The 53904-nt window shown below is 60.5% G+C and carries 68 protein-coding genes and 1 pseudogene (2 of these 69 only partly in view); 37 read left to right on the forward strand and 32 right to left on the reverse strand.

The genetic code is table 11. From position 1 onward, the window contains the following. From HF682_RS03975 to HF682_RS04000, 6 genes are all read left to right on the forward strand, one after another. Positions 1-439 carry the 3' portion of a DJ-1/PfpI family protein gene (locus tag HF682_RS03975; protein WP_168875932.1) on the forward strand. 179 nt of this gene lie to the left of the window's left edge, so the window shows 439 of its 618 coding nt (coding positions 180-618); its start codon lies off the left edge, out of view; the stop codon is at positions 437-439. Then, a complete protein-coding gene (locus tag HF682_RS03980) occupies positions 436-999 on the forward strand; it encodes a nucleotidyltransferase family protein (protein ID WP_168875933.1) in 564 nt (187 codons plus the stop codon). The genes HF682_RS03975 and HF682_RS03980 overlap by 4 nt, the downstream gene beginning before the upstream one ends. Before the next feature lie 614 nt (positions 1000-1613). After that, positions 1614-2024 (forward strand): DUF6911 family protein, encoded by a 411-nt coding sequence (locus tag HF682_RS03985; protein ID WP_168875934.1) that lies wholly within the window; start codon positions 1614-1616, stop codon positions 2022-2024. Between the two features lie 38 nt (positions 2025-2062). Then, positions 2063-2419 (forward strand): hypothetical protein, encoded by a 357-nt coding sequence (locus HF682_RS03990; protein ID WP_168875935.1) that lies wholly within the window; start codon positions 2063-2065, stop codon positions 2417-2419. Positions 2420-2594: 175 nt separating this feature from the next. Then, positions 2595-3023 carry a hypothetical protein gene (locus HF682_RS03995; RefSeq protein ID WP_168875936.1) on the forward strand — a complete coding sequence of 143 codons (429 nt, stop codon included), beginning with the start codon at positions 2595-2597 and terminating at the stop codon, positions 3021-3023. A 28-nt stretch (positions 3024-3051) separates the two neighbouring features. Then, positions 3052-3231 (forward strand): hypothetical protein, encoded by a 180-nt coding sequence (locus HF682_RS04000; RefSeq protein WP_168875937.1) that lies wholly within the window; start codon positions 3052-3054, stop codon positions 3229-3231. A gap of 7 nt (positions 3232-3238) precedes the next feature. On the opposite strand, the gene HF682_RS04005 is transcribed toward HF682_RS04000, so the two are convergent. Then, a complete protein-coding gene (locus HF682_RS04005; RefSeq protein WP_168875938.1) occupies positions 3239-3994 on the reverse strand; it encodes a DUF4184 family protein in 756 nt (251 codons plus the stop codon). 650 nt (positions 3995-4644) lie between these two features. Between HF682_RS04005 and HF682_RS04010 the strand changes: the two genes are divergently transcribed. The 4 genes from HF682_RS04010 (at position 4645) to HF682_RS04025 (ending at position 6505) form a co-directional block, all read left to right on the forward strand. Beyond that, complete coding sequence (locus tag HF682_RS04010) at positions 4645-4908, forward strand: DUF2798 domain-containing protein (protein WP_168875939.1); 264 nt, start codon at positions 4645-4647, stop codon at positions 4906-4908. Between the two features lie 126 nt (positions 4909-5034). Continuing rightward, the gene (locus HF682_RS04015; protein ID WP_168875940.1) at positions 5035-5475 is read left to right on the forward strand and encodes a hypothetical protein; all 441 of its coding nucleotides are present in this window, start codon (positions 5035-5037) and stop codon (positions 5473-5475) included. 92 nt (positions 5476-5567) lie between these two features. After that, the gene (locus HF682_RS04020; protein WP_168875941.1) at positions 5568-6062 is read left to right on the forward strand and encodes a hypothetical protein; all 495 of its coding nucleotides are present in this window, start codon (positions 5568-5570) and stop codon (positions 6060-6062) included. A gap of 44 nt (positions 6063-6106) precedes the next feature. Continuing rightward, positions 6107-6505, forward strand: coding sequence for a hypothetical protein (locus tag HF682_RS04025; RefSeq protein ID WP_168875942.1), 399 nt, complete (start codon positions 6107-6109; stop codon positions 6503-6505). 8 nt (positions 6506-6513) lie between these two features. Here the strand turns inward: HF682_RS04025 and HF682_RS04030 are convergent, their stop codons facing one another. Beyond that, positions 6514-6879 (reverse strand): hypothetical protein, encoded by a 366-nt coding sequence (locus HF682_RS04030; RefSeq protein ID WP_168875943.1) that lies wholly within the window; start codon positions 6877-6879, stop codon positions 6514-6516. Positions 6880-6906: 27 nt separating this feature from the next. Next, a complete protein-coding gene (locus tag HF682_RS17685; protein WP_205881895.1) occupies positions 6907-7779 on the reverse strand; it encodes a hypothetical protein in 873 nt (290 codons plus the stop codon). A 156-nt stretch (positions 7780-7935) separates the two neighbouring features. On the opposite strand from HF682_RS17685, the gene HF682_RS04040 reads away from it, so the two are divergent. Next, the gene (locus HF682_RS04040; RefSeq protein ID WP_168875944.1) at positions 7936-8670 is read left to right on the forward strand and encodes a hypothetical protein; all 735 of its coding nucleotides are present in this window, start codon (positions 7936-7938) and stop codon (positions 8668-8670) included. Positions 8671-8681: 11 nt separating this feature from the next. Here the strand turns inward: HF682_RS04040 and HF682_RS04045 are convergent, their stop codons facing one another. The 5 genes from HF682_RS04045 to HF682_RS04065 all read right to left on the reverse strand — a co-directional run bounded on the left by HF682_RS04045 (position 8682) and on the right by HF682_RS04065 (position 12081). Next, the gene (locus HF682_RS04045; RefSeq protein WP_168875945.1) at positions 8682-9188 is read right to left on the reverse strand and encodes a hypothetical protein; all 507 of its coding nucleotides are present in this window, start codon (positions 9186-9188) and stop codon (positions 8682-8684) included. A 218-nt stretch (positions 9189-9406) separates the two neighbouring features. Next, positions 9407-9679: a hypothetical protein gene (locus HF682_RS17690; RefSeq protein ID WP_205881896.1), complete on the reverse strand. Its 273-nt coding sequence runs from the start codon at positions 9677-9679 to the stop codon at positions 9407-9409. 356 nt (positions 9680-10035) lie between these two features. After that, on the reverse strand, positions 10036-10404 hold the full coding sequence (locus HF682_RS04055; protein WP_168875947.1) for a hypothetical protein: 369 nt from the start codon (positions 10402-10404) through the stop codon (positions 10036-10038). Between the two features lie 44 nt (positions 10405-10448). Next, the gene (locus HF682_RS04060; RefSeq protein ID WP_168875948.1) at positions 10449-11270 is read right to left on the reverse strand and encodes an Imm49 family immunity protein; all 822 of its coding nucleotides are present in this window, start codon (positions 11268-11270) and stop codon (positions 10449-10451) included. A gap of 61 nt (positions 11271-11331) precedes the next feature. Next, positions 11332-12081, reverse strand: a complete 750-nt coding sequence (locus HF682_RS04065) for a leucine-rich repeat domain-containing protein (RefSeq protein ID WP_168875949.1) — start codon at positions 12079-12081, stop codon at positions 11332-11334. Positions 12082-12271: 190 nt separating this feature from the next. On the opposite strand from HF682_RS04065, the gene HF682_RS04070 reads away from it, so the two are divergent. From HF682_RS04070 to HF682_RS04090, 5 genes are all read left to right on the forward strand, one after another. Continuing rightward, on the forward strand, positions 12272-12679 hold the full coding sequence (locus HF682_RS04070) for a hypothetical protein (protein ID WP_168875950.1): 408 nt from the start codon (positions 12272-12274) through the stop codon (positions 12677-12679). 111 nt (positions 12680-12790) lie between these two features. Continuing rightward, entirely contained in the window at positions 12791-13153 is a 363-nt protein-coding gene (locus tag HF682_RS04075) for a hypothetical protein (protein ID WP_168875951.1), read from the forward strand. 80 nt (positions 13154-13233) lie between these two features. Then, a complete protein-coding gene (locus HF682_RS04080; RefSeq protein ID WP_168875952.1) occupies positions 13234-13449 on the forward strand; it encodes a hypothetical protein in 216 nt (71 codons plus the stop codon). 129 nt (positions 13450-13578) lie between these two features. Beyond that, positions 13579-14085: an ImmA/IrrE family metallo-endopeptidase gene (locus HF682_RS04085; protein ID WP_168875953.1), complete on the forward strand. Its 507-nt coding sequence runs from the start codon at positions 13579-13581 to the stop codon at positions 14083-14085. Further along, positions 14082-14615: a hypothetical protein gene (locus HF682_RS04090; RefSeq protein WP_168875954.1), complete on the forward strand. Its 534-nt coding sequence runs from the start codon at positions 14082-14084 to the stop codon at positions 14613-14615. The genes HF682_RS04085 and HF682_RS04090 overlap by 4 nt, the downstream gene beginning before the upstream one ends. 34 nt (positions 14616-14649) lie before the next feature. Here the strand turns inward: HF682_RS04090 and HF682_RS04095 are convergent, their stop codons facing one another. Both HF682_RS04095 and HF682_RS04100 read right to left on the reverse strand, forming a co-directional pair. After that, on the reverse strand, positions 14650-15690 hold the full coding sequence (locus HF682_RS04095; RefSeq protein WP_168875955.1) for a heparan-alpha-glucosaminide N-acetyltransferase domain-containing protein: 1041 nt from the start codon (positions 15688-15690) through the stop codon (positions 14650-14652). Beyond that, complete coding sequence (locus HF682_RS04100) at positions 15687-16295, reverse strand: TetR/AcrR family transcriptional regulator (protein ID WP_168875956.1); 609 nt, start codon at positions 16293-16295, stop codon at positions 15687-15689. Before HF682_RS04100 ends, HF682_RS04095 begins: the two co-directional genes overlap by 4 nt. A gap of 204 nt (positions 16296-16499) precedes the next feature. On the opposite strand from HF682_RS04100, the gene HF682_RS04105 reads away from it, so the two are divergent. Both HF682_RS04105 and HF682_RS04110 read left to right on the forward strand, forming a co-directional pair. Next, positions 16500-17249 (forward strand): substrate-binding periplasmic protein, encoded by a 750-nt coding sequence (locus HF682_RS04105; RefSeq protein WP_168875957.1) that lies wholly within the window; start codon positions 16500-16502, stop codon positions 17247-17249. A gap of 70 nt (positions 17250-17319) precedes the next feature. After that, positions 17320-18069 carry a substrate-binding periplasmic protein gene (locus HF682_RS04110; RefSeq protein WP_168875958.1) on the forward strand — a complete coding sequence of 250 codons (750 nt, stop codon included), beginning with the start codon at positions 17320-17322 and terminating at the stop codon, positions 18067-18069. A 3-nt stretch (positions 18070-18072) separates the two neighbouring features. Here HF682_RS04110 and HF682_RS04115 read toward each other — a convergent pair whose 3' ends face one another. After that, positions 18073-18651 carry an isochorismatase family protein gene (locus HF682_RS04115; RefSeq protein ID WP_168875959.1) on the reverse strand — a complete coding sequence of 193 codons (579 nt, stop codon included), beginning with the start codon at positions 18649-18651 and terminating at the stop codon, positions 18073-18075. A 90-nt stretch (positions 18652-18741) separates the two neighbouring features. Between HF682_RS04115 and HF682_RS04120 the strand changes: the two genes are divergently transcribed. Next, on the forward strand, positions 18742-19347 hold the full coding sequence (locus HF682_RS04120) for a TetR family transcriptional regulator (RefSeq protein WP_168875960.1): 606 nt from the start codon (positions 18742-18744) through the stop codon (positions 19345-19347). A 42-nt stretch (positions 19348-19389) separates the two neighbouring features. Here HF682_RS04120 and HF682_RS04125 read toward each other — a convergent pair whose 3' ends face one another. After that, positions 19390-19776 carry a nuclear transport factor 2 family protein gene (locus HF682_RS04125; protein ID WP_168875961.1) on the reverse strand — a complete coding sequence of 129 codons (387 nt, stop codon included), beginning with the start codon at positions 19774-19776 and terminating at the stop codon, positions 19390-19392. 364 nt (positions 19777-20140) lie between these two features. Here HF682_RS04125 and HF682_RS04130 point away from each other — a divergent pair, with 364 nt between their 5' ends. Next, entirely contained in the window at positions 20141-20869 is a 729-nt protein-coding gene (locus tag HF682_RS04130; protein WP_168875962.1) for an ADP-ribosyltransferase family protein, read from the forward strand. A gap of 23 nt (positions 20870-20892) precedes the next feature. Here HF682_RS04130 and HF682_RS04135 read toward each other — a convergent pair whose 3' ends face one another. Beyond that, positions 20893-21417, reverse strand: coding sequence for a hypothetical protein (locus HF682_RS04135; protein WP_168875963.1), 525 nt, complete (start codon positions 21415-21417; stop codon positions 20893-20895). 6 nt (positions 21418-21423) lie between these two features. After that, complete coding sequence (locus HF682_RS04140; RefSeq protein WP_168875964.1) at positions 21424-22008, reverse strand: TetR/AcrR family transcriptional regulator; 585 nt, start codon at positions 22006-22008, stop codon at positions 21424-21426. 81 nt (positions 22009-22089) lie between these two features. On the opposite strand from HF682_RS04140, the gene HF682_RS04145 reads away from it, so the two are divergent. Next, on the forward strand, positions 22090-22503 hold the full coding sequence (locus HF682_RS04145) for a DUF2000 domain-containing protein (RefSeq protein ID WP_168875965.1): 414 nt from the start codon (positions 22090-22092) through the stop codon (positions 22501-22503). Positions 22504-22526: 23 nt separating this feature from the next. Then, positions 22527-23126 carry a LysE family translocator gene (locus HF682_RS04150; RefSeq protein WP_168875966.1) on the forward strand — a complete coding sequence of 200 codons (600 nt, stop codon included), beginning with the start codon at positions 22527-22529 and terminating at the stop codon, positions 23124-23126. A 20-nt stretch (positions 23127-23146) separates the two neighbouring features. Here HF682_RS04150 and HF682_RS04155 read toward each other — a convergent pair whose 3' ends face one another. Continuing rightward, positions 23147-23752, reverse strand: coding sequence for a TetR/AcrR family transcriptional regulator (locus tag HF682_RS04155; RefSeq protein WP_168875967.1), 606 nt, complete (start codon positions 23750-23752; stop codon positions 23147-23149). A gap of 118 nt (positions 23753-23870) precedes the next feature. Between HF682_RS04155 and HF682_RS04160 the strand changes: the two genes are divergently transcribed. The 7 genes from HF682_RS04160 (at position 23871) to HF682_RS04190 (ending at position 30242) form a co-directional block, all read left to right on the forward strand. After that, entirely contained in the window at positions 23871-25169 is a 1299-nt protein-coding gene (locus tag HF682_RS04160) for an NAD(P)/FAD-dependent oxidoreductase (RefSeq protein ID WP_168875968.1), read from the forward strand. Next, positions 25162-25935 carry a DUF1365 domain-containing protein gene (locus HF682_RS04165; protein WP_205881897.1) on the forward strand — a complete coding sequence of 258 codons (774 nt, stop codon included), beginning with the start codon at positions 25162-25164 and terminating at the stop codon, positions 25933-25935. The genes HF682_RS04160 and HF682_RS04165 overlap by 8 nt, the downstream gene beginning before the upstream one ends. Further along, on the forward strand, positions 25935-27143 hold the full coding sequence (locus tag HF682_RS04170) for an SAM-dependent methyltransferase (RefSeq protein WP_168875969.1): 1209 nt from the start codon (positions 25935-25937) through the stop codon (positions 27141-27143). Before HF682_RS04165 ends, HF682_RS04170 begins: the two co-directional genes overlap by 1 nt. A gap of 53 nt (positions 27144-27196) precedes the next feature. After that, the gene (locus tag HF682_RS04175; protein WP_168875970.1) at positions 27197-27973 is read left to right on the forward strand and encodes an SDR family NAD(P)-dependent oxidoreductase; all 777 of its coding nucleotides are present in this window, start codon (positions 27197-27199) and stop codon (positions 27971-27973) included. Positions 27974-27993: 20 nt separating this feature from the next. Continuing rightward, the gene (locus tag HF682_RS04180) at positions 27994-28407 is read left to right on the forward strand and encodes a nuclear transport factor 2 family protein (RefSeq protein ID WP_308418692.1); all 414 of its coding nucleotides are present in this window, start codon (positions 27994-27996) and stop codon (positions 28405-28407) included. 92 nt (positions 28408-28499) lie between these two features. Next, positions 28500-28856, forward strand: a complete 357-nt coding sequence (locus HF682_RS04185) for a nucleotide pyrophosphohydrolase (protein ID WP_168875972.1) — start codon at positions 28500-28502, stop codon at positions 28854-28856. A 72-nt stretch (positions 28857-28928) separates the two neighbouring features. Next, the gene (locus HF682_RS04190) at positions 28929-30242 is read left to right on the forward strand and encodes a hypothetical protein (protein ID WP_168875973.1); all 1314 of its coding nucleotides are present in this window, start codon (positions 28929-28931) and stop codon (positions 30240-30242) included. An 87-nt stretch (positions 30243-30329) separates the two neighbouring features. Here the strand turns inward: HF682_RS04190 and HF682_RS04195 are convergent, their stop codons facing one another. Together HF682_RS04195 and HF682_RS04200 are read right to left on the reverse strand one after the other, a co-directional pair. Then, positions 30330-31982 (reverse strand): ATP-binding protein, encoded by a 1653-nt coding sequence (locus tag HF682_RS04195; protein WP_168875974.1) that lies wholly within the window; start codon positions 31980-31982, stop codon positions 30330-30332. Continuing rightward, positions 31979-32968: a substrate-binding domain-containing protein gene (locus tag HF682_RS04200; protein WP_168875975.1), complete on the reverse strand. Its 990-nt coding sequence runs from the start codon at positions 32966-32968 to the stop codon at positions 31979-31981. Before HF682_RS04200 ends, HF682_RS04195 begins: the two co-directional genes overlap by 4 nt. Positions 32969-33208: 240 nt before the next feature. On the opposite strand from HF682_RS04200, the gene HF682_RS04205 reads away from it, so the two are divergent. Next, entirely contained in the window at positions 33209-33787 is a 579-nt protein-coding gene (locus tag HF682_RS04205; RefSeq protein WP_205881898.1) for a 3'-5' exonuclease, read from the forward strand. A gap of 64 nt (positions 33788-33851) precedes the next feature. Here the strand turns inward: HF682_RS04205 and HF682_RS04210 are convergent, their stop codons facing one another. Then, positions 33852-34919 (reverse strand): HAD family hydrolase, encoded by a 1068-nt coding sequence (locus tag HF682_RS04210; protein ID WP_168875976.1) that lies wholly within the window; start codon positions 34917-34919, stop codon positions 33852-33854. Positions 34920-35171: 252 nt separating this feature from the next. On the opposite strand from HF682_RS04210, the gene HF682_RS04215 reads away from it, so the two are divergent. The 3 genes from HF682_RS04215 (at position 35172) to HF682_RS04225 (ending at position 37809) form a co-directional block, all read left to right on the forward strand. After that, positions 35172-35939, forward strand: coding sequence for a DeoR/GlpR family DNA-binding transcription regulator (locus HF682_RS04215; protein ID WP_168875977.1), 768 nt, complete (start codon positions 35172-35174; stop codon positions 35937-35939). Positions 35940-36367: 428 nt separating this feature from the next. Beyond that, the gene (locus tag HF682_RS04220; RefSeq protein ID WP_168875978.1) at positions 36368-36607 is read left to right on the forward strand and encodes a hypothetical protein; all 240 of its coding nucleotides are present in this window, start codon (positions 36368-36370) and stop codon (positions 36605-36607) included. A 50-nt stretch (positions 36608-36657) separates the two neighbouring features. After that, entirely contained in the window at positions 36658-37809 is a 1152-nt protein-coding gene (locus HF682_RS04225; RefSeq protein WP_168875979.1) for an ATP-grasp domain-containing protein, read from the forward strand. Positions 37810-37852: 43 nt separating this feature from the next. Here the strand turns inward: HF682_RS04225 and HF682_RS04230 are convergent, their stop codons facing one another. Continuing rightward, positions 37853-39082, reverse strand: coding sequence for a trans-sulfuration enzyme family protein (locus tag HF682_RS04230; RefSeq protein ID WP_205881899.1), 1230 nt, complete (start codon positions 39080-39082; stop codon positions 37853-37855). A 52-nt stretch (positions 39083-39134) separates the two neighbouring features. On the opposite strand from HF682_RS04230, the gene HF682_RS04235 reads away from it, so the two are divergent. After that, complete coding sequence (locus tag HF682_RS04235; protein WP_168875980.1) at positions 39135-39914, forward strand: AraC family transcriptional regulator; 780 nt, start codon at positions 39135-39137, stop codon at positions 39912-39914. An 83-nt stretch (positions 39915-39997) separates the two neighbouring features. Here HF682_RS04235 and HF682_RS04240 read toward each other — a convergent pair whose 3' ends face one another. From HF682_RS04240 to HF682_RS04255, 4 genes are all read right to left on the reverse strand, one after another. After that, positions 39998-40576, reverse strand: coding sequence for a hypothetical protein (locus tag HF682_RS04240; RefSeq protein ID WP_168875981.1), 579 nt, complete (start codon positions 40574-40576; stop codon positions 39998-40000). Between the two features lie 70 nt (positions 40577-40646). Further along, the gene (locus tag HF682_RS04245; protein WP_168875982.1) at positions 40647-41381 is read right to left on the reverse strand and encodes a sulfite exporter TauE/SafE family protein; all 735 of its coding nucleotides are present in this window, start codon (positions 41379-41381) and stop codon (positions 40647-40649) included. Between the two features lie 35 nt (positions 41382-41416). Next, entirely contained in the window at positions 41417-41845 is a 429-nt protein-coding gene (locus tag HF682_RS04250; protein ID WP_168875983.1) for a hypothetical protein, read from the reverse strand. A gap of 112 nt (positions 41846-41957) precedes the next feature. Next, positions 41958-43661: a serine hydrolase domain-containing protein gene (locus HF682_RS04255; protein WP_168875984.1), complete on the reverse strand. Its 1704-nt coding sequence runs from the start codon at positions 43659-43661 to the stop codon at positions 41958-41960. A 315-nt stretch (positions 43662-43976) separates the two neighbouring features. Here HF682_RS04255 and HF682_RS17770 point away from each other — a divergent pair. Then, a pseudogene (locus HF682_RS17770) lies at positions 43977-44117 on the forward strand (IS481 family transposase); the annotation flags it as partial. On the opposite strand, the gene HF682_RS04260 reads toward HF682_RS17770, so the two are convergent. The 9 genes from HF682_RS04260 to HF682_RS04300 all read right to left on the reverse strand — a co-directional run bounded on the left by HF682_RS04260 (position 44114) and on the right by HF682_RS04300 (position 52615). Beyond that, on the reverse strand, positions 44114-44491 hold the full coding sequence (locus HF682_RS04260) for a hypothetical protein (protein WP_168875985.1): 378 nt from the start codon (positions 44489-44491) through the stop codon (positions 44114-44116). The pseudogene HF682_RS17770 and the gene HF682_RS04260 overlap by 4 nt on opposite strands. A gap of 282 nt (positions 44492-44773) precedes the next feature. Continuing rightward, positions 44774-45229: a hypothetical protein gene (locus tag HF682_RS04265; protein WP_168875986.1), complete on the reverse strand. Its 456-nt coding sequence runs from the start codon at positions 45227-45229 to the stop codon at positions 44774-44776. Positions 45230-45347: 118 nt separating this feature from the next. Beyond that, on the reverse strand, positions 45348-45527 hold the full coding sequence (locus tag HF682_RS04270; RefSeq protein WP_168875987.1) for a hypothetical protein: 180 nt from the start codon (positions 45525-45527) through the stop codon (positions 45348-45350). Between the two features lie 115 nt (positions 45528-45642). Then, positions 45643-46002 (reverse strand): hypothetical protein, encoded by a 360-nt coding sequence (locus HF682_RS04275; RefSeq protein WP_168875988.1) that lies wholly within the window; start codon positions 46000-46002, stop codon positions 45643-45645. Positions 46003-46347: 345 nt separating this feature from the next. Next, positions 46348-47319 carry a dipeptidase gene (locus HF682_RS04280; RefSeq protein ID WP_168875989.1) on the reverse strand — a complete coding sequence of 324 codons (972 nt, stop codon included), beginning with the start codon at positions 47317-47319 and terminating at the stop codon, positions 46348-46350. 59 nt (positions 47320-47378) lie between these two features. Next, on the reverse strand, positions 47379-48014 hold the full coding sequence (locus tag HF682_RS04285; RefSeq protein ID WP_168875990.1) for a sarcosine oxidase subunit gamma: 636 nt from the start codon (positions 48012-48014) through the stop codon (positions 47379-47381). Next, the gene (locus tag HF682_RS04290) at positions 48007-51051 is read right to left on the reverse strand and encodes a sarcosine oxidase subunit alpha family protein (protein WP_168875991.1); all 3045 of its coding nucleotides are present in this window, start codon (positions 51049-51051) and stop codon (positions 48007-48009) included. The genes HF682_RS04285 and HF682_RS04290 overlap by 8 nt, the downstream gene beginning before the upstream one ends. Next, entirely contained in the window at positions 51048-51344 is a 297-nt protein-coding gene (locus HF682_RS04295; RefSeq protein ID WP_168875992.1) for a sarcosine oxidase subunit delta, read from the reverse strand. Before HF682_RS04295 ends, HF682_RS04290 begins: the two co-directional genes overlap by 4 nt. Positions 51345-51355: 11 nt before the next feature. Beyond that, the gene (locus tag HF682_RS04300) at positions 51356-52615 is read right to left on the reverse strand and encodes a sarcosine oxidase subunit beta family protein (RefSeq protein WP_444543165.1); all 1260 of its coding nucleotides are present in this window, start codon (positions 52613-52615) and stop codon (positions 51356-51358) included. Positions 52616-53066: 451 nt separating this feature from the next. Here HF682_RS04300 and HF682_RS04305 point away from each other — a divergent pair, with 451 nt between their 5' ends. Next, positions 53067-53579, forward strand: a complete 513-nt coding sequence (locus tag HF682_RS04305) for a hypothetical protein (RefSeq protein ID WP_168875993.1) — start codon at positions 53067-53069, stop codon at positions 53577-53579. 80 nt (positions 53580-53659) lie between these two features. Beyond that, a protein-coding gene (locus HF682_RS04310) for a substrate-binding periplasmic protein (RefSeq protein WP_168875994.1) crosses the window boundary here: on the forward strand, positions 53660-53904 show its 5' portion. 511 nt of this gene lie beyond the right edge of the window; 245 of the gene's 756 nt are visible here — the first part of the coding sequence; its start codon is at positions 53660-53662; the stop codon falls past the right edge of the window.

The raw sequence follows: 53904 nt of genomic DNA on the forward strand, positions 1-53904 counted from the left end.
CACAGCGGATGTAGTGCTGGTCGGCAGCGGCATGCAGACCCGCGAAGTGGTGGCGGATACCGCGCTGATGGCGCAATTGCAGCTGGACCCGGCACGGCAGCTGCTGGGCGCGCAGTGCTCCGGCACGCTGGTGCTGGCCAAGCTGGGCCTGCTGCACGGCATACCCGCCTGTACCGACCTCACCACCAAGCCGTGGGTGGAAGCCGCCGGGGTGGACGTGCTGAACCAGCCACTGTTTGTCTCCGGCAACCTCGCCACCGCAGGCGGCTGCCTGGCCTCGCAATACCTCGCCTGCTGGGTGATTGCCCGGCTGGAAGGGCTGGAAGCAGCCTGCAGCGCCATGCACTATGTGGCCCCGGTCGGCGAAAAGGAAGACTGCGTGGCCCGCATGCGGCGCCATATCGAGCCCACCCTGCACAGTGTACCCGCGCTGGCATGAGCCACGCCGACACCCTGCGTGCGCTGGTCCACCAGACGCCGTGGCTGATGGACTGGCTGCAGCAGGCTCGCGCGCTGGCGTTGCCGGACTGGTACATCGGCGCCGGAGCCATCCGCAACCGGGTATGGGACCATCTGCATGGCTACCCTGCCCAGCCCTCCTGCGACGACATTGATCTGGTCTACTATCAGCCGGAGGCCACGCTGGCGGACGAAGCCGCGCTGCAAACCCGGCTCAATGCTGGCCACACCGGCCCACACTGGGAAGCGGTGAATCAGGCGCTCGTCCACCAGTGGTACCCGGCCCGCTTCGGCCAACCCTGCCCGCCCCTCACCTCCGCGCAGGACGGCATCGTCGGCTGGCCGGAAACCGCTACCGCCATCGGCGTACGACTGGAAGCCGACGACCGCCTCACCCTCGCCGCCCCCTGCAGCCTCGACGACCTCTTCCGCCTCACCCTGCGCTGGAACCCCCTCCGCGTCCCGCGCACCACCTTCCTGCAACGGCTGGAGGGCAAACAGTTTCAGCAACGCTGGCCAGGGCTGCGGGTGGTGGAGTAAGGCTCAAATCTATGCATTCAACCACGGCCCGTGACCCGGAAAGCCAATGGATTTTAAATTCAAAAAAGAGGAGCAGTGATAACCTTGTTAATTATGAGCACAACCCAACTGAAGGTAAAATTTGATTAAAGCAATGTGCTTATATTCTTCTCTAGCCGAAATTCCCGGCAATGTAGATCTGTCGCCTTATAGGCAATCTGTAAGGCCTTTAGACTATGATTTCTGCCTTAATCGAGGGGCGGAATATCTAGTGTTATCCATAATAGAAATGGACAAAGCACCTTGGCTATATGTGGTACCGAATAGCGAAGGATCGGAGCTTGATCTCGCACCAGCTGCATTGTTTTCTTTTAGCAATAACATTATACCAGCCGGTACTATTATTGAAAATGATGGCTCGTTGTCTCCATGCTTGGATATATTGCCGGAAAGTTTGGCCCGCATTGAAAACTGGTTTGAGAAGTACGTTGCGGGTGATGAGTTAGTAATAAAAATAGTCGAATCCGAGGTGCACAGATTGCGGGGATTTTAACTCTACAGAGTGCATATGTGTAACGTAGAGAAATAGCAATACATATTCACGCCCCTGTTTCCAGTAGTAGCAGGAGTAAATTATGGACTCGCGCATCAAACAACAACATTTTATGTCATGGCATGGCTCACCTAAAAGCGGCTCTGCTTACATAAAAGAGTGGCATGAGGTAAATTACCGGTTACAGAAATTGAAATTCTTTGGTGGCTCTTTATCTCTTAGCATCTACCCTGAACCTGACTCAGGAACATTAGACGTTTCAGTAGAATCCTCAGGTGGCTATTATTTTATTTCTTCGACATACAACAACGGACTCACTGACAGTATCACAGAGGTAAGGACTTATAACGGCATGATCCATAATTACCCTAGTGTAGAGATGTACGGACATCTCTGGCCTGGCAGCCTCCTGTGTCGTGATTACACCATTGTAGAGCAGGTCTTCAAGGATTTTTTTGAAAGAGGCGTCGTACCTGAATCAATTCTCTCATAGCCAATTTTTTAAAGATCCTTGTAAAACAGCTATCACTTATGTCACGCATCCTCTACTGCTGGCGCTGCCAAATTGAATTACCCATGCTCACGGAGGAAGAGTGGGCTCTGGTCGAACCCCTCCTCTCGAGCAGGGTGTCCCAGATCATGCAATATCGGAAAAAGCATGGTTGCTCACTGGGCGAAGCGCAGCAGCAAGTGGATGGCAGCGAGGCCCTGGCTCTGTATGAAAAACTTACCGGGTTCAAGGCGTCCAACGTCAACGCCTTATCTCACCATCGTCTCAGTATGTACGGGCCGCCATGCCATGTGTGCGGCAAACCCTTGCGCACGCCGCAAGCAAGGTTCTGCGCGATGTGCAACACTGAGCGCAGGTCTGTGGAAAAGCAGCCATAAATACCCCCGCACACGCCTCGGAACAGACCTGCAAGTATCTGGAAGCCTCCAGCAAGGCCGATGCCGAACACTACGCCCACGGCGAAGCCGTAAGCCTGTATCGGGTGGATGATGCGACGGCGTATTGATGAAGTATTGCCTCCCCTGTAAATACCGCCAGCGTTGACGAGAGCACATGATGACACCAAGACTGGAACTCTATCTGGATGACAGCAGTGCGCTGTGCATGGCAAAGGTGGAAAAAGCCGATGGCGCCAGCCGGGTGTTCATGCAGCTGCCGCTTGCTGAGCTCGGCTTGCATGACCGTGATCAGGCGGCTCGTCAGTTGGGAGCGGCGATTCTGGGGCTCTTCGCCATTTGGCATCCAGCCCGGCTTGCTGAGCATGACACCGCCCAGAAAGAAGCGATTGGTGAAGCCACCGCGCTAGACCACTTCTGCAGTGCCATGCAACTCATTCAACAAGCGTTCGCCCAGAAAACCACTGCCTTTAGCCCGGCCATTGAATTTCTGCTGACGCAGGCGGCACCGCACAACGAGGACGCACGGACCTATCTGCGGGAAACCTGGCCGATACTGCGTGCGCATCTGGAATCACAGCCATGAACCCTGTGGGTCAAGCCGACTGACACGCATGCTGCAAAATATCCTGCTCATTCTGCTCTGGATCGCCATCTTCCTGCTCGGCGGCTGGGCGGGGGATCATTTTTGTTCGCTCGGTTTCTGGCCTGGCGTAGCCGTGACCGCCGTGAGTCTGTTCGTCAATGGCTGGCTGGCGGAGTGGGAGGATCAGCAGCAAGACCGGGATGAGTGAGACGTCCTCAGCGGCGCTCGCGCAGCCATAGTCCAACCGCCAGCGCGGCATACGTCAGCGCGAACAGGCTGGTGGCGTGAATGGTGGTGCGGACCAGCAGGGATTCGCTGCTGATGCCGGGCCAGGCGTCGCGCAGGCTGAGCAGGGCGCCACCGGCAAAGGCCAGCAGCACCAGCAACAGCAGCCCACCCCAGCCGTGCAGCGGGTGGGGGTCGGTCGCCGTTGCACGCTCCGGCATCACCCTGCGCAGCCAGCGGCGATAAGCCACCGTCAGCACGCCAACGCCGAACAGCGTACTGCCATGCTGCAGCACGCTGTACACGGCCACCGTTCGGCCGCCCAGCACCAGCAGCGGTTCCCGCAGTACCGGCCAGGTCTGCACGAATAAGCCGTGGTAGTGGGTGGCGGCGTCCCACACGATATGCGTGGCCGCCCCCAGTAGCAGCGCCAGCAGCATGCGCAGCAGGTCCATTCCTGGCCAGAAGCAGGGGCGCGGTGCGTGCCGCCACGCGCTGCGATGTGGCTCGGGTAGCGGCGCGCTCCACAGCGGCAACAGCAGCACCAGCAACCACGCCAGCGGCAGCACCACCGGCAGGCAATGGGTGACCAGCCCGCTCACCGTATGCGCCTGAGTCGCCCAGTCAAACCGTCCGATGTAGTAGCCCAGATCTGGCGCAATACTGCCCAGCGCCAGCCCGGTCAGGGGCAGCTTGAGCCGTTGCAAGGGCAAGACCGCGGCGAGGTGGGCAAAGGTCCAGGGCATGGGGATTGAGAACGGAACTTCGGCAGTGTCCGGAAGCTTGCGAACCAAAATGAAAGTGCGCGACAATCCAAAGATGACAGAGCCCCTTTGCAGAGGGGCACCGTCATAATCGTTGACACTGGCAAGCAGGCAACAATGATTGTGCTTTGGCTAGATGGGAAAATTTAGCAAAGTACTAAGCAGCATAATCTACGTTTCCTGCCAAAAAGAGTCAAGTAATTTATATACACATTTCGTTCAAAATCGAGCGAATTTTGTGTATCTTTTTTTGGAGATTCATAGTGGTAAAAGTACACATAAAAATTCGACTTCAGTGGGTAAAGCGCCCTTTTTTCAAGGTGTTAACCACCATCATCCTCGCCTCCAGCCTCAGCACGGATGTTCCGCCCTCTCAGCCAACATCCCCAGCGGCAAGTATGTCCACATGATTTAACAGAGCATCTTAAGCAAACATCATTTGCAGAACTCTGCATGTGATGTTTGCTGCGCCTTGACAGCCCGCCCTCCGCGCTGCCAGACTATCCCTGCCTTTCCTTTCAGGATTCGCCGTAAGCGTTTACGTCAATCAACGCACCCATGCTGCCGGTCTGTCCGGTGCAGCGGCCGTCTGGCCGGGTGCTTGATGTGGCTGGCTTGAGGAGAATCCTGCAATGCAATCCGTTGATGCTGTTACCCCCCGTTCGCGCAAGTTGCCGGCCCGTTATGCTGGTATTGTGATGCCGTTTCTGCTGTCCCTGCTGATGACCTGCGTGGTGTCGCTGATCAGTACCCTGCGCAATGTGGGCTGGGTGGATCATTTTGCCAGCCGCTGGCTGAGTGCCTGGGGCATTTCGTGGCTGATTGCCTTCCCTGTCCTGCTGCTGGTGCTGCCGGTGGTGCGCAAGCTGACAGCCATGCTGGTGGAAAAGGCTTAAGCCGTTGTGATGTTGCCCGCGCCCGGCTTGTGTTAGTCTGTGCCCGCTGCCGGGCTGGGCGCGGGAACCTTTGGCGGGCCTGCGGGGACCAAGCATGGTTGGCTTTTCCATCAAGGACAAATGACGATGCGTAAACTTTTGCCGGTCGCCCTGTTGTTGTGCGGCCTGTCTGCCCAAGCGGCGGAGTGGGCCCGTGTGGGTAACGATAACCGGATCGACCTGAGCGCGGTGAAGCTCAAGAGTGGCTCGGTGACGTATCAGGTGCGCTGGGACAACCCGAAAGATGCGAACGACTATATGTTCACGGAGATCGTGGCCAACTGTAAATCGGGTGATACCTATTTCTCGCGCATCTATGAGCATCACCCCGGCAAGAAAGCGGCTTTCCGCAAGCCGACCGGTGAGAGCGCCAAGCATGGCAACCCGCCCAAGGATTCGCCGATTGGTTTCCTGAACAACCTGTTCTGCAGCGGGCAAGCCAGCGTGAAAACCATTGAAGAGGCGCTGTATCAGGCACCGGCTGAAAGCACTGCGCCCAGCCCGGAAAAACCGGCCAGCGCGCCGTAAACCGGCTTTGCCATGGTGGCCGGTCAGCCGTACCGGCCCAACTTGGCGTGCTGCTCAAGGCAGCCCCCCCCATGACACACCTGCGGATACCCATGCCCAGACTGTTGCCGATCGCCCTGCTGCTGTGCGCCCTGTCGGCTCATGCCGAGTCATGGGCGCGGGTAGGTGAGCATAGCCGGGTCGATCTAGCAGCGCTGAAGTACCGCAATGCTTCAGTGATCTACCCCATCCGCTGGGATAACCCGGATGATGCAAACGACTACCTGTTCATTGAGGTGGCGACGGATTGCAAATCCACCCTCACCCGCTTCCCGCGTCTGTATCTGCATCGCCCGGATGGTCCAACGGGCTTCCACAAGCCGCACGATGCGCTGGTTCAGCCGATACGGCTGGGTTGGGGCAGAGGGGCGCCGCTCCCTCCTGTCACGCGGCCGGTGAAGTTGGCCCTGGGTTCGGAGCTTGGTTTTCTGAGCCGCAAGCTATGCGCAGGCGGGGCCGATGCCGCCAGCATCGAAAACGCGCTGTTCCCGCCGCCGCTGGTTGATATCATGCCCTATGAACCGCCAAAAGCCGCTAGCGTGCCTTAAGTCGTGTTACCCTGCTCTGCTGCTGCCCCCATCATGGAACCCGCATGCGTACTGCCCTGCCCCTTGCCCTGCTGCTGAGCGCACTGCCGCTGCATGCCGAGAACTGGGCCTGGCTGAATGGCACCATGCGACTGGATCTGGATGCGGTGCGTACGCAGCAGAGCCTGATCAGCTATCAGGTCCGGCTGGATCATCAGTTCGACCCAGAGGACTTCACCCTGTATGAAACGACGGTGGATTGCAGCACCGGCGATACCTGGCTGACGGCACGCGAGGAGCATCACCCCGGCCATCCGCCAGTCATCAGCAAGCTGGCCCCCGAGCAAATACGGCGGACCCCCGCCAGCAGCAAATCCATGGCGGGGGTGCTGAACACCCTGCTGTGCAACGGCAAGCCCGATGTGGCTACCATCGAGCGGGAAATGGAAAAGCTGGCCCCCTGAGCAACCAGTCAGTCGCTACTGCTGTCGCTACTGTCACTGCTATCGCAGCTGTCATGATCGTCGTCGCTGCTGCCCCCTGGATCGCTGCTGTCGTTCACGCAAGCCGCCTCGGATGGGGGATCAGCAGATGAGTCCCACGTGTTACTGCTGCTGTAGCTGAGGTCAGGCCCATCATCATCGTCACTCATGGATGCGCCAGCCCACCCTGCCCCACCCAGCATGGCCTGCGCCAACAGCAGCCCCAGCAGCGGTAGCGCCCAGATCATCAGCACCGGCCCCATTCGCCGCCCGCCCAGTTCAGCCGATTGCAGCACACGCCACGTCATCAGCAGGTTGGCTATCAACAAAGCGATGATCAGTATTTTCAGGGTCATGGCAGCGCCACCTTTCCGGTTAATCCATCAAACGGCTGATCCCGCACCACCGTCTTGCCCGCCGGGCTGGATTCGCAAGCGGCATGACCGGGACTGGGCATAGGCCAGCACCGCAATCATTCGCTCCAGCAGCACCCTTTCGCCTGATGGATGCACCTGCGCCAGCCAGGGCAGCAAGGCAGCCAGCGCCTGCGCCACGGCGGCGGGTGACAAGTCGTTCTCATCCTTAAGGGCGCACAGCGATGCTGCAGCCGGTTCGTCCAGCCGGTGCAGCAATCGCATCGCTGCGGGCCACTCCTCATGGCGAAGGCTGCCGATCAACTGCGGCACGCCATCAACCACGGCCTCATCCACCGCCCGCCAGCACACTGCAAGCGCCGCGTCGGTACTGTCCCCATCCGCACATTGTGCGTTCACCCAGGCACGGAAGGTCGGGAAAGCCGCCTCAGCCTCCGCCACAATCCGGGAAACGGGCCGCTTGCGGCTGGGAGCATGTTGTTTGGCAAACCGCTTGAAGGCTTTGACCCGCTTGCGGGTATCGTCCGGGTAGCTGACGGCCTCGGCAGCAGCGTGGCCCTGCGCCAGCAGCCACAGATAATCGTCGAAATCACGCGCCGCCACGCCTCGCTCACCCTCGGAGCCCAGGAACACCACCGGCTGCATCAGCAACGGCAGATCAGGCAACACCTGCCAGAAGGCCGTCATCCCGCCCGCGCCATCTTCTGCAAACACCTTCAGGCTACTGCCATCAGCCTCCGGATTGCCAGTCCAGGCCCGGAACCAGCGCTTGGTTTCTTTCTTGGGTAGAAAGGCCGACAGCGGCTCAAAATAAAGGCCATCGTCCTCATCGGTGTCATAGTCCAGCGCGTGCAGCTCAGCCAGCAAAGGGGGAAATTTCATGGTCCATCCACTTTAATACCAGGGGCAATTCGCCTACAGCATAGCAGTGTCGTGCCGCTCGGAGTGCCCCATCACCGAACAACAAGGTAACAGGAACCAAGATCATACTTTCCGGTCTGTGAGGGGAAACCTGCTGACCTGCTCCGGAGCCCACCCATGCGCCGCATAGCCCTTACACTGACCTGCGCCCTCAGCCTGCTTGCCACCACTTCGCACGCAGCCGCCCTGCGCGCCTGGGGACCGGAGCAGGTGGTGGGTGCTCCCAATACACCGGGACAGGGTGATTTCGTCACCGCCTGGGCTTCGCTCAGCGAGGATGGGCAGATGGAATGGTTGCTGCTGGACTACGCCCGCAGCGTGGTCCCCAGCCAGCTGCGGGTGTTTGAGACCTTCAACCCCGGCGCGGTGATCAAAGTCACCGCACTGGATGCGCAAGGCAAGGAAACCCCGCTATGGGAAGGTCAGGACCCGCTCTTGGGGAACACGGGGCACGTGGCGGAGCTACCCTTGAACGGCAAGCGCCCCACACGCCAGATCAAGCTCTATCTGGATTCCGTCAAGGTGGCAGGCTGGAATGAGATCGACGCAGTGGAGCTGATTGGCCGTGATGGCAGCCGCCAGTGGGTACAGCAAGCCCGCGCCAGCTCCAGCTATGCCGAAGCGGACAATACCGGCGACACATCGACCAGCTACACCCCGGCAGCGGATGGCCTCAACGCATACCTCGGCAAAACGCTGCGCATCGAGCTGGACAACCGGCAAGTAGTACGCGGCATCCTGCAAGCCAGCAGCCCGACCTTCCTGACGGTAGAGGACAAGCCAAACAAACGCCGCCTGCTCATCCCCACCGCCCGTGTCCTGCTGATCGAGGTACCCTATTCGTCACGCTGAAGCGTGCAGGCTCAGCCAGGCGTGTTTTCAGCCTCCACCCGGACATCTACTGACCAGGATTGAATCCCCGAGGTGTTGCAGCCCCCCAGCCCCGTGTCACCGTAGGCGCCGATGGTCAGCACATGCGGCCCGGCAGCGGCGCGGATCAGGCGCGAGGCCGATGCACCGGGATGCAGCGCACCAAAGAAGTACGGGGTGGTGCCGCCATCCAGCACATCCAGAAACACCACATACATGATGGGGGCGCAATGGCTGCTGGGCGCACGCAGGCTGACCAGATAGAAGCCTTGGTCACCCTGATTGGCGGTAAAGCGGTGGGTGGCAAAGCGGCTGCACGAGGTCTGCCCTCCCGCGTTGGTATCCGCAGGCAGGCACGTAACCGCACCGGAATTCTGCCAGACCGGAAACTGGCGCGCTGCGGGTGGCAACGTGGTGGGCAAGGAAAATGGCCCGGCCCATATCACACCCCAAGTCAGCCATGTGGCCAAACCCAAAAGCAAACGTACCCCTGATGTCATGAACATTCTCCTGCGCGCTGAAAGTGGGAAGACACTGCATGCGGGCTGGTGCCACGGAGGCCGGAGCCCAGTAGCGAATCACCCGCTGTCCCGATCAGACCCCACACCCATGTCAGCATGCCTGCAGTGCAAGCACCGCTACGGCGGCATGGTCAAATATGCCAAAGTCTTTAAAATGGGACATTGTCATGATAGCAGGACTATCACAGTCTGCCAGTTCAGCCCTGGCGCAAGGCCTCAAGCCGCGCCAGCGCCTTGGTCAGCTCCGCCCGGTTGCGGGCCAGCTTCATCCAGCGCGGCAGGCGCGACAGCATGGCGTAGTGATGGGCGCCGTGGCGCTCACGTAGCGAGGCGTGGATATAGCTGGATAGCGCCGCCAGATGGCGCGGGTTGTATACCCACAGCGTACCGTGGCGGGTCGGTGTGGTCAGCCGTAGCGGCAGGCCAAAGTGCGGATCGCGGCACGACTCGGCTACATGAACCCGCCCCATCTCTACAGTTACCTGTGACGTCCGGCCACAGGCGGGGCACAGTGCAGGCCATTCGCCGGGCCGCTGTGCAGGCGCGGCCTCCCGCTGCACGCGCACGCTCAGCCATTTGTGCCCGCAATGCCTACAGGGCCGCCGCCCGTAAAACGCAACCGGCCCCACCCAATCCCCCGCCGCGCTCGTCAATAGTGCCAGGCACTGCCCACACCGAAACCGCGCATCCCAACGATACGGCGACCACGTCGCCCGTACCACCCCCGGCGCATCACAGCGCACGCAACGCACCCACACCTCATCGGCGTAGCTGTGCAGGGACTGATTATTGTCACGATGGCGGAGAGGGGTATTCATCTACAGGCTCACTCACCACCCTTGAACATGCCGACCACCTCACCAGCCTCATCTACTACGGCAGCACTGACGCCATGCGACATCGGGCGCAGGGTACTTTGCAACACGGTTTGGCAGCGCGCATCCGCCATCACCTGCTGTGACACCCGATACTCCGCCAGCCAATAGCGCGTATTGAGGTAAAAGTCTGCAATGTCCAACGGGTTGGCCGCCCGGACATGCCGGTATTGCTGGCATCCTGCAGCCTGCATGCGCATGCGGAGGGTCGCGGCGGATGCTGCATCCGGTAGCCCCACAGACAACGCATAGGCCAGGATGACCAGCAGGACATACAGGCTGCCACCTGTCCAAAGGATACGTGCTACAGATTTTGGCATGGCACTTTCACCATATCTCACCGGTAGACAGGCATGTCTTCTCGTCAGCCTTCCTCCAGAAATGAGTAGGGCTGCTCGTAGTGCGGCAAAGGTGTGCCATCCAGCCACGCCAATGGCAAGTAGGGTGAATCAATGGTGACCGGATACCCCGCCAGGTGAGCAATCTTGGCGTAGATCACCGCGTAGCTGGAAATCAGCCCGTCAGTGAAACCACTTTCCAGATTGGATCGCCCGCGGATCACCGCAGGGGATACCAACTCCTGAAGTGCGGATTGCATCCCTTCCATATTGCCATCTGCCAAGGCCAGGAAGAACTGGTTATCCACTTGGAACCTCCGCTCGCTGTTGGCACCCGGCGGATCCGACAGGACCCGCTCGCAGCGGGTTTTGAGCCGCGACCACTCTTTGCGGAGGGCTACGATCGCGTTGTAAGCACGGAAATTCTCGGTCTTGTGATTCTCGACCCGGTCGAGGTTAAACAAGCGGTCGTAAGCAGTAAACCATTCAATCACCCCGGGATGGTTGGACAGCAGAGGAAACAGCAAACCCAAGACCTGCGCGCCAGGGCTGCCCAAATTTTTTGAAAGTGGCAGATAGGCTTTTTCCACGCTTGCGCAAACAAAGCTCCATTGACGTAGTGCATGAATATCTTGTTCAACGAACCAGCTACATACAGCTTCAGCAGACAAATAGCTGCTCAATCTAAGCAAACAGCCGCTTCGGCTTCCCGTACCCTCGGTTAGAAATTGAATGGCTCGCTTTATCCCTTCAACAGGGTCATGGAACCCCTCAAGATGACTTTTTACATGCGCAATCCGGGCGCTTGCTTTTTCGTGATACTTCTTCATGTCAATAGGCTTGGTCATCTTTGGTCTCATGTCTATCGCCGGTAGACCGGCGTCAGTCTGAATGGTCACGACGGCGACATCATGCCACATCGCCAGGCAGGAGCAGCCGGTCCAGCACATGGTCCTTCGCCAGCAGGGGCAGCGCCAGTAGCTGGGTGCGCTCCGCTTCGCTCAGTGGTACACCAATCAGCTTGAGCTGGCGTAGCGAGCGCAGCGTTGCCAGCTCGGCGTAGCTGCCTTGCTTCAGTTTGACCCAGACCAGCCACAGGGCTTGCAGCGCGGGTAACTGGGTGAGGGGGTGCAAGGTGTCCAGCGGGGCTTTGCGGTTGGAGGCCACGCCGTCGCCACAGATGTTGAGCGCACTCAAGCGCTGCAAGGCTGCCACGGCGCGATAGTCGGATACTTTGTACAGCCCTTCCAGCGCCAGGCTTTGTAGTGTTTGCAAGCGGGCCAGCGGGGTGAGGTCGGTCACACCGGCTGCGCACAGGTGCAGGTGCTGCAAGGCGGTCAGACCGACGATGGCGCTCAGGTCGGTGATGCCACTCCACTTGATATACAGCCCCTCCAGCCGGGATTGCTGGCACAGGCTGTTGAACAGCGCTTGCGGCACCTTTGAATGCAGCCACAGCCGCCGCAATCCGGGGCGCGGTTGCGCGAAGAACTGGCACCAGGCTTCGACAATCTTTTTCTGCTGGCTGGCGGTATGGGTGTTGCCAAGCTGGGTACACACCAGCGCCAGGTCTTCACCGCCCTCGTACTCGCTGACCTCGGTGATGGCGGCGGGGCCGGGGTTGATGCGGGCGTGCCAGTAGGGCAAGTGCTGCGGCATGGTGGATGTCTATGAGGAGGAGCTTCAGCCTAAGTGCAAGGCTGCATCATGTCAAATGGGCAGGCGCAGGCTGAAGTAGTGAGCTGGAAGGGCGCGTTTATACCGAACGGCATTCTTCAATCCACTCATCTACGGTTCAGCTTGCAGCGCGTAGGCTTGGTCGTTCATTGACCCCGCCCCGGAGCAACCCATGTCCAGACTGCTGCCTGCCCTGCTGATGTTGTGCGCCCTGTCCTGCCATGCCGAGGAGCGGCTGTGGATTATCAAGACAGAGCCACTCTATCTGGACTTTAACAGTGTCAAACGCACGGGCAGCCTGCTGACTTACCGCATGCGTCTGGATCACGCCAAGCCTGGTCTAATGTATCTGGCCCTGGAGGTATTGCACAACTGCAGCTCCCTGAACACCCAGGTGACACAGGGGTATGCACGCCTCGAAGGGGAGAATGAGCAAACGCTGCCTGTGCGCGAGGAGTTACGCGAGCCCCTGCGCCCCAAAGGGGCAGCTTTCATGCAGGTGCATCGCCTGCTGTGCCAGGGGGCGAGTCCGCGCGAAGTCATTCAGGCCTGGACGGCTGCGGGCATGCCGTCGGAGTAAGCTGCACCTGCCCGCCATCTTGTTGGGTGGCGGGCGCCTCCAAATATACCAAAAGGCATTGACATGAATATATCAAAGGGTATAATCGTCTCACCCTGACGGAGAGACACCATGTCCATCGCCCCCCTGATCCAGCATATCCGCCACACCACTGCCAGCCTGCGCGCGGATAACGACCGCGCCGAGTTGCGTGAGTTGCAGTCGGCCCGGCAGGCCCTGCAGCAGGAACAGCGAGAGACGGTAGACGCGCAGATTGCGCTGATCGGGCTGCTGCAGCCGGATGCGCTGCAACAGGGCAGGCGACAACGGCTGGCCGAGCTGGCCGCTCAACAACGTCAGGCGCTGGCCCGGTTGGCAGAGCGCATCAGCCTGCTGCAACTGCGGCTCACGCCTGCCCGCCCCCCGCGCCCAGTGGCATCAGCCAGCCTCTCTACCCTGATGGGCTACGGCAGCAGCCGCTACCAGGGCGACTAGCCCGCCTCACCACCCCGATAACCCCGCCCACCCGCTGTTCCACACAGCGGGCAGGCCCCCTGCACGCTTGCGAGGCCCATATGCACCCCGATACCGACTGGCTGGATTACCCTGCGGATGACGACACCCCCACACCACTGCCCCCCTCCAAGGAGCAGGCCGCCCACGCCCGCCGCCTGCGCGAACGCCGCGCAGCATTGGAAGAGCGTTGGCTGGTAGCAGCACTGGAGGGGGAGGGGCTAGCCACATGTTGCACCCCGCTTGGCGACATCAACGGCACTCCATCACAGTATTGATAAAAGAACGAATGTTCTGTAAGGTATAACTAATGCACTCAGGAAATCCTGATTGCCATTCTTTATAAAACCATACAGAATCACCATGTTTATTAACGCCTTGGCGTCAAACACTGACGGAGGTGTTCCATGATGACACATAGCACAACACATAAAATCAGGTCTGCTGCTGGCGTGCTGGACCATTACTGGGATGGCACCATCCCGGTCCCCGTAGATACACTGGCTGAGCGTCTGGGGCTCGTGATTCAGCGTGAGCCGGGCCTGGATGCAAGCGGCATGATCGAGTGGCAAGCGGATGACAGCTATCTGATCCGTATCAACAGCTCAGACTCCATGGTCCGTCAGCGCTTCACTGTAGCCCATGAGATTGGTCACTATGTCTTGGGGCATCTGGACGGCCAGCACCGCATGTATCGGGATACCAGTGAGCAATTCCGGTCCGGCATTCAGCAAGCCAAAGAGGCAGCAGCCAACCGGTTTGCAGCCAATTTGCTGATGCCGCCTGACGCTATCGAATGGGCATTTCAGGTCAAAAAAGAATACACCATTGAAGGCTTGGCCAAGCTCTTCCGGGTATCTGAAGCTGCAATCCAGTTTCGGCTGATCAACCTTGGTTATCTGGAGAAACAGTGAGCAATACCCCAGATCTATCTAATGACAAAGCCTCAGAAATCCATCAGGTTTATGCTCCATTAGATAGGCTGGGGCAACGGGAAAACTCGACGCTGGATATGCTCAAACAGCAGAGCAAACACCGGAATTGGGTTATCGGGTTTGCCATGGGTTTTGCAGGCTTACTGGCAATCACTTTCATTATCTTTGTCTGCCGGGTAACCACATTTGCAACCAGCACCCCTCATGGGCCTCAAGTTGTAACCCTCCCAGCCTCCGCGTCTTCCCCGGTTGCGGTTCCCGTTGCCTACCCCGCATTTGACTGGCATCTGCTACTCTTGGGCTCTTCCCTGATCATCCCGCCCACCATCATCCTGTTCATCCTGATCCGCCGGGTGTTTGGTGAAACCAGTCGCAGCCACAGCAGCACGAACAGTCCAAATGATTCATATCCGGATACCCCATGGGGTGAGGTGCTGACGAAACTGACAAGCATTGCAGAATCCTTCATCGATCTTGTCAAGAAAGTGCCCCCTTTTACCGGGAAATAGTGCAGCCGCGTGGAGAGACCACGATATCACGCCCCTACCCCGCCACCCTCCGCATCAGTGCTTCCAGCGGGCCGCGTTGGAACCAGCGTCGCCACAGCCAGGCGTAAAGGATGGCCAGCAGGGCGAAGCCGAGGGCCAGTAGCCAGGTCAGGTTCAGGCTTTGCCCTTGCAGCAGGTCCAGCGCCTCCAGTGCGCCCATGCCGAGCAGGATATGGGTAAGGTAGAGGGTGAGCGTTTGCTGGCCGGGGCGGATCAGCCAGGGCAGCAGGGGGCTGTCGGCATAGCGCCGGTGCAGGATGAGGCAGCAGCCGATCAGCAGGCAGGCTGCGCCGCAGCCGCCCAGCACAAACAGCGGCGACGGCGGCAGCGGGCCGGTATCCAGCATCCAGGCCAACTCGCCCTGTGCGGCCAGCGCCCTTGTCAGCAAGTGTGACAGCAGCACGGCACTCGTCAGCGCCAGCCCCCCACCCCATACCATGCGCTGTTGCAGGCGGGCCTCCGTCAGCGGCAGGCGGCTGAGCCACAGGCCGAGCAGGAAGAAGCTGAACCATGGCAGCAGCGGGTGCCAGCCATTGAATAGCAGGTGCCGCATGAAGCCTGCCACCGTCCAGAAATCCACATACTGCCAGCTGGCCCAGTGCCAGCCCTGGTTGTAGAGGCCCGTCACCTGCACCCACACCGCGAGCGCGGGCAGCAGCAGCATCAGCGCCCACAATGCCCGGTTAGCCAGCCGCAGGCAGAGCACGCCGAGCAGGAAGAAGCAGGCGTAGTAGTGCAGGATGTCGGCCTCGAAGATCAGCAGATTGAGCATGCCAGCCAGCCACAGGAACAGTGCGCGTCGCCAGGTGACGCGCCAGCTGTCTTGCCAGTCCTGCCGGGCAGCGGCCAATCCGAGCCCGATGCCCGCGAGAACCACAAAGCTTGCAGCAGCGCGCCCCTGCAAAGCGGCGAGTGCATGTTGCAGCAGGAGCCAGCCCTGCTGTGAGCTGCCCATCGCCATGCTGAAGTTCACCACCGTCATGCCGACAAAGGCACCAAAACGGGCCAAATCCAGTCCTTGCAGACGCTGACTCATGACGCCCCCCCCGGCGTACGCAACAGGCGGCAACACAGATCCACCTGCTCCCACTGCTCTGCCTCGCTGAGGGTGCGCCGCTGAAAGCCCAGGCGAATGGCCACGCCTTCGATGGCGTCGATCATCATGCTGGCGACTTCCTGCAGCTGGCCCTCGGCCGACACCGTGCCTTCCTCAATGCCCTGTTCCATGACAGCAACCATGGCGTGCATGACTTGCAGCCGATTCGCCGTGAACAGTTTGCCCAGCGCGCTATTGCGCAAAGCTTCGCCAATCACCTCCACCGTCAGCATCACGTTTTCAAACTGCATGCTGCTGCACAGATAAGCATGCACAAAGCGACGCAGCCTGGGCAGTGCAGGTCCCGCTTCCCAAAGTGGCTGCATGCAGGCTGCCATCTCCTCGGACTCCAGCGCCGCAATCTCGGCTACCAGCTCGGACTTGCCGGGGAAGTGGTTGTAGAGATTACCCACGCTGATGTGCGCACGGTCAGCAATCTCACGCATCCCGGTCTGATGAAAACCTTTATGGATGAAGCACGCCAATGCGGCCTCCAGAATCTGCTTTCGTTTTGCTGCTACCTGTTGTTGCCGGTCCTTGCTCATGCGCCTGCTTCCATTGAAGATGGTGTTGCGCATTATACTGAACGAACACTCGTTCAAATCAAGTAAACACCCAAAGCCAGGCCAAAGCACAGACACCCCTCCCGCTTACTGCGTAAGCCCCTGCAATTGCGCCGATGCTTCGGTGCTTCACCAAAATGCGGCTCTGCTACACTATGAAACACCCCCTGTGCAGGAGTGCATGCCATGCGTCGCATCATACAGAGCATGAGTCTGGCGGTACTGCTGCTGTTGGCCCTGCAGGCCTCGGCACAAACCCTGCGGGTGGCAGGCGCGCAGTTTCCCCGCATTTTTGAGCAGCAGGGGGCGGGGGTGTTCCAGGGCATGGGGGTGGAGCTGGTGCAGGAGCTGGCGCAGCGGCTGGGTTACGATGTGCAGTTTGAGCTCTATCCTTGGCCTCGCGCACTGCATCTGGTCGAGAGCGGCCAGGCCGACGTGCTGGTGGGCCTGTACAAGACCGCCGAGCAGGAAGACCGCTTTCTCTTCGCCGAAACTCCTTTTTACCAGGACGAAATGGTGTTCTACGCCCGGAAAGGCAGTTTCAACTGGGATGGCAACATCAGCATGCTGCACCGTCGCAAGATCGGCGTGGTGGCGGGCTGGGTGCATACCACGCCCTTTGATGCCATCAAAGGCAGCCTGAATCTCTCTACCGTGGAAAACGTGGAAACGGGCCTGCGTATGCTGGAGTTTGGCCGCATTGACCTGCTGGCGGCCGACGCGCGCAACGCCGAACCCTTCCTCAACCGGGGCCCGTGGAGCCGGAGGCCGGTTGCACTCAAGCCCAGCCTGGGCACGCAGGTCGGCTATCTGGCCTTCCCCCGCAAGCCCCGTTTTGAAGCGCTGCGCAGTGACATGGACCGGGTGTTCCAGCAGCTGCAAGCCAATGGCACCCTCAAGCGCCTGGCGCTGAAGTGGTCCGTCGCCTTGCCCTGATACCCCACAGCGGGCCGCGCCCCAGCAGCCATCTGCTATGCTGGAAAAGTCATCCACCCGGTAGCCGCACATGCGCCTGATCTGGCTTCGTTTCTGCCTTTGCTGCCTGCTGCTGCACGCCACGGCACTGCACGCGCAGACGCTGCGCGTGGTCGGCACGACGTTCGCCCGCATTTATGAACAGAATGGCTATGGCGAATTTAGCGGCATGGGCGTGGATCTGGTGCGGGAGCTGGCGCAGCGGCTGGGTTACGACATACAGTTTGAGCTCTATCCGTGGCCCCGGGCGCAGCAGATGGTTGAACTGGGCCAGGCCGACGTACTGGTGGGGCCATATAAAACCCCTGAGCGGATAGCGCGCTTTACCTTCGCCGCCACCCCGTTCTACCGGGACGAAATCCTGTTCTATGCCCGTCGGAGCAGCCCTAACTGGGATGGCAACACCAGCAGCCTGTATGGCAAGAAAGTGGGTGTGGTGGCGGGTTGGGTGTATACCCCCCAGTTTGACGCCATCAAGGGTAACCTGGAGCTGACCACGGCCGATCAGGTGGAAACTGGTCTGCGCATGCTGGATTTTGGTCGCATTGATCTGCTGGCGGTCAACCAGCGCAACACCCAGCCCGTGCTGATCCAGCTGGGGCTGATAAGCAAACTCACGCCCGTACAGCCCGCACTGGGCAGCCAGGTGGGCTACCTGGCCTTCCCCAGACAGCCGCGCTTTGAAGCGCTGCGCAGTGATATGGACCGGGTGTTCCAGCAGCTGCTGGCCAATGGCACCCTCACCCGCCTGTCGCAAAAATGGTCGGTGGCCTTGCCTTGAGGTTTAGCCCTGCTCCGCCTGAAAATGAAGGTCCGCACTGACCACCACCCGCGCAATCCGGGGTAGCACATGCTGGATGCTCTGCTGGTGCAGCTCCGGCAGCAGGCTGCTGCACACATCCTCCAGCACCACCACATCATAGCCCAGTTCCCAAGCCTGGCGGGCGCTGGATTCCACCCCCAAGGTCGTGGCGATGCCGCACAGCACCACCGTGCGCACCCCGCTGCGCCGTAGCAGCACATCCAGCTCGGTGCCGTGAAACGCGCCCCAGTTTTGCTTCTGCACGCAGTGCTCGCCCGCCTGCTGCATGCCCTCTACCAGCTCACTCCAGCCGGCTGGCATGCCGCCCTCTGGCCGGGGAAAGGGGCGATCCACCTTGCCCGGTGGGTAATCAGCAAAATCCGCCCGCCAACCTACCCGCACCCAGATCACCTGACTACCGGCCTCACGAAACCGCGCCAGCACCGGCTGCGCCGCCGCCACCACTTCCGCCCCGCTGCGTGGGGCCAAAGGCAGATTGACGATACCGTTCTGCAAGTCCACCAGCACCAGTGCGGTGGTTTTCGGGTCCAGCTCCAGCATGGGCGTATCCTTGTGGTGACATTGGGCTAGGCGATTTTGGCGCAGCACGCTATGCTTCACCCTGTTTATGAGTAATGCCTCACAAATTATATGAGCACCCACTCACAAAAAACAAGCCCGGACCCGCAAGCCAAAATCCCGCAGCGCAGCCGCGGTATCCAACGGGTGGATGCCCTGCTCCATGCCGCCAGCGAGGTCTTCCACGAGCACGGCTACACGGCGGCCACCATGAGCGAAGTCGCCCGCCGCGCCGGTGCCCCCATTGGCTCGCTCTACCAGTTCTTCCCCAACAAGGCACTGCTGGCCGATGCCGTGATCAATCGCTATGCCGACCGGCTGCTGCAGGGCATGCAAGCGATCCAGGCTGAGGCGACGCTGACACCCCGGCAGCTCGCCCGGCAACTGTTCGCGCTGATGCTGCAGATGCAGCAGGAACGCGCCATCGCCCTCGCCCTAGTCGACGCGGCCGACCCGCACAGCCGTCGCCAGCAGCTGCGCGACGCCCTGCTGCTACAGCTCACCACCCTGCTCGCTCGCCTGCACCCGGCGCAATCCGCCGAGCGCCACCGCCTGCGCGCGCACTATGTGCTGCAGCAGCTCAAGCAAATCCCCTCGCTGCACCACGAAGCACAGCAGCAACCCGGCCTGCTGGAAGAGGCCGAGCGCGCCCTGCATGCCTATCTGAAACGGGAGTGAAACCCGCAGGCCGACCGCCCACGGGAGAAGGGAAGCGCGGAATCAGCTACGGTCGATGATGCGGCTGATCTTGCCGCCCGAGAAGGCAAACTCAGACTGCCCCTGCAGCGCCAGCACACTGCCCGCCGTCATGCCATTGGGCAAATCCACCGCCAGCGTGCCCCGGTAGTCGATCGCCACCACCGCCGCTTCCGGCGACAGCTGCCACGCCGTCACCCGCTGCTCGCGCTCACGGAACAAAGCCTTGCCCTGCTCCGCCAGCGCCCGGAACGCCTCACGGCCATCGGTACTCACCGTCAGCGCCCCGCCGCTATGGTTCTCAAAATGCACCTCATCCGACAGCAAGGCCAGCATGCCTTCGACATCAAAGGCGTTATAGCAAGCCAGATAGCGCTCGATCAGGGTTTGCGGATTCGCAGTATCACTCATGATGGCTCCCTATGCCGGATTCAGAAACCGCCCGCCTCACCTCGGCAAGCTCATAAGCCACGCTGGGGGTGGCTGCATTGAGGCTGTCATTTCCCGGTGTTACCGTCAAGTTATGGTTTGATGAAGGTGGTTTGGGGTAGATAACGGGATAGTTAATCATCCAGCTATCTTTATGCTATGCTTTGCCCACAATTGTGCATCGGGCCTCCAATAAGCCATGTGATATGCATTCATAAAATAGGTATAATGAAGCCTAACGCACATACGAAAACAAAGTAATTTACTTAACTTTGAAATGGGCTATATGCAGTAAACAGCACCTGAATTAATTCACACTAGACCGTTGCCACACCATGGGCCACAAATGAACTTTCCAATTATCAATGTATTCGATGAACCCTATGAAGTTCGGGAAATGCGGGAACTAAGCAATGATGAATTTTTTGAAAAGGCCCTGAGAACTGGCAAAATTTCCTTCACCCAACGGCAGCACATTATTGAGACCATCAACAACCATTATGAAGCTGCACATTACATGCTCAGGGTTGCACAGGATAATAGCTTGGAGTCCCATATTGATCGGGCGCTAGAGAATTCTTTCTCAAAAATCATGAATCACATGCAGAAAACGCTTCCGAATTCTATTTCAACCTACCAAAGCTCCTACCCCGATTATGACATTGCTGCGGTATCCAATGACATTAAGAGATTTGGTGGCCTACTTCACCAAGGGCAAGTACTTTTCCATGGTGGGTATTGTCGTCATGAGGTAGGCGAGACGCTCTCTATTGATAGACCGCTTTCCACCAGCTTCTGTCCGCAAATTGCGTTACGCAACGCAGAGTGGCGTGAAAAAGCTTATGATGCCGACGAAGTTAACATTTTTGTTTTGACGGTTTCTTCGACAACCGTTAAGGCCTACGTCCTCCCGTTAACCGGGAAGTTTGGACACGAAAAAGAAGTTCTTATTTCGCCAGGCATAACACTGACAGTAAAAAAGAAAACATTGGTTCGTAATGATTACGCTGTACGCAAGTCTAATTATCCCGAAAAGAGTGTTTCCGCATATATTATTGAAATTGACCTTGAGTAAAGCCAACGTTTGTAATTTACAATTTACTGCACCACTGAAAATTCTTGAACAATTCCTTTAGGCGAACTCTTTAGCTTTATCATAAGCACTGTCTCTCTTTTTTTATAATCAACCCCCACGCCAAGGCTAACAATTTTAATTACCCCGTTCCTTTCACACAAATTAAAGCCCCGCACCCCAGGGTATACGTATTGTGCTTTAATTAAATAAAAACTGCCTTCGCCCTTTAGGGTCCCCGCTCTGCTAAAGAAAAAACGCTCATCCCCTTTTGGCATTTTATAGTACGCACTCGCCCCAAGATAAAATTTGGCCGCATCCAATGTTGAATAAGGCACTTCAACCCATGCATTATCGGGAATAAGGTTGAATTTTTTAGCAGGGTTTGTTTCCTCCGTCTGGTTCAGGCAATCGTTATTATCAAACTCTGCTTTTACATAGAGCGGGAAAGATACGGCAGCCAGAACCAGCAACCATCGCACGTACATTAAATTTCCTCCAACTGTGTTCAGCCATCCCTGACAAGGCATTACTTTACCCCAGCGGACCATCTCCCCTCACCCCTCCAGCATCCGTTCCGCCGTCTCCACCATCGCCTGCACCACCGGGTGTTGCGGGGTGTAGGTCTGGCTGGCGGCGTAGGCGCCTTCGATGAGCAGGGCCAGCGCGTCGGCGCGGGCGGGGGGGAGCTGGGCTTGCTGGCAGAGCTGGTGCAGGCGGGCGAGCAGGCGGGCTTTGCTGTCTGCCACCATTTTGCGAGCCGGGTGCTGCGGGTCGGTGAATTCGCTGGCGATGTTGACGAAGGGGCAGCCGCGAAAGCCGGGCTTGGCGGCGCGGCCCGCGAGGTCGACAAAGAATTGCCGTATCTGTAGCCGGGGCTGGCCGGGGTGGGCGGCTTCGGCGGCGGCAAAGTAGGCCCAGAACACCTCATCCATGCGCTGCAGGTAGCGCAGCAGCAGCTCATCCTTGTTGGCGAACTGGCGGTAGACCGCCATCTTGTTCACCCCGGCCCGGCTGGCCACTTCATCCACACTCACGGCGCGCGCGCCTTCCTGATAGAACAGCGCATCCACCGCTTCCAGGATGCGCTGCTGGGCGTCCTGCGCTTTGGTCACCGTCCGGCGTGGGGTTTTGTCACTCATGCTGTTGCTCTTGACTTGTTACTGACCAGTATCATAACATCGAATCATGTTACCGATTAGTAACAAAACAGGAGAGCGAAGATGTCGGAGCAGAAGTGTGTGATCGTGATTGACCCGGAGCTGCCGCTGGGGGTGATTGCCAATGCCGCAGCGGTGCTGGCGGTGAGCCTGGGCAAAGCGGTGCCGGAGCTGGTGGGGCATGACCTGCAGGATGCCGATGGCCTGCCGCACCGGGGCATCACCACCGCCGCCATTCCCATCCTGAAAGGCAGTGCCGATGGCCTGCAGCAGATGCGCAGCGCGCTGAGCGCGCATGAGCCCGAGCTCACGGTGGTGGACCTGACCGATGCCACCCGCAGCACCCGCAGCTATGCCGAATACGCGGCACATCTGGCGGCCACGCCGAGCAGCGAGGTGCGCTATCTGGGGCTGGCCGTGCATGGCAGCAGCAAGCTGGTCAACAAATTCACCGGCAGCCTCGGGCTGCTGCGCTGATCCTTACCTGCCTGGAGTCGATGATGGACACCCTGCTCAGCTTTATTCTGGCCACTACCATAGTCAGCTTCATGCCCGGCCCCTCGATGGCGCTGATCATGATGCACGCGGTGGACCGCGGCTTTGCCACCAGTGTGCAGACCAGCCTGGGGGCGGTGCTGGCGGATGCCATTTTGCTGGTGCTGGCACTCTCCGGCGTGGGTGCCATCCTCTACAGCTCGGCGCTGGCGTTCACGGCCCTGAAATGGGTGGGGGTGGTGTACCTGATCTGGCTGGGCATTGCGCAGCTGCGCAGCCCGGTGAACACGTCTGCAGATCAGCCCGCCAGCAAGCCGGGCAATGCTTTTCTGCAGGGGCTGGGGGTGACGCTGTTCAACCCCAAGATCATCGGCTTCCTGATCATGTATTTCCCGCAGTTTCTGGATGCCAAGCGCCCGGCCCTGCCGCAGCTGCTGGTGCTGGGGCCGCTGTTCCTGCTGGTGGTGTTTGTGGTGTTCCTGATCTGCGCCATGCTGGCGCACGCCATGCGCCGCCTGCTGCTCACCGAGCGCGGCCGCCTGTGGTTCCGCAATACCACCGGCGGCGCACTGATCGGCTGCGGCTTGCTCTCCATGCGGCTGTAGTCCGCGCCGGCGGCAGCGTGTTACGCCACGCCATCCAGAAACAGTGTGCGCATGTATCGCACGATGTCGTCATCGCTGTAGCGGCTGTAGTCTTTCATATAGTCCACAGCCGGGTCGCAGGTGCGGGCGTAGTAGGCGTAGAGGATGGCATCGGTGGGTAAATCCTTGCGCATCTCTCCGGCGGCCTTGGCCTGTTCGACCATGCCTTGCAGTTGCTTGTGCAGCTTGTACACGCGGGTCATGTAGCGCAGGCTGCGGGTGAGCATCGCTTTCACGTTCTGGCTGGCGGAGGGCAAAAAGGGCAAGCCGCCCTGCAGGCGCACCCGCAGTGCCCACTCCAGCAGGCTGGCCAGCTGGGCCTTGCCGCCCTGCGCCGGGTCCAGCTGCTTCAGGTAATCCAGCGCACCATCGAGCAGCCGGATCATCACTTCCGTGGCCAGGTCTTCCTTGGATTTGAAATGCTTGTACAGGCTGGGCTTGGAGATACCGGCTTCGCTCGCCACATCATCCATGGTCATCAAGTCAAAGCCCTTGCTGGCCAGCAGGGTGGTGGTGGCGTCGAGCACGGCCTGTTCACGTAGCTTGAAGGCCTGATCCTTGAAGCTGAGTTTGCCAGAAATACTCATTGGTATGATCTTTTACTCATTAGTAGCTTTTTTTCCTTCGCGGTTATAAGATGACTATAAGCACTCTGTTGCAGGGTGCCAAGCAGTTTTATCGGAATGCGTCAGAACGGAAGCAAAGATGAGCCCCTTACCCGTTGCACGCCAGCGTGTCGCCGTCATTGGCTCCGGTATCTCCGGTCTGGCCAGCGCCTGGCTGCTGGCCCCGGCGCATGAGGTGACGCTGTTTGAAGCGGCGGACTATGTCGGCGGGCATACCCATACGGTAGACCTGTCGCTGGAGGGTCAGCAGTTTGCAGTGGATACCGGCTTTCTGGTGTTCAACGAGCGGACCTACCCCAATCTGATTGCCCTGTTTGCCGAGCTGGGCATACCCACTTGCAGCACCGACATGTCCTTCAGTGTGTCACTGGATCAGGGACAGGATGAGTGGGCCGGTCGCAATCTTGCCACCGTGTTTGCCCAGCGCCGCAAGCTGCTCTCTCCCCGCTTTCTGGGCATGCTGTATGACATTCTGCGGTTCAATGCCGCCGCCCCTCGCCTGCTGGATACAGCGCTTCAAGAAGCCTGTACGCTGGGCGAGCTGCTGGCACAGGAAGCCTATGGCGACGCCTTCCGCGACCGCTATTTGGTGCCGATGGCAGCCGCCATCTGGTCCAGCCCCAGTCGTGAAATCCTGGACTTTCCGGCGGCGACCTTCCTGCGTTTCTGCATGAACCACGGCCTGCTGCAGATCCGGCATCGCCCACGCTGGTTTACCGTGCCGGGTGGTGCACGCCAGTATGTAACACGCATGCTGGAACGCCTCACCGATGTACGCCTCTCCACACCGGTGCGCAGCGTGACACGGGGGCCGGATGGCGTCCGCATCGTCAGTGATGCCGGCACGGAACATTTCGATGCCGTGATCTTTGCCTGCCATGCGCCACAAACCTTGGCCCTGCTGCAAGATGCCAGCGAGGTGGAGCGCAGCGTGCTCGGTGCCGTTCGTTACCAGCGCAATACCGCAGTGCTGCACGGCGACCCGGCGCTGCTGCCGCAGCGCCAGCCGGTGTGGTCTGCCTGGAATTTCCTGGCTGAATCAACCCAATCAGACGGCCGTGCAGTATGCGTCAGCTACCTGCTCAACCAGTTGCAGCCGCTGCCGGTATCGTCGCCGGTGATCGTGACCCTGAATCCGGTGCGCGAGCCCGACCCGTCCAAGGTGTACGGACAATTTGAATATGAGCACCCGCTGCTGGACCGGGCCGTCGTCCAGGCCCAGCAGGACCTGCCCATCTTGCAGGGCTTGCAGCGCTGCTGGTATGCCGGCGCCTGGACCGGCTACGGTTTCCATGAGGACGGTCTGAAGTCTGCCCTGAATGTGGCCCGGCATTTTGTTCCACTGCCAGCCTGGGCGCAGGGGGTGTCTGATGCATGATGCCTACCTGATCCCGGGTCTGGTGATGCATCAGCGCTTGCGCCCGGTGCGGCATCGCTTCCGCTACCCGGCCTGTGCCATCCGCCTGCGGCTTGCCGCACTGGACAGGGTGAGCAACCGCTGGTTTGGCGTGGACTGCTGGCGGCCACTCTCCTTGCGCACCCGCGACTATGGGCCGCGCGATGGCTCGCCCTTGCTGCCCTGGATACAGCGGCAGCTGCGCGCCGCAGGCTTGCCCGCCGATGGTGAGGTCTGGCTGCAGACGTTTCCCCGGGTGCTGGGCTATGCCTTCAGCCCGGTGAGCTTCTGGTACTGCCACGATCGCGCGGGCCAGCTGGTGGCGGTGCTGGCCGAGGTTAACAATACTTTCGGCGAACACCATGCCTATCTGCTGGCCCGGCCGGGTGGCGAGCCCATCACCACAGGTAGCGTGCTAACCTGCCGCAAACAGCTGCACGTCTCCCCCTTCTGCCAAGTGGCAGGCCATTACCAGTTCCGCCTGGCCGAAACCCCGGAACGCATGCTGATGCGTATCGACTATCACGATCCCCACGGTGCGCTGCTCCAGACCAGCATCTCCGGCCCGCTGCAGCCACTGACCGCCGCAGCGGCACGCCGCATGGTATTGCGGCAACCGCTGGATGCCCTGGCCATCATCAGCCGCATCCACTGGCAAGCCTTGCGGTTGTGGATCAAGCGAGTGCCCTGGTTTGGCAAACCGCGCCCCCCTGAACAACCCGTCAGTCATGGACAGGAGTACCCCTGATGCCCCTCTCCCGCGCCATCAACTTGCCTTATCGCATGCTGCCGCCCTTCGCCAGACTGCTACTCAATCGCCTGAAGCGGCTGCAGCACGGCAGCCTGCAGTTGCATACGCCGGAGGGGGACACCCTGCGGCTTGGCCAGCACGGTGCAGCCCCTGAGGCCGAACTCACGGTGCACGACTGGTCGGCTTGCCGCAAACTGCTGCTGTCCGGCGACATTGGCTTTGCCGAAGCGTACCGCGACGGACTGGTAGACTCCCCCGACCTCACCGCCCTGCTGCGGCTGGCACTCCGCAATGAAGCCGCCTTGCGGACCACCCTCAGCGGCAGCCTGCCTGCCCGCTGGTGGTACGCGCTCAAGCACCGGCTGCGTCGCAACAGCAAGTCCGGCAGCCGTCGCAACATCCACGCCCACTATGACCTCGGCAATACCTTCTATCAGCTGTGGCTGGACAGCAGCTGGACCTATTCCAGCGCCTGGTTCAATGGCGACTGCACGCAATCCTTGTCCCAGGCGCAAGCCGCCAAGTACCAGCGCATCTGCGATGTACTTCAGCTGCGCCCCGGCATGCGGGTGCTGGAAATCGGCTGTGGCTGGGGTGGCTTTGCCGAGCACGCGGCGCAGCAAGGCATCGCCGTTCATGGCATTACCCTTTCTGAGGCCCAGCTGGCTTTTGCCCGGCAGCGGCTGGCCGACTATCCGCAGGTGACACTGGCGCTACAGGATTATCGTGATCTGAGCGGCCAGTACGATGCCATTGTGTCCATCGAGATGTTTGAAGCCGTCGGCGAGGCCTACTGGCGTGACTACTTCCACACCCTGCAGCGTTTGCTCAAGCCGGGTGCCCAAGCGCTGGTGCAAAGCATTACCATCGACGATCGACACTATGACCGCTACCGCAGCCGCAGTGACTTCATCCAGGAATTCATTTTCCCCGGCGGCATGCTACCCAGCTGCAAACGCTTTGAATCCACCGCCGCTCAGTGCGGGCTGCAGACACTGAACCGGCTGGACTTTGGCCCGGACTACGCCGAGACCTTGCGCCGCTGGCGCGAGGGGTTTGAGCATACATTGCTGGCAACCCGCCAGCTGGGCTTTGACGAGGCATTCATTCGCATCTGGCGACTGTATTACTGCTATTGCGAGGCGGGCTTCGACGAAGGCCGTACCGGTGTCTCCCAATTCCTGCTGCAGGCACAGCCAGCATGAACACGCGCCTTGTATCTCTGCCCGCCTGCCCGCACTGCGCGGCTTAAGCCATCATGCTGCTGACGCCACCCAACCCACCGATACGTGACTGGCGCAGCCAGCGGGTGTGGGTCATTGGCGCCTCCAGCGGCATCGGTGCGGCCCTGGCGAGAGCCCTGCTGGCACGGGGCGCCGAGGTGATTTTGTCTGCACGTCGCGAAACCGCACTGCAGCAGGTTGCGGGGGGCGCGCCCCGCAGCCTGATCCTGCCGCTGGATGTGCGTGATCCGCAGTCCTGGCAGCAAGCATGGTACCGCCTGCAACCACAGGTGCCGGACCTGCTGGTGTTCTGCGCGGCCGACTATCGCCCGCAGCGCTGCTGGGAGCTGCATCATGAGCAGGTCCGCCACACGCTGGAAACCAATCTGAGCAGTGTCTACTACGCGCTGGAGACGGTGCTGCCCGCGATGATGGCACGCCGCAGCGGCGGCATTGCGCTGGTCGCCAGCGTGGCGGGCTGTCTGGGGCTGCCCGGTGCCAGCGTCTATGGGCCCGGCAAGGCGGCGCTGATCAACCTGGCCGAGCTGCTGCATGTTGAACTGCACGACCATGGTCTGGGGGTTTACCTGATCAACCCCGGTTTTGTCGCCACCCGCCTGACGGCGCAGAACACCTTTGCCATGCCCGCCCTCCTGAGCCCGGAAGCCGCTGCCCAACGCATGCTGGCGGGGCTGGAGCGCGGCCAATTTGAAATCCACTTTCCCAAAAGGTTTACGCTATGGATCAAGCTGATCGCCCTGCTCCCCTACCGGTTGAGGCTGCCGCTACTCAGACACCTGATACGGACCTGAGGGCATGTCTGCAGGCGCTGGTGGACTGGTATCAGCAGTTGACGCCAGACAGCCTGGAACACATCCATCGCTACTACCACAGCAGTGCCCGCTTCAAAGATCCGTTCAACACGGTACAGGGCCGCTGGGCCATTCTCGACATTTTCCGGCATATGTTCCAGACACTGGAGGCGCCCCGCTTTGTCATCCTGCAGCAACTGCTCGACGCTGATCAGGCCTTCCTGACCTGGGATTTTCACTTCCAGCGCGGCGGTAAAGCCTACAAGCTGCACGGCAGCAGCCACCTGCAGTTTGGACCGGACGGGTTGGTCACCCTTCACCGCGACTACTGGGATTCCGCCGAGGAGCTGCTGCACAAGCTGCCGCTGATTGGCCCGATCCTGCGGGCCTTGCGCCGCAAATTGTCGGTACACGATGAAGGCTGGACGCACTGACGGCCAGCACCCGCAGCATCTCGGCACCGGAGGCCCTGCACGTCGCCCTGCGCCATGCTACAGTCCGCCCATCCACACACACCGAGACCCGCATGACCACCCTGCAGCAGCTCATCTCCGATCTGGAGCGCTTTGCCACGGAACGCGACTGGCAGCCCTTCCACACCCCCAAGAATCTGGCGATGGCGCTGAGTGTGGAAGCCGCCGAGCTGGTGGAAATCTTCCAGTGGGAAGACGGCCAGCGCCCCTTCGCCGATTACGACCTCGCCCAGCAAACCGCCACCCGTCACGAGGTGGCCGACATCCTGCTCTACCTGCTGCGCTTTTGCAGTGTCACCGGCATCGACCCGCTGGCAGCAGCGGTAGAGAAAATGCGGCTGAACGCGGAAAAATACCCGGTCGAGACCGCCAAGGGGCGGGCCAAGCAGGTGGGTAACGTGGCCGATTAAGCAAGCTGGCCGGATTGCTGCCGGGTGATCGCGGCGCTATCATGCCATTGTCTTGAAGCGCCCGGTCACCCCATGTCCACACCCCTTCTGCGTCGCTGCACAGCCTTGCTGCTCCTGCTGGGAGGGGCCTGTGCGGGCATGGTACAAGCCGCCCCTGCCACACCAGCAGCGAATACCTTGTCCACCCCGGCGGAATGCGGGCTGGATGACGATGAACCGCCCTACCCCGGCGCCACCGCCACCGGCTATAAGGGCGCACTGGAGTCGGACCCGGTCTGGCACCGCAATGTGCGCAGCCGTCGTGGCCGCGATGGGCAGATGCAATTCCGCCTGCGCTGGCAGCGAACATGGTACGCATCGATTGAGCCCGTACACCTGCGGGGGCAAGCCTGGGCGTATATGATCCGGCAGCATGGCTGCCATCGTCTGCTCGATCCTCAAGGCCGGGCCTACCCGCTGCCGCCGTTTCGCGCCTTGTCGTACCCGTCCTTAACCCCATCGCCGCTCAGCGGCCTGCTGCGGTTTGAGACAGGCCGCATCGGCCAGGCGGTCTACCACTACGCCCGCTTTGACCGGCGAGGCCGCCTGGCCGCCGTCTCCCCCCACACCTACAGCATGAGCTACAGCAGCTCCAGCCTGCCCACCGACGGGCTTAGCCCCCCACTGCTGGATGTGGTGATCCCCGCGCCAGACCGCCACGGCCTCCTCAATCTGACCACTTTGCGCGAAGTGATCGAACCGCGCTGGCTGGGCGTAGGCGGGATATGGCTGAACGGCCCTGACCGCGAGCCCCGCTACCTGCTGACGGATGACGGCCAGACCCGCACCGTGTACAGCCGGGAGGGGCAAGTGCTGCTGCGGGATATTCACGGCATCACCCTGCTTCCCCACGGGCTGCCGCCACGACCCGACACCCCCGCCAACGATCAGGCCGCGATGGTCATCACCCGGCAAGGTGGTGCCCAGTGTGAAGTGTATGATCTGGACCTCAAGCCCCTGCTCAGCCAGCCACACCGCACACGACACGGCAGCTGCCTGACCGCGCCAGACCAGACTGGTGGCCTGGGGCTGGCCGGCGAAACCCCGGATGGCATCCTGCACTTCTACACCCGCCAGCCCGACGGCAGCTTGCGGCAAACCGGGCAGGTGAACGGCAGCCTGGCCGCCCTCACCCGCACCGGCAACGCCGTCACCCGCATCGACACCCCAGCCGGGCCGCGCTACCGCGTGTACACCTTCACCGCCCAGCCAACCCACCCGCAGGATTTTGACGACTTCCGCGACCTCGGCTGCGGTTTTCATGAAGTCCGGCTCGGCGAGCAATGGCTCACCCTGCTACCCGACGGCAGCACTCGCACGGAACGGTATTTTCCGTTTAGTTGTTGAGCGACATGAAGTCTCTTTAGGCTGACACCATAGTAAAAATGAGCCTGAGCCCTGCTTTTACACGCAGATCCGACTTGTTTAGTCTCGCTATGCAGCCGGGGTCAGTCTGGGTGGCAGGGTCAGGGTAAAGGTTGTACAGCCAGGCTGGCTGTGAACGCGAATCTTGCCCCCCAAGGTCTGGGTGACGTTGTTGTAAACGATGTGCAGGCCGAGGCCTGAGCCTCCCTGACCAAAACGGGTGGTGAAGAATGGGTCGAAGATGCGGGGCAAGGCATCCTCCGGAATGCCATAGCCATCGTCGGTCACGCTGAGCTGGACCATGCCATCGCTCAGAACCTGTGCCTGGATGCGAACCTCGCCATGGTCGCGCTGCTGGAAGCCATGAATGACTGCGTTACTGACCAGATTGGTGATCACCTGTGACAACGGCCCCGGGTAGCTGTAGAGGCTGATCGTGTCCGGCACATCCTGCACAAAGCGGTAGGGCGACTTCTTGAAACCTGGCGTCAGGGTCAGCATGGTCTCCCGCACCAGCTCGTGCAGACTGAACGCTCGGAGCTGGATGCTGCTGCAATCCACCGCGACCTGTTTGAAGCTGGCCACCAGATCCCCGGCCCGCAGCAGATTGCGTTCCAGAATATCGGCCCCCTCCTGCATCTCCTGCAGGAATTGCCCCAGCTCGCTGCGCTTGAGGTGGCCTTGCTGGAACTGCTCCAGAAACTTCAGGGTCAAGTCCTTCATGGTACTGGCGGCGATGACACCGTTGCCTACCGGCGTATTGAGCTCATGCGCCACCCCAGCCACCAGCGCACCGAGAGCCGCCATTTTTTCACGTTCGACCAGCTCCTGCTGCGTCTGGTGCAGGGCTTCGATGGTGGTGCCCAGTTCCATATTGGCCTGCTCCAGCAGATCGCCCCGCGCGTTCAGGCGATGGCGCATCAGATCCATCACTGCCAGCAGGCTGTGCTGATCGCCGGGGCGTAATTCAATATCCCGGTGCACGTCGCCCTCGGCAATCTGTCTTGCGACTTGCATGGCATAGCTGGGCTCTCCTCCCAGTTGCCGCAGCAGGGATCGGGCCAGTCGTACCGTCAGGTACAAGCCGGCCAGCAAGGCCAGCACCGTCAACGCCAGCATGACGGTGTTCACCCGGTAGTAAGTACTGTCTAATGCCTTGCTGCGTGCCAGCATCAGCTGCCGGTGGTGCTGCTTGAGCCGGTTCAGCAAGGCAAAGTATTGCAACTGGTAGGGATGCACATCGACCAGTAGCAAATTACGCGCTTCACTGAGGGGAGATTCTCGGATCAGGCGGATGAAATCATCCTGGTTGACGCGATACGCGGAATCGACGATGTCGATCTCGCGCAGGATGGCCTGCTCTTCGGCATCACGAAAAGATTCATGCAGTTGCTTGAGCGATGTGAGCAGCCGGGCATTGGCCGCAGCGATGGTGTCCAGCTCGTTCTGTACCGCCCCACCCTCGCGCAGAAACAGGGTATTGCGCATGCTGAGTGCAATGGTATTGAGGTGGCCCAGCGTATCGTCTACCAGCTGAGACTTGGGGTAGTCTTCCTCGACCAGCCGATCCGTATTCTGGCGGAACTGCTCAAAGCCGAGCATGCCCACCACGACCACCGCCATCAGCAAACCCAGAATCGCCCCGAAACACAGGCCCAGCCGGTAGCGCAGGCTGACCACCCGCGGCATGCGGGTCAGCTCACGCACCTGGTGCCGTATCAAGGGGCAGCCTTTTCCGCGCCGAACACCGTCCGTTTGGCCACCGGCAGCCATTCATTCACATTCATGCTGGTTGCGTTCAGAACAGGCACCAGAATCTGCTTGGCCGCCGGTTTACCCTGGATCGCATCCAGCAGCGCAGCGGCAGACTGGGTTCCCATCAGGTAAGGCTGCTGCATGCCCACCGCCACCAGATTACCTTGCTTCAGTTGGTCCACAAATTCTGGAATGCCATCGTAAGACCCAACCACCACTTGCTTGAGTTTGCCACTTCTCGACAGCACCTTCAGTGCCCCCAGTGTGGGTTTGTCCACTTCCACAAACAGCGCACTCAAGCCAGGATGCGCCTTGAGGATGTCCTCGACAAACTGCTCGGTTTCCTCAATGGTGTAGCTCTTCATCTGCCGCAGCGCCACCTGATTGGTGAATCCGGCTTCCTTCATGGCGTCAACAAAGCCATTGGTACGGTCCTGCCCGTTCTTGCGCGTGAGCTCAATGGTACACAGCGCAAATTCCGGGTTACTGACATTACGCGCCTTCAAGGCCGCCGCCACCGCCTGCCCCACGTTGTACGCCCCCCGATAATTGTCGGATTTGACGTAGGACACGTACTCGCCGCCGTTGGTCCCGATGTCGGCAATCACCACCGGAATGCGTGCCTTGCTGGTGAGGGCCAGCATGCGCTGTGCCGAAAGGCTGTCGATAGGCGACAGCACAATGCCACTGGCCTGTGCACGAATGGCCGCCTGGATATGCTCAGTCTGCTTCGCCTCACTGTTCTGGCTATCCAGCACCTGATACTGGAAACCCCGCTGCGCTGCACCGGTCTTGACCCCCAAGCCCAGCGTTCGCCAGAACGGCAAATCCAGCCCCGGCGTAATGTAATAGATCACCTTGCCCGCCGCCCATGCTGCCCCCGGCAACATCAGCAACAAGGCCAGGCACAGCAACACCCGCCGAACCGGGCTGACGCTCCACCGTAGCAGCATGATCCACCTCGCCTGAACACCATACACCCCGCCGCCTTCCACCATCCAGGCAGGCCCTGCAGGGATCGGGACAGCACATCTTGCCTGTACTCTAGTACAAGCAAGGTGCTTGCGCGACAGTAAGCGACTGAAGGTTCATATGACTGGCGGCTCATGCGCTACCGGGGGAAATGAGCCAGACTGTGGGAACCCCCTGCCGGGCAGTGAGGTCTTAGCCTGCCCGTTACCCCGTCAGACCACATGCGCATGGATCACCCTTACACCCCCACCCACTATCTGCTGGTCGATTTTGAAGCCACCTGTTGCGACCAGGGCAGCGTGCCACGGCAGGAGATGGAGATCATCGAGGTGGGCGCGGTGATGGTGGACTCAGCCTCGCTGGGGATGGTGGGGGAGTTTCAATCCTTTGTGCGACCGCAGCGCCACCCACGGCTGACCGCCTTTTGTAGCAGGCTGACCCATATCACGCAGGCGGAGGTGGACGCCGCGCCGACCTTCCCCGAAGTCTGCGCACGCTGGAAAACCTGGCTGGGCGGGTTTCCGGATTACCTGTTTTGCTCGTGGGGCGACTATGACCGCACGCAGCTGGAGCAGGATTGCGCCTTGCACCGGGTGCCTTACCCGATGCGCTCCGGCCATCTGAACGTGAAACGGCAGTTTGCCCGCCAGCAGCACCTTCCCCGCCCACTGGGGCTGGGTCAGGCGGTCGCGCTGGCCGGGCTGACCTTCATTGGCACCCACCACCGCGGCATCGACGATGCCCGCAACATCGCCCAGCTGCTGCCGTTTATCTTTGGTGAGGCGCGGGTGCCACGGTAAGGTCGTCATCGTAATAAAAAAGGCGGGCCGCAGCCCGCCGTTTTACCTTGACTGCCACACCGGCTTACTGAATCTCTTCCGGTTTCACCACGACCCAGTTCTTGTCTGCCGTCACGGCCTGGCCCAGGGCCTGCTGGCGTTTGGCGGATTCTTCCCACCATTTCTGCATTTGCGGCATGTATTTGGCCTTGCGGTTCACCCACACGCGCATGCCGCCCTTTTCCACGTCCACGCCGTTGAGCAGCATGTAGCCGTCGGAGATGGGGGTATCACCGCCCACCAGGATCGGCTTCTTCCATTGATCGATCCAGCCGAGGATGGTGCCCATCTTGCCTTCGTACCAGGTCATCGGGTTCATCAGGTAGGGGGTCAGGGTCAGGTCGAGGTTACGCGTCTGATCGTACTTGCCTTTCTTGATCTGCAGGCGGGAGGTGGTGAGCTCGCCGGTCTTGTTGTCCTTTAGCAGCAGGTTCACGCCGATCACGTTTTGCGGCTTGGCGTTGTAACCGTACTTCGGATCGGCTGCCACCATGCGCACCAGCTCTTCGCTGGCGGCGGTCATCACATAGACCTCAATGCCGTTTTCCTGCAGCTTGTTGTACAGCTCCTGCATGCCGCTGTAGATTTTGGGCGGGTTGACCGTACCTTCCACCACCTTGCCTTCGCTGTAGTACTTGATGGGGATGGGCTTGTTGTAGGCCATCAGCTCATCCACATAGCCTTTGAGCTCTTTCAGCGTCAGGCCGGAGAACACTTGCGCCACCCAGGGGTAGCACACCAGATCGTCCACCTCGCACATGCGGTAGTAGTAGGAATTGAGGCTTTCCTTGAATTCCGGCGTGTCCTTGAAGGGCAGCAGCTTCAGCGAGGGGTCCAGCTTGTCGCGGGTGAGCACGCCCTTCATCTCCAGAAAGGGCAGTAGCGATTCTTCCAGGTCGTAGCGGTAGCTGGTGTTGTCCATGTCGAACACCGCATAGGCCCCTTTGTTGGCATTGCTCGCAATCAGGGCATTCAGCTTGGCCGCGGCTTCCGGTGGCCAGTGTTTCAGTTCAGTGGCTCCAGCCAGGCCGGTGGCTCCGGTGGTGAGCGCGGCCAGTACGGCAGCCTGCATCCAGCGTTTGATCCCCTTCATTGCGGCACTCCTTGTAGTGTCGACCTTTACACAGGTCGGTTCAGCGGCGGTGTCCTTGTGCATTTGCACTTCACAAAATGCACAAAAGTACAATATTGCACATATAAGCACAAAAACAACACCAAAGCGACGCTTACCCTATCCAAACCCGACCTCGCTTGCACCGCGATACCGCCCGCCCCACAATGGGTCTGCACACCTGCCACGCCCAAGGGGGCACACACAGAACACCGCAGGCACGAGGAGAGGCTTATGTGGCATCAGGAACGGCACCAGCGCATCCGCGCCCTGCTGGCAACCCAGCAGCGGGTGAGTACCGACCGTATCGTGGCGGAGCTGGGGGTCTCGCGTGAAACCGTGCGGCGCGATCTGCTGGAGATGGAGGCGGCAGGCAGCTTGAAACGGGTGCACGGTGGTGCCATCCGGGTAGAGGACGAAGCACCGATTGCCGAGCGCGCACAGAGCAAGGTGCAAGCCAAGCGGGCGCTGGCGCGCGCTGCCGTCGGCCTGCTCAGCGAGGGACAAACTGTGTTCATCGACGCGGGCACCACCACCGCGCTGCTGGCAGAAGAGCTGGCACGGCTGGCCAACCTCACCATCATCACCAATGCCATCGACGTGGCATTGGCGCTACGGGGCAGTGAAGGCCAGCCGCCCCGCCATGAGGTGATCCTGCTCGGCGGCCAGCCCAACCCGCGCGCCCCGGCCACCATTGGTGCGCAGACGGTGGCTGAGATCGCCCGCTACCGTGCCGACCTCGCCCTGCTCTCCCCGGTGGGTATCGAAGTCGAATTCGGTGCCAGCAGCTATGACGCACAAGAGGCCGCCGTCGCCCGCGCCATGGCCGAGCACGCCCAGCAGCGCATCCTGCTCGCCGACTACAGCAAGATCGGCCTGCGCAGCCGCATCAGCTGGTGCCGCAGTGCCGACATCCACTGCCTGATCACCAACCAGCGCGCCGAGCTGGAAACCAGCTTCAGCCAGCTGCAGCAGGCGGTACAGCGGGTGATCCGGGTCTAGCGACAGCGTGCCTTTCGTGTAGAGTGGAAGGCAATATAAACCGCCCCGATTACATCATGTCGCACGGATGGCCTCACAAGAGCGGGTCGCCCCCCCTCTACCCCAGCACACCCTGCCTTAGTCCCTTCCTTCGCATGGGTTATCCAGAGCGCTATTCACATGTAACAGCGTGACCTATCACGCTGTCTTTTGTCTTGTTTTTACCACAGCAAAAAGAATGTGGGCATGCCTTTATTGCCGCATCAATACACGATTTCATAAATTGATATCTTTTGTTTAACAAATTTTAATAATTTAGTCAGTGAAATTGCTTGAATAGCAAAGGCGCGCGCATGACGATAGACACGGGCCCACCCGGCTGAGGCTATCCAAAGCAGGATGTGGTCCTGTCGTACAAAGCCCATCATTACAAAACCTGGAGGCAACACATGACTGCATCAACAAGCCGTACGCTGGCCCATCAACTCGCACAGAACCTGAGCGCGCAAGAACTGGAACAAGTCGCAGGAGGCTTCAATCCCAACGGAAATTATGCCTCGCCGGGCTGGAACGAACGCACGCTGACCAATCCATTTGAGTTCAGCTGGCAGTGGAATGAATCCACCCACAGCTATCAGTCGCAGCTCACCATCGTCCACAGCAGCATCGACAACATCGTGCATGGCTGAAGCACGCTGCCCCCTCTTTGGAGGGGGCCCCCGGACACAGGACACCAGATATGGGTTTACTCATCATCGCCCCGCTGCGCGACGACCATGCCCTTGCCGTGATGTGGTCGCTACGCCGGGCCGGGCTGGATAGCTGGTTGTGGGATCCCACAGCCTTCCCCAGCCAGGGCACCATCAGCCTCAACCCCACCGAGCTGCAGACACACCGGCTGGAAGTCCACACCCTGAAAGGGGAGCGTGTGGATTTGCCGCTGCAGCACGTCAAGGCCGTCTGGTGTCGCCGCATGATGCGCGCCGCCCCGTATCTGGACTTCAGCCACATCCACCCTGCCGACCTGGGATTTGTGATCGAGCAAGCCAGCGGCATGATCCGCAATGTCTGGGACTGGCTGGCAACCGTACTGGCCGATGTCCCCTGGGTGAACCCGCTGAATGCACACGTCGAGAGCAACAGCAAAGGCAAACAGCTGCTGATGGCACAGCGTGCCGGGTTTGCCATCCCGCCGACCCTGATCAGCAATCATCCGCAGCAGGTGCGTGCTTTCTGCGAACAGCATCAGGACGGCCTGATCTACAAGACCTTCACCCCCGCCAGCTGGCAGGACGAGCCCGGCCGCAGCCTGCCCACCAGCCGGGTCTGCCTCAAGGACCTGCAGGACGATCAAGCCATCCAGTCCAGCCCCGGCATCTATCAGGCACGCATCGAGAAAGCGCATGAGCTGCGGGTGCTGGTCTGCGGCACCCATCTCCTGGCGGCCCGCATCCACTCGCAAGAGCAAGCAGCCTCCAGCACGGACTGGCGAACCCAGCAGGGCCAGTTAAGGATGGAGCCCTGCGAGCTCAAGGCGGATGATCGCGCCCGCATCCGCAGCTTCATGCAAGGCATGGGGCTGGCTTTTGGCAGCCTGGATCTGGTGGTCACCCCGCAGGGCGAGCTGGTTTTTCTTGAAGTCAACGAGCAAGGCCAGTTCCTGTTTCTGGAAAGCCACTGCCCAGCGCTACCGGCACTGGCCACCGTCAGCAGCTTCTTTGCCGAGCAGCTCGGCCTGCATCGGCCACACCCCTGGCCGGATTTCGCCAGCTGCAAAGCCGATAGCCAACTGGCCGAGTGGCGCAACCAGCACCACCGGCACCGCCCAACCCCGACACGCCGCATCGCCTACCGCTTTATCGAACCACCCCAGCCATCGGGTCAGGGCTGAAGCCATCCACCAGCGCGGAGCGCAGCAAGCATGCCCGCGCTGGTTAGCCCGCCCCGCCCTGCAAGAGCGGCAGAGCCGCAGCCAGGTCCCGGCACAAATCGTCCGGCGATTCCAGCCCGATATGCAAGCGCAGCAGCCGCCCGGCATCCGGCTGCACCGGCAATCCGCGCAGGTGGTGCGGGATGGCAGGCATGACCAGGCTCTCGAAGCCGCCCCAGCTGGTGCCGAGGCCAAACCACTGCAGCGACTCGATGAAGCGGGTAAACGCCGGTTCGCTGCAGGGGGCCAGCTCCACAGTAAACGGCCCCGGCGCGCCGGTGAAATAACGCTGCCACAGGGCATGACCAGGATCGGTGGGCAGCGCCGGGAACAGCACCCGCTCAATCTGCGGTTGTAGCGACAGCCACTGCGCCACTTGCAAGGCGCTGGTATGGTGGCGCGGCATGCGCAGATGCAGGGTGCGCAGACCGCGCAGGGCCAGCCAGCAGGCATCTGCAGACACGTGGCTGCCCGTGCGGTCACACCCGCTGCGAGTCGCTTCCAGCGCGGCATACGACCCGGTGGTCAAGCCGAGCATCACGTCCGAGTGTCCGTTAAGGTATTTGGTGGCGGCATGAATGGCGATATCGACACCATGTCGGTGGGCGTCAAAGAACAGTGGTGTACCCCAGGTGGCATCACAGGCCACCGGCACCCCTTGCGCCGCTGCCAGCGCGCACACCGCGCCCACATCGACCATCTGCATGGTGAGCGAACCGGGCACTTCGATGAACACCAGGAAGCTGGCGGCCGTCAGCTTGCCTGCCAGGTCTTCCGCACTGCAGAAGGTTTCCACCCGGCACTGCAACGGCGCCAGCACCTGCTCGCACAAGGCACGGGTAGGCCCATATACCCCTTCTTGCAGCAGAATCAACCCGCCGGGCCGCGCATGCGCGCCGAGTACGGCGGCAATGGCGCTCAAACCGGAAGGGGTGGCGATGCAGCTTTCCGCCCCGCTCAACCGGGCCATTGCCTGCTGCAATTCAAACTGGGTGCTGGTGCCGGAGCGGCCATAGCGGGGCGACTCAAACACACAGCCGCCGTTGCTGGCCTTGAAATCAGCCAACGTCGGGAACAATAAAGTCGAGGCGCGCACCAGCGGGGGATTCACCGCGTGACTGGCGGCTGCCGAGTCTCGGCCCAGGTGAACGAGCGCGGTTTCCAGCGAGGCGGGCAGATCAGGTCGGGAGGTCAGGGTGCAGGCAGGTGTCTTCATGCCACCCAGTGTAGGCATGCTACACTGGTCTGTATCACGTCAATCAGACAGAATATGTCGCCAATCGGCCATGCCTACCGCTACCCCACGCAAACGGCTGGACTTCCAGCACCTCACCTCGCCACTGATTGCGCTGGACAACCACTGGCCCAGTGGCAGCAGCACCGGGTGGCACACCCATCCACGCGGGCAGCTGCTCTACGCCATCCACGGGGTAATGAAAGTGGAAACCGAAGCCGGCAGCTATGTCATTCCCCCCAGCCGGGCGCTGTGGATGCAGCCTGGATTGCGGCATAACGTCACCATGGCGGGTGCCGTCGAGATGCGCACAGTCTATCTGGACACCACGCTGATGCCCGAGCTGCCCGCCCACAGTGGGGTGGTACATGTCTCCCCCTTACTGCGTGAATTGCTGCTGGCTACGGTGCACCTGCCGCACGCGGCCCCGGAGACCGACCGCGCACACTGCATCCGGCAACTGCTGGTCGACGAACTGCGCAGCGCCAGCACTCTGCCCTTGCACCTGCCCCTGCCACATCACCCCGTCTTGCAGCGGCTATGCCAGACGCTGTGCGACCACCCCGCCGACCCACGCAGCGCCACCGCCTGGGCCCGCGAACTGGGCATGAGCGAACGCAGCCTGCATCGCCTGTTCACGCGGGAGACCGGTCTACCTTTCACCCGCTGGCGGGACCAGGCCCGCCTGTTCGCGGCACTAACCGCCCTGGCCGAAGGCCGCAAAGGTCTGGATGCCGCGTTTCATTGCGGCTTCAGCAGCCAGAGCGCCTTCGTCGCCTGGTTCCACCGCCAGACCGGCGACACCCCCGCAGCATACTATCGGGAAGGTTGAGGGGTTCGGGGCGGCGCAGGTTGTTACCCCTAAGCTGCTCAGTCGCTAAGACCGCCCCCCGGGGCGATTAGTCAATTGAATGCTTATAAAACATCCCAAACGCTGCAAAGTGATGCTTTACTCAGTGGAACCTTCTCTTGCATGGTAACCCCCAATGGGCCTTCGCTGATCTTGAGCACCAGGAACTCACAGCTTGATCCATTTAGTCGAAACAAGGCCTCATAATTAGCATCACGCTCAGGAAGGAAGGATTGATGTACAAAGCACTGATAGCGACCACCACTCGACAAGTAATCCAGCGTCATGGGTTTCCCGGCCGGAATATACACTTCTGCTTCCTCGAATCTTCCAGCACTCCGGAACTGCTTTGTGGTAGCTGAGGGCGCAGGCATCGGAATAGGTGAGCGCTTGGGATCCGCAAAGCCTCCCATCGTGATGGCAATCACCCCAGACTCCGGCACGCCCCAGTCTATGCAATCCTTTCCGGGTACACCACGGACCATTCCGCCTTGGACCGATACGCGTAGTTGTGCTCGGTCACCCTCAGTAGGCTCCTGGTAGTTGCGATTGAAGGCTCGGACATTACTGATGTTGCCACATGCCGTCAGGACAGTAGCCAGTATGAACGCCAGCAATATAGAAACCGTACGCTGTGAAGGCATTATTCCCTCCAAAATCAATCAGCATATATCATAAGCATGGAACGTATCACTGTACCGAGGTACAACCCCACTACCCCCAAGCCCGCCACAAGGTCAGCCCGCCTGCGGCGATGACCAGCAGCAGCACGATGGACTGGAACTGCTGCTCGGTAAGGATGCCGACGATTTTCTTGCCAAGCCAGGTGCCGACGACGCTCACCCCCAGCAGCAGCGGGATCAGGTAGAGGTCGTCGTGATGTACGAAGCCGCTGGCGGCGTACACCACGCTGCGGCTGGCGTCGATGCCGAAGTCGATGATGGCAGAAGTCGCGATGAACACCTGCGCAGGCAAGCCATACGCCGCCAGCACCACCCCGCGCACCGCGCCGCCGGTGCCGAGCAGGCCAGAGAGGAAGCCGGACGCGAGCCCGCCCAGCACCGCATTGGCGGCAACCGGGCGCAGGCGGAACTGACGAAACAGCAGCAACAGCCCACCCAGCCCGATCAAGAACCCCGCCAGCAGCAAGGTCAGCAGCGCAGACGGCAGCAGCCCGCTCATCAGCGCCCCGGTGATGGCCGCCAGCACCGAAGGCAGCCCCATCTGCAGGATCAGCCTGCGGTCAAACCCCGCGCGGAAGAAATAGATTTTGGCGGCATTGCTGCTCAGGTGATACAGCGCCGCCACCCCCAGCACCGAGTGATAATCCAGAAAATACCCGGCCAGCGGCACAAACAGCAAGGATGAGCCAAAGCCGCCCACAGTACCGACCACCTCGGCCAGCAAGGCCAGCAGCATGAAGTACAGCAGCAGGTCGGGCGGGAGCATGGTTTAGTCGCCTGCCTCAGCCAAGGCGGGCATGCTCAATCAAAAAGCTGCTGGATGTTGGCATTCCAGAAGAAGGTGTTGAGCACCCAGCCATTTGGCGACTTGTAGAAGATAAAGCGCCAGGGCAAGGCATGCTCCTCGGTTTTCTCGATGTACATATACTGCATCACCGATTCGCCCGCCTTTTTGAGGCTGACGAATTCAAAACCGACCGGTTTGCCATACCGTCCACCAACTTGATCACGCAGGGCCTTGGTTCGCAACTCCAGACTCTGCAGCTCCGCAACCGGAACCACCGCGTAGGGTTTCATACTGGCAAAAGCACCAGACAAGTCCCCCTTGCCGACTTGCGCCATCACCTTGTCCGTGAACGCCCGCACTTCCACCTCGGACTTCAAGGTCGCGGCCGTGGCAACTGTTGCGAGGAACAATATCAGCAGTGAGGCACACAGTTTTTGCTGCATAGAGAGGCAGGCTCCAGTGATTGGTCAGAGAAGATCATTGTGCCACACGCTGGCCGCATATGACCTCAGCCCTGTGCAATCACTGCGCCGGTGCAGCCCTACTGCACTGAAGTCACGGTGCCACGACGGCTGCCGAGAGGTTCACCTTGTTGAACTGCACATTGCTGGCGCGGTCTTCATTGATGGTAAAGCCGCTGCAGCCCTTGCCGGGGGTGCAGGCAAACTGGACCATCCCGAATGGCCACGGGCCGACCAGGCGGTCCCCTTCCAGCGGTACCAAGGCCACTTCTCCGCGTGGGTGGCGCAGCAGTGGCTGGCCATCCTGGATGCGAACGGTGTAGAGCACCTGCAGCTCCTTGCTGTAATACTCGCCCGCCAAGCGGCTCAACTCCTGCTCTGGCACGGTGGCCATGCGCTTGCCGCGCACCGAGCGTGTATTGCGCAGCCAGGTGCCACTCTCCACCACGCCCGCAGCATTGGGTGGATCAAAGCGGAAGCTGGCGTTGACCAGCTTGGAGAAGAACTCGCGCTCGCTCTTGGGGTAAAACGGCATTGGGTCATCGCCCACCGTCCAGCCCACCAGATGGCCGTTTTCCTTGCGGAAGATAATGGCCGAGCCATTTTCCAGCCGGTAGCTGCCCTGCAGGGCATCCAGCCGCGCCGGGTCCAGCGCTACACGGGTACTGCCGGAGTAATCCGGCACCGGCTGTGGCAAGGGCTTGAGCTGGCCCTCCAGCACAATATCGGCAATCCGCTGGCCCAGCCGCGCCGCCTGCACGTCCGCACCATTGCCCAGCACGATGATGCTCAGCTTCTGCTCCGGAAAGCGCGCGATATTGCTGCGGAAACCCGCATCCGAGCCGCTATGGCCGATCTTGCGCACCCCACGGTACGCATCCAGCTCCAGGCCACCGCCATAATCGGTGGCATTGCCGTCGTTCAAAGTCGCCGAAGTCTGCATCTGGACAATCAGCGCCTTGCCGCCCACGCGGGCATCGTCGAAATTACGGCTCCACAAGGCCAGGTCGTCAATGGTGGTCAGCAGATTGGTCGGGCCCACCGTGGAAAACGACAGCGGCACCCCCTCATAACCCTGATCCGGCGCAGGCTGGTAAGACAGCGCACGCCCGGCCACCAAGGCGCTGTATTGCTCGCGGAAGGACGTATTGCGCATGCCAAGCGGATCGAAAATGCGCGCCTTGGCAAACGCGGCCAGCGATTGGCCGGAGACCTTCTGCACAATTTCCGCCAGCAGCAGATAGCCGGTATTGTTGTAGGCAAAATCACTGCCCGGCGCGAAATTCAGCGCCTGCTGGTGCCGCACCAGCTGCATCACGTCGTTCGCCGTGATGACATCTTCCATGCGCCAGCCCGCCAGCGCCAGCAGGTTCAGGTCATCACGCAGGCCGCTGCTATGGGTCAGCAGATGGCGGATGCGAATGGGCTGGCCAAAGTGGGGCACCTCAGGCAGATACTGCCGCACATCATCATCCAGCGACAGCTTGCCCTCCTGCGCCAGCAGCAAGATTGAAAACGCGGTGAACTGCTTGGCCAGCGAGGCCACGTGGAAGCGGGTGGTCGGCGTAATGGCCCGCCCCTGCTCAATATCCGCCATGCCGAAGGCTTTGCGGTAGACCACCTGCCCGTCTCTCAGCACCGCCACCGCCGCACCGGGCGTATCCGCATGGTTCCAGGCCGCAAACAGACCATCCAGCTGTTGCTCAGTTGCCGCAGGCAGTGCCGCGCCATCCTGCGCGAAGGAAGCCAAGGGGAACGCCGCCAGCATCAGTGCCAGCACAAAGGAAGGTGTACGCATGCGGGTCAGCCTCTCCAGTAGATGAAAGGCATGCGGCCCCAAGCCCCATTACGCCCGAAGTGCATGGTAGGCGGATGCCGTGCATCGTGACAAGTGGCCAAGTAGTCAGTTTTTGGCTTCGACCGGCACCGTCGGGTAGCAACACGTAGGGCGCAATAACCGCAGGGCATTGCGCCACACTCACGATCACACCGTCACGTATTCTCATGTCACCATGCACGGATGGTTACTGCATGGCAGAGTATGCAGGGAAAGCGGCTCGAGTAGTACGGCGCAATGCCCTGCGGTTATTGCGCCCTACGCGGGCTGCACCACTATGTATGGCTGTATAACCAGCACTTGCCACAGAAAGCCTTGGGTCATGAAACACTGATACAGGCGTTGAAACGATGGCAACATTTCCATCCGCATCTATTCTTGAGAGCGGTGCGTAATCATGCGGGACCTGACAGCTAGATGGAAATAATGGCCAAAATACTTTTCTCTTTTATAAATACAATCCATTTCCTAAGACACTCCTCAAAGACATTTGTTTCTATTACTGCGCTATAATTTTCATCATGACTTGAAAATATTTTCACGGTGTCAAAAGAAATTAAACCAATCCAGCCTTCACGTCCCCACTCCATGGTATCTGCATTATTTTTTCGAATATAATCAATACGTCGCACCCCTTCATCTAGCCAGCATATAGATTCATCGATGCCTACGCCACCATCATCCATAAGAATACATGACAATAGACTAACATCTCCATGCATCGCCAAGTCTGAGGTGCAAACTGGGTGGTGACCCGTGACATCTGTGCTCCAGTAGAATTTCGTGGCCATTTTATTATCTCGATTCAATATGCCGGATAAACAGTGATTTTTGGTTGTAGCACGTAGGGCGCAATAACCGCAGGGCATTGCGCCACATTTACCATCACGCCATCACGCATCCCCATGCCACCATGCACGGATGGTTACAGCATGACAGTGCACGCAAGGAAAGCGGCTCAGGGGGCGGCGCAATGCCCTGCGGTTATTGCACCCTACGTGGGCTACTTCTCAGCGGGCTGGTTTTGGGGAGGATTACCGGGGCTTCTGCAATTTAATCGACCACCCTCAGAGTCAGAAAATAACAAGCCGCCCTTTTGGGAAATTACCATCCCAGCCACAAGGGAAATGGCCTTTAGCGTACCAATAGGCTTGACTTGCAAAAAATCCAGGAGGGTAAACATCGGAAAACTCTGCTTCCAAGCAAAGATGCAATACATCCCACTGAACAATATCCACAAAAATTGTAGGAAGGTTATTATCTTTAACAACCTTCGCTGTTTTTTTTATAACAAAAGGAATTGCCACCTTCTTCACTTCTTTAGCTATTGCATTCCAATACAAAAATCTATCTTTATTTCTCTCGGCGAGCCTTGAAGCGTATTGATTCGCAGCTTCTTGACATAGCCCCTCCCAACCCTCACTGGAACAACTCTCCACTGCACCATCCCATGTCTCAAGAATCAATGGGTAGTCAGAGTCTTTTTTTCCTACATTGCAAAACCATTCGACTGCATCAAGTTCTTGCAATGTTATTATCGATCTACTTAACATTATTCCTGACCCGCCTGGTAAATTCTACGAGAAGTTCTAGCCCACGTAGGCACCCGCAACACCACCGGAGGGCACACTCATCCAGATGATGGATTCAGTAGCCCCCTGCCCGCCCCTCAGCACCGGGCGTATCCGTATGGTTCCAGGCCGCAAACAAACCATCCAGCTGCTGCTCGGTTGCCGCAGGCAGTGCCGCACCATCCTGCGCGAAGGAAGCCAAGGGGAACGCCGCCAGCACAGTAGGGCGCAATAACCGCAGGGCATTGCGCCCCATTCACCATCACGCATCCCCATGTCAGCATATCACCATGCACGGGTCGCTACAGCATGGCTGAGCATGCATGCAAAGTGGCTCAGGGGGCGGCGCAATGCCCTGCGGTTATTGCGCCCTACGCGGGCTCAGGGGTCCAATTCCAACCGGTAACTTCAGTTATGTAATCTTCGAAATCGCAAGACGCCACAACAAAGTCACATTTCAAGCGCAGCCAAATCACTAATTCCACCAAGGCTCGATTGAAATTATCTTCGTTATCCATGTTAGAGACAGAATCAATCTCAACGTAATAACGAGATCTATCCACTGGGTAAGTAGATGAAGTAATGCTCGCTCCTTCAACACGGCTATCATTTACAAACAGCGAGTACTCTGCCATGGAAATGCAAATGCATTCTTTGAAACCCAGAGCAAAAACACCCTCCATCTCGTCAAGGTCGAAGTTCGCATCAATATAGAGTTTGCAGTAGCTCATTGTTTACAGTCCAAATGTATATGCCAGCGCCGATCGAAGTCCATTATCGAAAATACCTCCCGCACGAATGATAGAAATCTGAACCTTGTTTGTCGGGAAACTCAAGTCCTTAGGGAGCTCTGAAAAAGCCCTCAACAGTCGCAGCGAAAAACGCCCCAAACGCAGTACATTATGTGTCAGGTAACGGACGAAGGTTTGGCTTTCTGACAAACCGTTCCGGGTACGACGGATAGTAACCCTTCGACGCCAGCCGTGCGCTACATCCTCACATGCCAAGCCCCCCACAACAAAAAACCGCCCATTCGGGCGGTTTTTTCACATGTAGACGCGCTCATCAGCAGCCGATCAACTCCCCCACACGTCCTTGAACACGCGCAGCCAGTTGTCACCCAGCACTTTGCGGATGCGGCTCTCGGACCAGCCGGCTTTTTCCATGGCGGCGGTGAGGTTGGGGGTTTCGCCGATGGTGCGGATGCCCAGCGGGTTGAGCACGGTGCCGAAGTTAGTGAGGCGGCGGTGGCGGCCTTTGTCGTGGGTGATCCAGTCGAAGAAGCCTTTGTCGTAGCCTTGGGTGAAGTCGGTGCCGAAGCCCACGCAGTCTTCACCGGCGATGTTGATCACGTAGTCGATGGCTTCCACGTAGTCGTCCACCGTGGCTTCGATGCCGCGCTTGAGGAAGGGCGGGAACATGGTCACGCCGATGAAGCCGCCGTGGTCGGCGATGAATTTCAGTTCTTCGTCGCTCTTGTTGCGCGGGTGTTCCTTGAGGCCGGAGGGCAGGCAATGCGAGTAGCACACCGGCTTTTTCGATTCGAGGATGGCTTCCATCGAGGTGTTACCGCCCACGTGGGAGAGGTCCACCATGATGCCGACGCGATTCATCTCGTTGATCACTTCGCGGCCAAAGCCGGAGAGGCCGCCATCGCGCTCGTAACAGCCGGTGCCAATCAGGTTTTGCGTGTTGTAGCAGAGCTGCACCACGCGCACGCCCATGTCCCAGAAGGCTTCAATGTAGCCGAGGTTGTCTTCAAAGGCGTGGGCGTTCTGGAAGCCGAGGATGATGCCGGTTTTGTTGCTGTGCTTGGATTCGCGGATGTCGTCGGTACTGCGCACCAGGGTGAGCAGGTCGGCGTTGTCGCGGATCAGTTTTTTCATGTCGGCGATATTGGCCACGGTGTCCTGGAAGCCTTCCCAGACCGACACGGTACAGTTGGCCGCAGTGAGGCCGCCTTTGCGCATGTCTTCAAATACGGCGCGTTCCCACTTGGCGATGATGAGACCGTCGATGACGATCGAGCTTTCATGAATTCCGGACATGCTGTTTCCCCTGTGCGGCAGCGGCGCCCGCCGCTGCGGATATCAACGTGATGATGTGCTCAACCGGCAAGGCCAAACCCGGCGGGCAGGCTGCAGATGCCCAAGCCGTAAGGTGTGGCGGCGCGTTCGATCAGTCGCCACACGTAGTCGGCAAAGCTGCGGCGGAATACCAGGTGCAAGCCGCCCTCTTCCAGCCGGTAGACGGTGACATTGGCCTTGGTCAGCATGGTGCTCACCGCGCGGCCTACTGTCACCTGCTCAAAGTCGTATACGCCGAGGTGGCGCAGCAGCGTCACTGCGTGGCGACCGGTGAGGTAGACCTGGGTATAGCCACCGGAATTGTCCACCACCTGAACGTGCTGGCCCTTGAGCGCGCTCTCCAGCGCCGGGATCAGCGATTTGACGGTGCTGCGCTCGCCGCTGAGCAGCCATTCGTCCGGCGAGATCCACAGCAGGGTGCCGCTGGGGCCGTGGCTGTAGCTGCTGGGCTGGGTGGGCAGCGGCTGGCCGAGTACGTTGGCCACCGCATCGCGGAAGGCGGCATCGCTGCCCTGCCCGCGCAGGGTGAGGTAGCCGCGCAGCGGCAGCTCATTGGTCCAGACCCCGTGGCGATCATCCTGCGCGACCGCCCGCGAGGGCAGGTCGAACGCGTGCAGCGGGGACTGCATATAAGGCTGGAAGCGGAGATCAGACACTTTGACGTTCTCCTTGCGGATCAACAAACACGCTGGATGCAATCTTGGCGGCGTGAACCTTGCCCCCGGCCCAGACATGAACGGTATCGCCCTCGCGGTGCGCTCCGCCCTTGACCAGGGCCATGGCAATGGAGCGGCCCATGAAGGCGCTGTGGTAGCTGGAGGTGACATGGCCCAGCATCGGCACCGGCGGCATGCCCTCGCCCGGCGCACTGGCGGGCTGGTTCAGCACTTGCGCGCCTTCCACCAGCACCACGCTCGGGTCTTCGGTGAGCAGGCCCACCAGCTGCTTGCGGTCCTTGCGCGCGGTGTCGCTGCGGGTGAGCGAGCGGCGGCCAAGGAAGCTGAACGGCTTTTTCATGCCCACGGCCCAGCCCATGCCGAGGTCGATGGGGCTGACCGAGCCGTCGGTATCCTGCCCGACGATGATGAAGCCTTTTTCGGCCCGCAGCACGTGCATGGTTTCCGTACCGTAGGGGGTGATGTCGAATTCGGCACCCGCCTTCATCACCTCTTCCCACAGGTAGTGGCCGTAGCTGGCGTCCACGTTGATTTCAAAGGCCAGCTCGCCGGAGAAGCTGATGCGAAACACCCGCGCCGGCAGCCCGGCCACGTTGCCTTCGCGGCCATCCATGAACTTGAAGGCGTCCTTGTCGAAGTCGATGTCGCCACACAGCTTTTGCAGTACCTTGCGGCTGTTGGGGCCGACTACGGCAACGGTGCTCCAGTGGTCGGTGACCGAGCTGAACCAGACTTTCAGCTCCGGCCATTCGGTCTGGTGCCAGCGTTCCAGCCAGTTCATCACCCGTGCCGCACCACCGGTGGTGGTGGTCATGTGGAAGTGATCATCGGCCAGGCAGGCGGTCACGCCGTCGTCCATCACCATGCCGTTTTCGTCCAGCATCAGGCCGTAGCGGCACTTGCCGGGGTCGAGCTTGCTCCAGGCATTGGAGTAGACGCGGTTGAGGAATTCGCGCGCATCCGGGCCGCGCACGTCGATCTTGCCCAGCGTCGAGGCGTCCATCACCCCCACACTGAGGCGGGTGGCCTTGTCCTCGCGGTTCACCGCCGCGTGGATGTCCTCGCCGCCCTTGGGGAAGTACCACGGCCGCATCCACTGCCCCACCACTTCAAACTCGGCACCGCGTGCCACGTGGGCGCTGTGGATCGGCGTATAGCGGCGTGGCTCCCAGGTATCGCCCTGCACATGGCCCGCCAGCGCGCCGAAGGTCACCGGGGTGTAGGCCGGGCGGTAGGTGGTGGTGCCAACCTCAGCCACCGATTTGCCCAGCGCCTCAGCGGCGATGGCAAAACCGTTGACGTTGGAGAGCTTGCCCTGGTCGGTACCGAAGCCCAGCGCGGTGTAGCGCTTGATGTGCTCGATATTGCGGTAATTTTCCTTCACCGCGGTGTAGATCGACGCTGAATCGACGTCGTTCTGGAAGTCGATGAAGGCCTTGGCACTCTTGCCTTCCGGCTTGCCATCCGGCACGCGGAAGATACGGCGCGAGCGCACCAGCTCCGGGTCGTCCACCTGCGGCAGCTCGCTGCTCACGCTGCGGTCAAACGCAGCCAGCACGCCCGCCATCGCGGTCTGCGTCTGGGCCAGCGCGGCCCCCAGCTGGAATTGCCCGGTAATGGCGCCGACGCAGGCAATGCCGCTGCGCCCGGTTTCCGGCACCACAAAGGCCAGCCGCGATTCGTCCCACAGCGGGCGGCCGCCGTTATGGCAGAACAGGTGCACAGTCGGCGACAGGCCGCCGCTGGACAGCAGCGCGTCGCACGACAAGGTGGGGCCGCTGCCGTTCACCTGATTGCTGTGTGCATCCAGCCGCACCAGCCGTGCGCCAGTGACCTGACGGCCCCCCAGTGCCTTGGCAATGCCATAGCCCTTGTACAGCTGCACCCCAGCGGCTTCCACCGCCTGCTGGCGATGGCGCACCGCACCCTGGGCACGGGTGTCGATCAGGTGGACACGCGCCCCGGCTTCGGCCAGGTCTCGCGCGGCATCGTAGCTGTAGTCGTTGTTGGTCATCAGCGCCACCTCGTGCCCCACGCGCACGGCGTAGCGGTTGAGGTAGCTGTGGCCTGCGGCGGCGGTCAGCGTGCCCGGCAGGTCGTTGTAGCCAAACACCAGCGGGCGCTCGATGGCACCACAGGCCAGCACCAGCTGGTGCGCGCGAATCTTGTGCAGACGCTGGCGCGGCTGAGTGGCGATGCGGGCGGCAATCGGCATATGGTCTTGTTGCTGTTCCAGCGCCTGCACCAGATTACCATCGTGTACAGCAAAGGCGGTAGTACGCGGCAGCAGCTGCACATTCGGCAGGCTGACCAGCTCGGCCTGTACCGACTGCAGCCAGGCAGCAGCGGCCTGACCGCCAATCTGCTGCGCCGGATCGGACAGCAACCAGCCACCCAGTTCCGGCTGTTCATCCACCAGCATGGTCTTCAGTCCGGCGCGCCCCGCCAGCAGGGCGGACCACAGCCCGGCGGCACCACCGCCGACCACCAGCACGTCCACGTGGTGGTGCAGGTGGTCGTAAAACTCCGGGTCGGCCTCGCGCGGGGCCTCGGCATAGCCCGCTGCATTGCGGATGATGCGCTCGAACATCGGCCACAGGCTGGGGAAGCCCATGAAGGTCTTATAGTAGAAGCCTGGCGGCATGAAGCGGCCCAGCTTGCCCATCATGCCCTTGAGGTCAAAGCCCAGCGTCGGCCAGCCGGTGGCGCTGCCTGCAATCAGGCCCTGATACAGCTCGATCTGCGTGGCCTTGGCATCCGGCACGGTATACGCCCCGGTTTCCAGCTGGAACAGCGCATTCGGCTCTTCGGCACCCACGCCATAGATGCCACGCGGACGGCCCAGCTTGAAGCTGCGGCCAATCATGCGCACGCCATTGGCCAGCAGGGCGGAGGCCAGCGTATCGCCGGCGTAGCCGTGCATCTGCTGACCGTCAAAACGGAATTCGAGCGGCTGCGACCGGTCAATGCGGGCGCTGCTGCGTTCGACGCGATGGGTATTACGAACCGTACTCACGCCTCATTCTCCTGCAGGTAAAGCGGCTTGGCTTCCGCGAGGGTCCAGCAACCGGCGATTTCATGGGTGATGGTGCTGCGCTTGACGGCAAACACCTTGCGGCAGCCGCCGGTGTGCTGCCACTGCTCCCAGTGCCAGCCTTTCGGGTTCTTGCGCATGAACACGTAATCGCCCCAGGTGGCATCGTCCACCGCTTCCGGTTCGGCCGGGCGCACGATGTAGGCTTCGCCGGCGTAGCTGAACTCTTCTTCCTCGCGCACTTCTTCGCAGAACGGACAACGAAATTGCAGCATGGGTCTGCTCCTCAGTGGGCCACGGCAGCGGCGCCGTGCTCGTCAATCAGGTGGCCGCTGTGGAAGCGGTCCAGCGCGAAGGCGGCGTTCAGCGGGTGCGGTGCGTCGTAGGCGATGGTATGGGCAAACACATGGCCGGAACCCGGCGTGGCCTTGAAGCCACCGGTACCCCAGCCACAGTTGAAATACAGGCCCTTGACCGGCGTTTTCGAGATGATCGGGCAGGCGTCGGGCGACACATCCACAATCCCGCCCCACTGCCGGTTCAGCCGCACGCGGGAGAACATCGGGAACAGCTCGATGATGGCGGCGGCGGTATGCTCGATCACATGCGGGCTGCCGCGCTGGGCATAGCTCAGGTAACTGTCGATCCCGGCACCGATCACCAGCTCGCCCTTGTCGGACTGGCTGACGTAACCGTGCACCGCTCCAGACATCACCACCGTGTCCAGACAGGGCTTCATGGATTCGGACACAAACGCCTGCAGCGGGTGGCTCTCCAGCGGCAGGCGGATACCGGCCAGCTTGGCCAGCACCGAGCTGTGACCGGCGGCCACGCAGCCCACCCGCTCGGTACGGATATAGCCTTGCGAGGTCTGCAGACCTTTGATGCGGCCATTGTCGATGTCCATGCCGGTGACTTCGCACTGCTGGATGATGTCCACGCCAAGATCACTGGCGGCACGGGCAAAGCCCCAGGCCACCGCATCGTGCCGCGCCACCCCGCCACGCGGCTGGAAGCTGGCCCCCAGCACCGGGTAACGGGCGCGCTTGCTGCAATCCAGCAGCGGGATGCGGGCCTGCACTTCGTCGGCGGTGAGCACCATGGCGTCCACCCCGTTCAGCACGTTGGCGTTCACCCGGCGCTCGATGTCGCGCATGTCCTGCAGGGTGTGACCGAGGTTGAACACCCCGCGCTGGCTAAACATGGTGTTGTAGTTCAGGTCCTGCGACAGCCCTTCCCACAGCTTGAGCGCGTGCTCATACAGCTGGGCGGCTTCGTCCCACAGGTAGTTGGAGCGCACGATGGTGGTGTTGCGCGCGGTATTGCCGCCGCCCAGATAGCCCCGCTCCAGCACGGCGATATTCTTCACACCGTGGTTCTTGGCCAGGTAATAGGCGGTGGCCAGCCCGTGGCCGCCACCACCGACGATCACCACATCGTAAGAAGACTTCAGCTGCGGGCTACGCCACGCCGGGTCCCACTGCTGATTGTGCTTGAGCCCGTGCTTGAACAGGCTCCACAGCGAATAACGGTTGGATGGCATCATCTATCCTGTCTGGTGCGCTGCGCGAACATGGAAAAGCCCTGAAAACGAGGCTTCCCGGATGGCGTTCATTGTTCAAATTCGCCACTCTGTGCGATTGACCGGATCGGACGATGATTTGTTGATTTACGACAAGCCCCCTACCCGGCCTTTATGCCAGCCCGGCTTGACGCCCCCGGCCAGCCCGCACACAGTAGCACAGACTCCTCACCCGCAACGGCGACCAGCACCTCCTCCTGCGCCGCCGGACCACCCCCGGTCAGCCGGTGGGGAGTCGCCAGTGGCGGGCTACAGCGGGTAGACTCGCGGTATAATCTGCCGCAACGTCACCTTGTGTTCATACCGGACAACCCGGCCCCGCACTGTACAGTAGCGGCGCTGTGCATGCACAATGGGTACAACCCTTAGCGTACCTCACCACCTGACAACCGAACCTTACCGGTTCCAGCCAACCATGCAACTCTTGCACCGCCATTACGCCCTGTACTTCACTGCTGAGGAGAATGAACACGGCGCCGTGCTGACCTGCCACGCCCAGCACTTCCTGAGCAAAGCTCATCAGCACATCACGCTGAGTGCCACCATCAGCCTGCCAGCGGCCATGGCTGCCTTGACTCGTCAGATGGAGGCAATAGAAGTCACCCAGTCCATCAGCATCAGGCAAAGCATTGCCTGGCACTATGAGGTCAATGCCAATGTCTGCTATGGCTATACGGCAGATTGCGACTTTGCCCATACCACGTGGACTCAGGGCATGGCAAAAGCCTACAGCACCCGCTTCAACACCGAGATGCTGGCCTTGCTGGACGCCCTGCCGCCTGAGGACCAGCATTTTATCCTGCACTTTTCCGAGCAGGACTGTAGCGACCCATTCTACGACTGTTACTACAGCGAGCTTAGCCACGCCCGCGACGGCTACCAGACTTTTCGGGCCCTGCGTGCACAGTGGCAAACGTACCACCATTAGCTGCCAGACTCCCGCTTGAATTGGGGGGTGGGTTTGCTATACCGAAGTCAGGCCATAACACACTGAACAAGGGTAAGCGGATGCGGACCGTGCTGCTGTTGGCGTGCCTGCTGCTTTCGGCCCTTCAGGCCTGGGCGGGCGAGACGTTGAAAATCGCCGCTGGGCTGTGGCTGGAGCCTTACGTGATTCAGGGTAAGCCGCCCCGAGGCATGGAGCTGGATATCGTGCGGGAGGCCCTGCAGCATGCAGGCTATCAGGTGACATTCATCCTGCAGCCTTTCCACCGGAGCAAGCTGCTGTTTACCACGGGTGAGGTGGATGGCGT

This window comes from Leeia aquatica (assembly GCF_012641365.1).
Taxonomy (GTDB): Bacteria; Pseudomonadota; Gammaproteobacteria; order Burkholderiales; family Leeiaceae; genus Leeia; species Leeia aquatica.

Bases quoted from the DNA above. Each gene is read 5' to 3' on its own strand.
- HF682_RS03980 (WP_168875933.1), top strand. From the start codon at position 436: ATGAGCCACGCCGACACCCTGCGTGCGCTGGTCCACCAGACGCCGTGG.
- HF682_RS03985 (WP_168875934.1), top strand. From the start codon at position 1,614: ATGGACTCGCGCATCAAACAACAACATTTTATGTCATGGCATGGCTCA.
- HF682_RS03990 (WP_168875935.1), top strand. From the start codon at position 2,063: ATGTCACGCATCCTCTACTGCTGGCGCTGCCAAATTGAATTACCCATG.
- HF682_RS03995 (WP_168875936.1), top strand. From the start codon at position 2,595: ATGATGACACCAAGACTGGAACTCTATCTGGATGACAGCAGTGCGCTG.
- HF682_RS04000 (WP_168875937.1), top strand. From the start codon at position 3,052: ATGCTGCAAAATATCCTGCTCATTCTGCTCTGGATCGCCATCTTCCTG.
- HF682_RS04005 (WP_168875938.1), bottom strand. From the start codon at position 3,994: ATGCCCTGGACCTTTGCCCACCTCGCCGCGGTCTTGCCCTTGCAACGG.
- HF682_RS04010 (WP_168875939.1), top strand. From the start codon at position 4,645: ATGCAATCCGTTGATGCTGTTACCCCCCGTTCGCGCAAGTTGCCGGCC.
- HF682_RS04015 (WP_168875940.1), top strand. From the start codon at position 5,035: ATGCGTAAACTTTTGCCGGTCGCCCTGTTGTTGTGCGGCCTGTCTGCC.
- HF682_RS04020 (WP_168875941.1), top strand. From the start codon at position 5,568: ATGCCCAGACTGTTGCCGATCGCCCTGCTGCTGTGCGCCCTGTCGGCT.
- HF682_RS04025 (WP_168875942.1), top strand. From the start codon at position 6,107: ATGCGTACTGCCCTGCCCCTTGCCCTGCTGCTGAGCGCACTGCCGCTG.
- HF682_RS04030 (WP_168875943.1), bottom strand. From the start codon at position 6,879: ATGACCCTGAAAATACTGATCATCGCTTTGTTGATAGCCAACCTGCTG.
- HF682_RS17685 (WP_205881895.1), bottom strand. From the start codon at position 7,779: ATGAAATTTCCCCCTTTGCTGGCTGAGCTGCACGCGCTGGACTATGAC.
- HF682_RS04040 (WP_168875944.1), top strand. From the start codon at position 7,936: ATGCGCCGCATAGCCCTTACACTGACCTGCGCCCTCAGCCTGCTTGCC.
- HF682_RS04045 (WP_168875945.1), bottom strand. From the start codon at position 9,188: ATGACATCAGGGGTACGTTTGCTTTTGGGTTTGGCCACATGGCTGACT.
- HF682_RS17690 (WP_205881896.1), bottom strand. From the start codon at position 9,679: ATGGGGCGGGTTCATGTAGCCGAGTCGTGCCGCGATCCGCACTTTGGC.
- HF682_RS04055 (WP_168875947.1), bottom strand. From the start codon at position 10,404: ATGCCAAAATCTGTAGCACGTATCCTTTGGACAGGTGGCAGCCTGTAT.
- HF682_RS04060 (WP_168875948.1), bottom strand. From the start codon at position 11,270: ATGACCAAGCCTATTGACATGAAGAAGTATCACGAAAAAGCAAGCGCC.
- HF682_RS04065 (WP_168875949.1), bottom strand. From the start codon at position 12,081: ATGCCGCAGCACTTGCCCTACTGGCACGCCCGCATCAACCCCGGCCCC.
- HF682_RS04070 (WP_168875950.1), top strand. From the start codon at position 12,272: ATGTCCAGACTGCTGCCTGCCCTGCTGATGTTGTGCGCCCTGTCCTGC.
- HF682_RS04075 (WP_168875951.1), top strand. From the start codon at position 12,791: ATGTCCATCGCCCCCCTGATCCAGCATATCCGCCACACCACTGCCAGC.
- HF682_RS04080 (WP_168875952.1), top strand. From the start codon at position 13,234: ATGCACCCCGATACCGACTGGCTGGATTACCCTGCGGATGACGACACC.
- HF682_RS04085 (WP_168875953.1), top strand. From the start codon at position 13,579: ATGATGACACATAGCACAACACATAAAATCAGGTCTGCTGCTGGCGTG.
- HF682_RS04095 (WP_168875955.1), bottom strand. From the start codon at position 15,690: ATGAGTCAGCGTCTGCAAGGACTGGATTTGGCCCGTTTTGGTGCCTTT.
- HF682_RS04100 (WP_168875956.1), bottom strand. From the start codon at position 16,295: ATGAGCAAGGACCGGCAACAACAGGTAGCAGCAAAACGAAAGCAGATT.
- HF682_RS04105 (WP_168875957.1), top strand. From the start codon at position 16,500: ATGCGTCGCATCATACAGAGCATGAGTCTGGCGGTACTGCTGCTGTTG.
- HF682_RS04110 (WP_168875958.1), top strand. From the start codon at position 17,320: ATGCGCCTGATCTGGCTTCGTTTCTGCCTTTGCTGCCTGCTGCTGCAC.
- HF682_RS04115 (WP_168875959.1), bottom strand. From the start codon at position 18,651: ATGCTGGAGCTGGACCCGAAAACCACCGCACTGGTGCTGGTGGACTTG.
- HF682_RS04120 (WP_168875960.1), top strand. From the start codon at position 18,742: ATGAGCACCCACTCACAAAAAACAAGCCCGGACCCGCAAGCCAAAATC.
- HF682_RS04125 (WP_168875961.1), bottom strand. From the start codon at position 19,776: ATGAGTGATACTGCGAATCCGCAAACCCTGATCGAGCGCTATCTGGCT.
- HF682_RS04130 (WP_168875962.1), top strand. From the start codon at position 20,141: ATGAACTTTCCAATTATCAATGTATTCGATGAACCCTATGAAGTTCGG.
- HF682_RS04135 (WP_168875963.1), bottom strand. From the start codon at position 21,417: ATGGTCCGCTGGGGTAAAGTAATGCCTTGTCAGGGATGGCTGAACACA.
- HF682_RS04140 (WP_168875964.1), bottom strand. From the start codon at position 22,008: ATGAGTGACAAAACCCCACGCCGGACGGTGACCAAAGCGCAGGACGCC.
- HF682_RS04145 (WP_168875965.1), top strand. From the start codon at position 22,090: ATGTCGGAGCAGAAGTGTGTGATCGTGATTGACCCGGAGCTGCCGCTG.
- HF682_RS04150 (WP_168875966.1), top strand. From the start codon at position 22,527: ATGGACACCCTGCTCAGCTTTATTCTGGCCACTACCATAGTCAGCTTC.
- HF682_RS04155 (WP_168875967.1), bottom strand. From the start codon at position 23,752: ATGAGTATTTCTGGCAAACTCAGCTTCAAGGATCAGGCCTTCAAGCTA.
- HF682_RS04160 (WP_168875968.1), top strand. From the start codon at position 23,871: ATGAGCCCCTTACCCGTTGCACGCCAGCGTGTCGCCGTCATTGGCTCC.
- HF682_RS04165 (WP_205881897.1), top strand. From the start codon at position 25,162: ATGCATGATGCCTACCTGATCCCGGGTCTGGTGATGCATCAGCGCTTG.
- HF682_RS04170 (WP_168875969.1), top strand. From the start codon at position 25,935: ATGCCCCTCTCCCGCGCCATCAACTTGCCTTATCGCATGCTGCCGCCC.
- HF682_RS04175 (WP_168875970.1), top strand. From the start codon at position 27,197: ATGCTGCTGACGCCACCCAACCCACCGATACGTGACTGGCGCAGCCAG.
- HF682_RS04185 (WP_168875972.1), top strand. From the start codon at position 28,500: ATGACCACCCTGCAGCAGCTCATCTCCGATCTGGAGCGCTTTGCCACG.
- HF682_RS04190 (WP_168875973.1), top strand. From the start codon at position 28,929: ATGTCCACACCCCTTCTGCGTCGCTGCACAGCCTTGCTGCTCCTGCTG.
- HF682_RS04200 (WP_168875975.1), bottom strand. From the start codon at position 32,968: ATGCTGCTACGGTGGAGCGTCAGCCCGGTTCGGCGGGTGTTGCTGTGC.
- HF682_RS04205 (WP_205881898.1), top strand. From the start codon at position 33,209: ATGCGCATGGATCACCCTTACACCCCCACCCACTATCTGCTGGTCGAT.
- HF682_RS04210 (WP_168875976.1), bottom strand. From the start codon at position 34,919: ATGAAGGGGATCAAACGCTGGATGCAGGCTGCCGTACTGGCCGCGCTC.
- HF682_RS04215 (WP_168875977.1), top strand. From the start codon at position 35,172: ATGTGGCATCAGGAACGGCACCAGCGCATCCGCGCCCTGCTGGCAACC.
- HF682_RS04220 (WP_168875978.1), top strand. From the start codon at position 36,368: ATGACTGCATCAACAAGCCGTACGCTGGCCCATCAACTCGCACAGAAC.
- HF682_RS04225 (WP_168875979.1), top strand. From the start codon at position 36,658: ATGGGTTTACTCATCATCGCCCCGCTGCGCGACGACCATGCCCTTGCC.
- HF682_RS04230 (WP_205881899.1), bottom strand. From the start codon at position 39,082: ATGCCTACACTGGGTGGCATGAAGACACCTGCCTGCACCCTGACCTCC.
- HF682_RS04235 (WP_168875980.1), top strand. From the start codon at position 39,135: ATGCCTACCGCTACCCCACGCAAACGGCTGGACTTCCAGCACCTCACC.
- HF682_RS04240 (WP_168875981.1), bottom strand. From the start codon at position 40,576: ATGCCTTCACAGCGTACGGTTTCTATATTGCTGGCGTTCATACTGGCT.
- HF682_RS04245 (WP_168875982.1), bottom strand. From the start codon at position 41,381: ATGCTCCCGCCCGACCTGCTGCTGTACTTCATGCTGCTGGCCTTGCTG.
- HF682_RS04250 (WP_168875983.1), bottom strand. From the start codon at position 41,845: ATGCAGCAAAAACTGTGTGCCTCACTGCTGATATTGTTCCTCGCAACA.
- HF682_RS04255 (WP_168875984.1), bottom strand. From the start codon at position 43,661: ATGCGTACACCTTCCTTTGTGCTGGCACTGATGCTGGCGGCGTTCCCC.
- HF682_RS04260 (WP_168875985.1), bottom strand. From the start codon at position 44,491: ATGGCCACGAAATTCTACTGGAGCACAGATGTCACGGGTCACCACCCA.
- HF682_RS04270 (WP_168875987.1), bottom strand. From the start codon at position 45,527: ATGGGGCGCAATGCCCTGCGGTTATTGCGCCCTACTGTGCTGGCGGCG.
- HF682_RS04275 (WP_168875988.1), bottom strand. From the start codon at position 46,002: ATGAGCTACTGCAAACTCTATATTGATGCGAACTTCGACCTTGACGAG.
- HF682_RS04280 (WP_168875989.1), bottom strand. From the start codon at position 47,319: ATGTCCGGAATTCATGAAAGCTCGATCGTCATCGACGGTCTCATCATC.
- HF682_RS04295 (WP_168875992.1), bottom strand. From the start codon at position 51,344: ATGCTGCAATTTCGTTGTCCGTTCTGCGAAGAAGTGCGCGAGGAAGAA.
- HF682_RS04300 (WP_444543165.1), bottom strand. From the start codon at position 52,615: ATGATGCCATCCAACCGTTATTCGCTGTGGAGCCTGTTCAAGCACGGG.
- HF682_RS04305 (WP_168875993.1), top strand. From the start codon at position 53,067: ATGCAACTCTTGCACCGCCATTACGCCCTGTACTTCACTGCTGAGGAG.